The 55,307-nt window shown below is 70.9% G+C and carries 53 protein-coding genes and 1 pseudogene (1 of these 54 running past the window's edge); 22 read left to right on the top strand and 32 right to left on the bottom strand.

What is annotated here, in order from left to right; genetic code table 11:
* From MKK68_RS29620 to MKK68_RS26725, 5 genes are all read left to right on the top strand, one after another.
* Positions 1 to 129, top strand: partial view of a CatB-related O-acetyltransferase gene (locus MKK68_RS29620; protein WP_279605524.1) — the final stretch only. It extends 498 nt beyond the left edge of the window; only the last 129 of its 627 coding nucleotides appear in the window; its start codon lies beyond the left edge, outside the window; its stop codon occupies positions 127 to 129.
* Between the two features lie 102 nt (positions 130 to 231).
* A complete protein-coding gene (argE, locus tag MKK68_RS26740) occupies positions 232 to 1,398 on the top strand; it encodes an acetylornithine deacetylase (RefSeq protein ID WP_147729223.1) in 1,167 nt (388 codons plus the stop codon).
* A gap of 271 nt (positions 1,399 to 1,669) precedes the next feature.
* On the top strand, positions 1,670 to 2,716 hold the full coding sequence (locus MKK68_RS26735; protein ID WP_243938205.1) for an aldo/keto reductase: 1,047 nt from the start codon (positions 1,670 to 1,672) through the stop codon (positions 2,714 to 2,716).
* A 146-nt stretch (positions 2,717 to 2,862) separates the two neighbouring features.
* Positions 2,863 to 3,336: an SRPBCC family protein gene (locus tag MKK68_RS26730; protein WP_147729221.1), complete on the top strand. Its 474-nt coding sequence runs from the start codon at positions 2,863 to 2,865 to the stop codon at positions 3,334 to 3,336.
* A 278-nt stretch (positions 3,337 to 3,614) separates the two neighbouring features.
* Positions 3,615 to 3,944 (top strand): hypothetical protein, encoded by a 330-nt coding sequence (locus tag MKK68_RS26725; protein WP_147860202.1) that lies wholly within the window; start codon positions 3,615 to 3,617, stop codon positions 3,942 to 3,944.
* Positions 3,945 to 4,082: 138 nt separating this feature from the next.
* Here MKK68_RS26725 and MKK68_RS26720 read toward each other — a convergent pair whose 3' ends face one another.
* From MKK68_RS26720 to MKK68_RS26695, 6 genes are all read right to left on the bottom strand, one after another.
* Positions 4,083 to 4,358, bottom strand: coding sequence for a hypothetical protein (locus MKK68_RS26720; RefSeq protein ID WP_147860201.1), 276 nt, complete (start codon positions 4,356 to 4,358; stop codon positions 4,083 to 4,085).
* Positions 4,359 to 4,525: 167 nt separating this feature from the next.
* The gene (fdhE, locus tag MKK68_RS26715) at positions 4,526 to 5,548 is read right to left on the bottom strand and encodes a formate dehydrogenase accessory protein FdhE (protein ID WP_147860200.1); all 1,023 of its coding nucleotides are present in this window, start codon (positions 5,546 to 5,548) and stop codon (positions 4,526 to 4,528) included.
* Between the two features lie 4 nt (positions 5,549 to 5,552).
* Complete coding sequence (locus tag MKK68_RS26710; protein ID WP_147728351.1) at positions 5,553 to 6,272, bottom strand: formate dehydrogenase subunit gamma; 720 nt, start codon at positions 6,270 to 6,272, stop codon at positions 5,553 to 5,555.
* A 183-nt stretch (positions 6,273 to 6,455) separates the two neighbouring features.
* Positions 6,456 to 7,391, bottom strand: coding sequence for a formate dehydrogenase subunit beta (gene fdxH / locus MKK68_RS26705; protein WP_147728352.1), 936 nt, complete (start codon positions 7,389 to 7,391; stop codon positions 6,456 to 6,458).
* 15 nt (positions 7,392 to 7,406) lie between these two features.
* Positions 7,407 to 10,487 carry a formate dehydrogenase-N subunit alpha gene (gene fdnG, locus MKK68_RS26700; RefSeq protein WP_244033458.1) on the bottom strand — a complete coding sequence of 1,027 codons (3,081 nt, stop codon included), beginning with the start codon at positions 10,485 to 10,487 and terminating at the stop codon, positions 7,407 to 7,409.
* 202 nt (positions 10,488 to 10,689) lie between these two features.
* On the bottom strand, positions 10,690 to 11,031 hold the full coding sequence (locus MKK68_RS26695) for a hypothetical protein (protein WP_147860203.1): 342 nt from the start codon (positions 11,029 to 11,031) through the stop codon (positions 10,690 to 10,692).
* Positions 11,032 to 11,202: 171 nt separating this feature from the next.
* Between MKK68_RS26695 and MKK68_RS26690 the strand changes: the two genes are divergently transcribed.
* Positions 11,203 to 11,382, top strand: coding sequence for a NepR family anti-sigma factor (locus MKK68_RS26690; protein WP_147843913.1), 180 nt, complete (start codon positions 11,203 to 11,205; stop codon positions 11,380 to 11,382).
* A gap of 258 nt (positions 11,383 to 11,640) precedes the next feature.
* Here the strand turns inward: MKK68_RS26690 and MKK68_RS26685 are convergent, their stop codons facing one another.
* Genes MKK68_RS26685 through MKK68_RS26675 form a run of 3 tightly spaced genes read right to left on the bottom strand, consistent with a single transcriptional unit; the run spans position 11,641 to position 14,813 of the window.
* Complete coding sequence (locus MKK68_RS26685; protein WP_147843914.1) at positions 11,641 to 14,196, bottom strand: CheR family methyltransferase; 2,556 nt, start codon at positions 14,194 to 14,196, stop codon at positions 11,641 to 11,643.
* 38 nt (positions 14,197 to 14,234) lie between these two features.
* Positions 14,235 to 14,489 (bottom strand): hypothetical protein, encoded by a 255-nt coding sequence (locus MKK68_RS26680; RefSeq protein ID WP_243933075.1) that lies wholly within the window; start codon positions 14,487 to 14,489, stop codon positions 14,235 to 14,237.
* Between the two features lie 30 nt (positions 14,490 to 14,519).
* Positions 14,520 to 14,813, bottom strand: coding sequence for a hypothetical protein (locus MKK68_RS26675; RefSeq protein WP_147843915.1), 294 nt, complete (start codon positions 14,811 to 14,813; stop codon positions 14,520 to 14,522).
* Positions 14,814 to 15,404: 591 nt separating this feature from the next.
* On the opposite strand from MKK68_RS26675, the gene MKK68_RS26670 reads away from it, so the two are divergent.
* The 3 genes from MKK68_RS26670 (at position 15,405) to MKK68_RS26660 (ending at position 19,054) form a co-directional block, all read left to right on the top strand.
* Complete coding sequence (locus MKK68_RS26670) at positions 15,405 to 17,567, top strand: molybdopterin-dependent oxidoreductase (protein WP_244033457.1); 2,163 nt, start codon at positions 15,405 to 15,407, stop codon at positions 17,565 to 17,567.
* A 154-nt stretch (positions 17,568 to 17,721) separates the two neighbouring features.
* Positions 17,722 to 18,384 (top strand): response regulator, encoded by a 663-nt coding sequence (locus MKK68_RS26665; RefSeq protein WP_147860465.1) that lies wholly within the window; start codon positions 17,722 to 17,724, stop codon positions 18,382 to 18,384.
* 289 nt (positions 18,385 to 18,673) lie between these two features.
* Positions 18,674 to 19,054 (top strand): hypothetical protein, encoded by a 381-nt coding sequence (locus MKK68_RS26660; protein WP_244033456.1) that lies wholly within the window; start codon positions 18,674 to 18,676, stop codon positions 19,052 to 19,054.
* A gap of 67 nt (positions 19,055 to 19,121) precedes the next feature.
* Here the strand turns inward: MKK68_RS26660 and MKK68_RS26655 are convergent, their stop codons facing one another.
* Positions 19,122 to 19,745 (bottom strand): ribonuclease D, encoded by a 624-nt coding sequence (locus MKK68_RS26655; RefSeq protein ID WP_147730061.1) that lies wholly within the window; start codon positions 19,743 to 19,745, stop codon positions 19,122 to 19,124.
* A gap of 349 nt (positions 19,746 to 20,094) precedes the next feature.
* Between MKK68_RS26655 and MKK68_RS26650 the strand changes: the two genes are divergently transcribed.
* Both MKK68_RS26650 and MKK68_RS26645 read left to right on the top strand, forming a co-directional pair.
* Positions 20,095 to 21,150: a dsDNA nuclease domain-containing protein gene (locus MKK68_RS26650; RefSeq protein ID WP_244033455.1), complete on the top strand. Its 1,056-nt coding sequence runs from the start codon at positions 20,095 to 20,097 to the stop codon at positions 21,148 to 21,150.
* Between the two features lie 84 nt (positions 21,151 to 21,234).
* A complete protein-coding gene (locus MKK68_RS26645) occupies positions 21,235 to 22,845 on the top strand; it encodes an ATP-binding protein (protein ID WP_244033454.1) in 1,611 nt (536 codons plus the stop codon).
* Between the two features lie 369 nt (positions 22,846 to 23,214).
* Here the strand turns inward: MKK68_RS26645 and MKK68_RS26640 are convergent, their stop codons facing one another.
* The 3 genes from MKK68_RS26640 to MKK68_RS26630 all read right to left on the bottom strand — a co-directional run bounded on the left by MKK68_RS26640 (position 23,215) and on the right by MKK68_RS26630 (position 25,313).
* The gene (locus tag MKK68_RS26640) at positions 23,215 to 23,583 is read right to left on the bottom strand and encodes a ComEA family DNA-binding protein (protein ID WP_244033453.1); all 369 of its coding nucleotides are present in this window, start codon (positions 23,581 to 23,583) and stop codon (positions 23,215 to 23,217) included.
* Between the two features lie 162 nt (positions 23,584 to 23,745).
* Positions 23,746 to 24,195 (bottom strand): response regulator, encoded by a 450-nt coding sequence (locus MKK68_RS26635; protein WP_147729461.1) that lies wholly within the window; start codon positions 24,193 to 24,195, stop codon positions 23,746 to 23,748.
* Complete coding sequence (locus tag MKK68_RS26630) at positions 24,192 to 25,313, bottom strand: histidine kinase dimerization/phosphoacceptor domain -containing protein (protein ID WP_147729460.1); 1,122 nt, start codon at positions 25,311 to 25,313, stop codon at positions 24,192 to 24,194. The genes MKK68_RS26635 and MKK68_RS26630 overlap by 4 nt, the downstream gene beginning before the upstream one ends.
* A 496-nt stretch (positions 25,314 to 25,809) precedes the next feature.
* On the opposite strand from MKK68_RS26630, the gene rpmF reads away from it, so the two are divergent.
* Positions 25,810 to 25,998 carry a 50S ribosomal protein L32 gene (rpmF, locus tag MKK68_RS26625; RefSeq protein WP_147729459.1) on the top strand — a complete coding sequence of 63 codons (189 nt, stop codon included), beginning with the start codon at positions 25,810 to 25,812 and terminating at the stop codon, positions 25,996 to 25,998.
* Positions 25,999 to 26,013: 15 nt separating this feature from the next.
* Here the strand turns inward: rpmF and MKK68_RS26620 are convergent, their stop codons facing one another.
* Complete coding sequence (locus MKK68_RS26620; protein WP_244033452.1) at positions 26,014 to 26,319, bottom strand: hypothetical protein; 306 nt, start codon at positions 26,317 to 26,319, stop codon at positions 26,014 to 26,016.
* A gap of 187 nt (positions 26,320 to 26,506) precedes the next feature.
* The gene (phaR, locus tag MKK68_RS26615) at positions 26,507 to 27,115 is read right to left on the bottom strand and encodes a polyhydroxyalkanoate synthesis repressor PhaR (protein ID WP_244033451.1); all 609 of its coding nucleotides are present in this window, start codon (positions 27,113 to 27,115) and stop codon (positions 26,507 to 26,509) included.
* Positions 27,116 to 27,430: 315 nt separating this feature from the next.
* Here phaR and MKK68_RS26610 point away from each other — a divergent pair, with 315 nt between their 5' ends.
* From MKK68_RS26610 to MKK68_RS26600, 3 genes are all read left to right on the top strand, one after another.
* On the top strand, positions 27,431 to 28,612 hold the full coding sequence (locus MKK68_RS26610; protein WP_244033450.1) for an acetyl-CoA C-acetyltransferase: 1,182 nt from the start codon (positions 27,431 to 27,433) through the stop codon (positions 28,610 to 28,612).
* A 188-nt stretch (positions 28,613 to 28,800) separates the two neighbouring features.
* The gene (phbB, locus tag MKK68_RS26605) at positions 28,801 to 29,529 is read left to right on the top strand and encodes an acetoacetyl-CoA reductase (protein ID WP_147729164.1); all 729 of its coding nucleotides are present in this window, start codon (positions 28,801 to 28,803) and stop codon (positions 29,527 to 29,529) included.
* Positions 29,530 to 29,811: 282 nt separating this feature from the next.
* A complete protein-coding gene (locus MKK68_RS26600; RefSeq protein WP_147860290.1) occupies positions 29,812 to 30,969 on the top strand; it encodes an HD-GYP domain-containing protein in 1,158 nt (385 codons plus the stop codon).
* 151 nt (positions 30,970 to 31,120) lie between these two features.
* On the opposite strand, the gene MKK68_RS26595 is transcribed toward MKK68_RS26600, so the two are convergent.
* A complete protein-coding gene (locus MKK68_RS26595) occupies positions 31,121 to 32,023 on the bottom strand; it encodes a DMT family transporter (RefSeq protein ID WP_244033449.1) in 903 nt (300 codons plus the stop codon).
* Between the two features lie 106 nt (positions 32,024 to 32,129).
* On the opposite strand from MKK68_RS26595, the gene MKK68_RS26590 reads away from it, so the two are divergent.
* Both MKK68_RS26590 and MKK68_RS26585 read left to right on the top strand, forming a co-directional pair.
* On the top strand, positions 32,130 to 33,023 hold the full coding sequence (locus MKK68_RS26590; protein WP_244033448.1) for a LysR family transcriptional regulator: 894 nt from the start codon (positions 32,130 to 32,132) through the stop codon (positions 33,021 to 33,023).
* Between the two features lie 78 nt (positions 33,024 to 33,101).
* On the top strand, positions 33,102 to 34,046 hold the full coding sequence (locus MKK68_RS26585; protein ID WP_409567331.1) for a DMT family transporter: 945 nt from the start codon (positions 33,102 to 33,104) through the stop codon (positions 34,044 to 34,046).
* Between the two features lie 124 nt (positions 34,047 to 34,170).
* On the opposite strand, the gene MKK68_RS26580 is transcribed toward MKK68_RS26585, so the two are convergent.
* The 3 genes from MKK68_RS26580 to MKK68_RS26570 form a co-directional block, all read right to left on the bottom strand.
* Positions 34,171 to 34,596, bottom strand: coding sequence for a cupin domain-containing protein (locus MKK68_RS26580; protein WP_409565995.1), 426 nt, complete (start codon positions 34,594 to 34,596; stop codon positions 34,171 to 34,173).
* Positions 34,597 to 34,929: 333 nt separating this feature from the next.
* Complete coding sequence (locus tag MKK68_RS26575; protein WP_244033447.1) at positions 34,930 to 35,709, bottom strand: hypothetical protein; 780 nt, start codon at positions 35,707 to 35,709, stop codon at positions 34,930 to 34,932.
* Positions 35,706 to 35,978 carry a hypothetical protein gene (locus MKK68_RS26570; RefSeq protein WP_147728644.1) on the bottom strand — a complete coding sequence of 91 codons (273 nt, stop codon included), beginning with the start codon at positions 35,976 to 35,978 and terminating at the stop codon, positions 35,706 to 35,708. The genes MKK68_RS26575 and MKK68_RS26570 overlap by 4 nt, the downstream gene beginning before the upstream one ends.
* 198 nt (positions 35,979 to 36,176) lie before the next feature.
* Here MKK68_RS26570 and MKK68_RS26565 point away from each other — a divergent pair, with 198 nt between their 5' ends.
* Positions 36,177 to 39,053 (top strand): phosphoenolpyruvate carboxylase, encoded by a 2,877-nt coding sequence (locus MKK68_RS26565; protein ID WP_244033446.1) that lies wholly within the window; start codon positions 36,177 to 36,179, stop codon positions 39,051 to 39,053.
* A 172-nt stretch (positions 39,054 to 39,225) separates the two neighbouring features.
* Here MKK68_RS26565 and MKK68_RS26560 read toward each other — a convergent pair whose 3' ends face one another.
* The 4 genes from MKK68_RS26560 to MKK68_RS26545 form a co-directional block, all read right to left on the bottom strand.
* Positions 39,226 to 39,660, bottom strand: coding sequence for an NfeD family protein (locus MKK68_RS26560; protein ID WP_244033459.1), 435 nt, complete (start codon positions 39,658 to 39,660; stop codon positions 39,226 to 39,228).
* 23 nt (positions 39,661 to 39,683) lie between these two features.
* Positions 39,684 to 40,667, bottom strand: coding sequence for an SPFH domain-containing protein (locus tag MKK68_RS26555; RefSeq protein ID WP_244033445.1), 984 nt, complete (start codon positions 40,665 to 40,667; stop codon positions 39,684 to 39,686).
* A 259-nt stretch (positions 40,668 to 40,926) separates the two neighbouring features.
* A complete protein-coding gene (locus tag MKK68_RS26550) occupies positions 40,927 to 42,282 on the bottom strand; it encodes a nuclease (protein WP_244033444.1) in 1,356 nt (451 codons plus the stop codon).
* A 10-nt stretch (positions 42,283 to 42,292) separates the two neighbouring features.
* Positions 42,293 to 43,207 (bottom strand): hypothetical protein, encoded by a 915-nt coding sequence (locus MKK68_RS26545; protein ID WP_244033443.1) that lies wholly within the window; start codon positions 43,205 to 43,207, stop codon positions 42,293 to 42,295.
* Between the two features lie 589 nt (positions 43,208 to 43,796).
* Between MKK68_RS26545 and MKK68_RS26540 the strand changes: the two genes are divergently transcribed.
* Positions 43,797 to 44,741, top strand: coding sequence for a lipid kinase (locus tag MKK68_RS26540; protein ID WP_147728288.1), 945 nt, complete (start codon positions 43,797 to 43,799; stop codon positions 44,739 to 44,741).
* Between the two features lie 28 nt (positions 44,742 to 44,769).
* Positions 44,770 to 45,492, top strand: coding sequence for a TerC family protein (locus MKK68_RS26535; protein ID WP_244033442.1), 723 nt, complete (start codon positions 44,770 to 44,772; stop codon positions 45,490 to 45,492).
* A gap of 228 nt (positions 45,493 to 45,720) precedes the next feature.
* Here MKK68_RS26535 and rho read toward each other — a convergent pair whose 3' ends face one another.
* The 8 genes from rho to MKK68_RS26495 all read right to left on the bottom strand — a co-directional run bounded on the left by rho (position 45,721) and on the right by MKK68_RS26495 (position 52,146).
* Entirely contained in the window at positions 45,721 to 46,986 is a 1,266-nt protein-coding gene (rho, locus tag MKK68_RS26530; RefSeq protein ID WP_147728289.1) for a transcription termination factor Rho, read from the bottom strand.
* Between the two features lie 694 nt (positions 46,987 to 47,680).
* Positions 47,681 to 48,220, bottom strand: a complete 540-nt coding sequence (locus MKK68_RS26525; protein ID WP_147728285.1) for a ferritin-like domain-containing protein — start codon at positions 48,218 to 48,220, stop codon at positions 47,681 to 47,683.
* A gap of 165 nt (positions 48,221 to 48,385) precedes the next feature.
* Positions 48,386 to 48,613 carry a type II toxin-antitoxin system HicB family antitoxin gene (locus tag MKK68_RS26520; protein WP_147728284.1) on the bottom strand — a complete coding sequence of 76 codons (228 nt, stop codon included), beginning with the start codon at positions 48,611 to 48,613 and terminating at the stop codon, positions 48,386 to 48,388.
* Positions 48,610 to 48,852, bottom strand: coding sequence for a type II toxin-antitoxin system HicA family toxin (locus MKK68_RS26515; RefSeq protein ID WP_147728283.1), 243 nt, complete (start codon positions 48,850 to 48,852; stop codon positions 48,610 to 48,612). Before MKK68_RS26515 ends, MKK68_RS26520 begins: the two co-directional genes overlap by 4 nt.
* Before the next feature lie 111 nt (positions 48,853 to 48,963).
* Complete coding sequence (coaE, locus tag MKK68_RS26510; RefSeq protein ID WP_147860016.1) at positions 48,964 to 49,587, bottom strand: dephospho-CoA kinase; 624 nt, start codon at positions 49,585 to 49,587, stop codon at positions 48,964 to 48,966.
* Positions 49,588 to 49,597: 10 nt separating this feature from the next.
* Positions 49,598 to 50,440: a shikimate dehydrogenase gene (locus tag MKK68_RS26505; protein ID WP_244033441.1), complete on the bottom strand. Its 843-nt coding sequence runs from the start codon at positions 50,438 to 50,440 to the stop codon at positions 49,598 to 49,600.
* Positions 50,428 to 51,492, bottom strand: a complete 1,065-nt coding sequence (locus tag MKK68_RS26500) for a cation diffusion facilitator family transporter (protein WP_244033440.1) — start codon at positions 51,490 to 51,492, stop codon at positions 50,428 to 50,430. The genes MKK68_RS26505 and MKK68_RS26500 overlap by 13 nt, the downstream gene beginning before the upstream one ends.
* Before the next feature lie 9 nt (positions 51,493 to 51,501).
* Complete coding sequence (locus MKK68_RS26495) at positions 51,502 to 52,146, bottom strand: Maf family protein (protein ID WP_147728161.1); 645 nt, start codon at positions 52,144 to 52,146, stop codon at positions 51,502 to 51,504.
* A 348-nt stretch (positions 52,147 to 52,494) separates the two neighbouring features.
* On the opposite strand from MKK68_RS26495, the pseudogene MKK68_RS29990 reads away from it, so the two are divergent.
* Positions 52,495 to 52,641: pseudogene (locus MKK68_RS29990) on the top strand (putative addiction module antidote protein); the annotation flags it as partial.
* Here MKK68_RS29990 and MKK68_RS26490 read toward each other — a convergent pair.
* Positions 52,628 to 53,458: a pyruvate, water dikinase regulatory protein gene (locus MKK68_RS26490; RefSeq protein WP_147728162.1), complete on the bottom strand. Its 831-nt coding sequence runs from the start codon at positions 53,456 to 53,458 to the stop codon at positions 52,628 to 52,630. The pseudogene MKK68_RS29990 and the gene MKK68_RS26490 overlap by 14 nt on opposite strands.
* A 597-nt stretch (positions 53,459 to 54,055) precedes the next feature.
* On the opposite strand from MKK68_RS26490, the gene MKK68_RS26485 reads away from it, so the two are divergent.
* Positions 54,056 to 55,213: a uroporphyrinogen decarboxylase gene (locus MKK68_RS26485; protein ID WP_147728163.1), complete on the top strand. Its 1,158-nt coding sequence runs from the start codon at positions 54,056 to 54,058 to the stop codon at positions 55,211 to 55,213.
* Positions 55,214 to 55,307 lie beyond the last annotated feature (94 nt).

Genomic DNA, 55,307 nt, shown 5'->3' with positions numbered 1-55,307 from the left:
TGGGACGACGCCCGAATCGCGGACCACCTGCCGCTGATCCTCGGCGCCGACATCGCGGCGTTCCTGGCGCGGGCCGAGGCCGCGCCGAAGCGCCCGCGCCGGCCGCGAAAGCCGAAACCCGCCGGATGAGCGCCGGCCGGCGCGCGAGCCGCGCCGTTGCGCGCGGGGGCCGGTTCTCGCTATCCCTCCCGGCACCACCCCCGGCCGCCGCAGCCCGGCACGAAGGACCGAATGCAAGCCGCACCGACGCCCACGGACATCCTCGCCACGCTGGTGGCGTTCGACACCACCAGCGCGCTGACGAACCTGCCGCTGGTCGACTGGGTCCAGGATTTCGCGGGCTCGCACGGCGCCGCGGTCGAGCGGGTGATGGACGAGACGGGGGAGAAGGCCGCCCTGTGGATCACGGTCGGGCCGGCCGGCGTGCCGGGCTACGTGCTCTCCGGGCACAGCGACGTGGTGCCGGTGGCCGGCCAGGACTGGAGCCACGACCCGTTCCGGCTGACCGAGGCCGACGGCCGGCTCTACGGGCGCGGCACCTCGGACATGAAGGGGTTCGTCGCCGTCTGCCTCGCGCTCCTGCCGGAGATGGCGGCGGCGCCCCTCGTCCGGCCGCTCCACCTGGCCCTGTCCTACGACGAGGAGGTCGGCTGCCTCGGCGTGCGCCCGCTGATCGCGCGGATGCGGGCGATGGGCCTCGCGCCGCTGGGATGCTTCGTCGGCGAACCGACCGGGATGGCGGTCGTCACCGGGCACAAGGGCAAGCACGCCGCCCGCGTCACCTTCCGCGGCAAGGCCTGCCACTCGGCGCTGGCGCCGGCCGGCGTCAACGCGGTCGAGTACGCCGCGCGCTTCATCCTCCACGTCAGGCAGATGGCCGACGCGCTGGCGGCGTCCGGCGCGCGCGATCCGCTCTACGACGTGCCCCACACCACCGGGCTCAGCAGCGTCGTCCACGGCGGCACCGCCCTCAACATCGTGCCGGACCGCTGCAGCGTCGACTTCGAGTTCCGGGCCATCGGCGCGGACGATGCCGGTGCGCTGGCCCGGCGCGCGATCGCCTTCGCAACCGAGACCCTCGCCGCGGAGATGGCCGCGCGCGATCCCGCCTGCGGCGTCGCGGTCGCCCCGCTGATCGATTATCCCGGCCTCGAGACCGCGGCCGATTCCGCGCTGGTGACGCTGGCCAAGCGGCTCGCCGGCCGCAACGGCCACGCCAAGGTCTCGTTCGGCACCGAGGGCGGGCTGTTCCAGGCGCTCGGCGACGTGCCGGCGGTGGTGGTCGGCCCGGGCTCGATCGCCCGCGCCCACAAGGCCGACGAATTCATCACGCGCGCCGAGCTCGACGCCTGCGCCGCCTTCGTGCGCCGGCTGATCGCGGAGAGCTGCGCCGGGTGAAGGGCCGCTCAGGCGGCGCAGGACGCGCGCCTGGGTCGATCCGGCGATCGACGCGGCGTCGGGCGGCCCTATCTGTCCGACCGAAGCATTCGATCGCGCATCCTTCCCGCCGTCATTCCGGGGCGCCGCAGGCGAGCCCGGAATCCAGATCCGCCGACGGAGCAAGCCGGGTCACACCCGGCTGCTCTGGATTCCGGGCTCTGCTTCGCAGCTCCGGAATGACGTTCGGGGGACGGTCGGCGAAAGGATGCGCTCTCCGACAGGAAACCCCATGCGCCAGAACAAGCTCGGCCGGACCGGCCTCTTCGTCTCGGAACTCTGCCTCGGCACGATGACCTTCGGCGGCGGGGAAGGGATGTGGCGGCAGATCGGTGCGCTCGACCAGGCGGAGGCCGAACGCCTCGTCGGCCGCGCGATCGATGCCGGGATCAATGTCGTCGACACCGCCGACGTCTACGCCGAGGGCCTGTCCGAGCAGATCACCGGCCAGGCGTTGAAGGCCCTCAAGGTGCCGCGCGAGAACGTGGTCGTCGCGACCAAGGCCTACGGCCCGACGGGGCCGGGCGCGAACAGCCGCGGGGCCTCGCGGGTGCATCTGCTCGACGCGGTGAAGGCCAGCCTGAAGCGGCTGCAGCTCGACCACATCGACCTCTACCAGATCCACGGCTTCGACCCGGCGACCCCGATCGAGGAGACGGTGCGGGCGCTCGACATCCTCGTCCAGCACGGCCACGTCCGCTACGTCGGCGTCTCGAACTGGGCGGCCTGGCAGATCGTGAAGGCGCTCGGCATCTCCGAGCGCGAGGGGCTGGCCCGCTTCGAGAGCCTGCAGGCCTACTACACGCTGGCCGGCCGCGACCTCGAGCGCGAGATCGTACCGATGCTCCGGAGCGAGCGCCTCGGCCTGATGGTCTGGAGCCCGCTCGCCGGCGGCCTGCTCTCGGGCAAGTATTCCGGCGACGCCGCCGGCGAGGGCCGGCGCGCCGCCTTCGACTTCCCGCCGGTCGAGCGCGGCCGCGCCGAATCCTGCATCGACGCGATGCGGCCGATGGCGGCCGCCCGCAACGTCTCGATCGCGCAGATCGCGCTGGCGTGGCTGCTGCACCGGCGCGTGGTGTCGAGCGTCATCGTCGGCGCCAAGCGCCTCGACCAGCTCGACGACAACATCGCCGCAACGCAGATCGAGCTGAGCGAACCCGAGCTCGACGCCCTCGACGCGGTCAGCGTGCTGCCGCGCGAATACCCGGGCTGGATGTTCGAGACGCAGGGCGCGCGCGCCAAGCAGCTGGCCGAGGCCGGGCGCAGGAATGCGCGCTAGCGAGAACCGACGGGTGCCGGCCGGCGATCTCCGCATCCCGGCCGCCATTGCCACGGCGGGGGTCGAGGCCTAGCTCGTGCGGGCCCCCTGAGAGGGCCGGCGCCGGGAATACCGGCGCGCGCCGCCTATCGTCGGAGACGCCCATCATGATCCGGACCCTCGCTCTGCCCGTCCTCGCGCTCGTCGCCGGCACGGTGCCGGGCTACGCCATCGACGTCGCCAAGACCGCCACGGTCGCCGCCCCGCCCGCCAAGGTCTGGCAGGCCATCGGCGACTTCTGCGGCATCGGCGACTGGCACCCGGCGGTGGAGAAGTGCGCGCTGTCCGAGAAGGACGGCATGAAGGTCCGCACCCTCTCGCTCAAGGGCGGCGGCACCCTCGTCGAGGAGCAGGTCTCCCGCGACGACAAGGTGATGAGCTACACCTACACGATCCTGTCCGGCCCGCTGCCGGTCTCCGACTACAAGTCGACGCTCTCGGTGGCGCCGGACGGCACCGGCTCGAAGCTGAGCTGGACCGGGACCTTCAACGCCAAGGGCGCCCCGGACACCGTCGCCACCGACGCGATCTCCGGCATCTACGAGTCGGGCCTGAAGGCCATCGCCGACAAGGCGAAGTAGGCCGGTTCGGTCGACGAACGAGCTGTTCCCTCCCCCCTCTGCGGGGGAGGGTGGCGGGCGAAGCGGGTCGGGAGAGGGGAACGACCTCTCCGGACAACGCGCTCCCCTCTCCCGACCCTCGCTGACGCGAGGCCCACCCTCCCCCGCAGAGGGGGGAGGGAAACCGCGAACGGCGTTCGCGGATCGAGCACCACAATCGAAGCCTACGATTGACCGCCCGGCGGCGCGGGCTCAAAAACCGTCCGGCGCAAGCTGCGCCGTGTCAGGGAAAGCCGCCCGTGCCGACCAAGATTTCCGGATTCTCGCTCGCCGCCCTCCTCGCCGCCGCCGCGCTCGGCGGGTGCCAGCAGAAGGCCGCGGCGCCCGCCGTCGCCGTCGCGGCGGCGCCGGCCCCCGTGGTGCTGCCGCAGGGCTCCGGCTGCGGCCCGGCGATCGGCCGGACCCAGGCCGTGGTCGACAGCGACGTCGCCACCGGCAACCTCAACAAGCCGGTCGGCGACCGGTTCAGCGCGGACCTCGCCCATGCCTCGGCAGCCTGCGCCGCCGGCCGCGACGGCGAGGCGCTGCACCTGCTCGCCGCCGCCAAGAGCCGCTACGGCTACCCGTAGGCCTCGTCCGGCGCGATGGTCCGGCGCGCGGCCGGGCCGATCGCACATCGCCCGACAGCAGGACGGCGCACCGCTCGCGGATGCGCCGTCCTGCGTTTCAGACCTGCCGCGGGCTCCGATCGAGCCCGCAACGTCCGCTCAGCGGCCGCCGCCGCTGCCGGTCGAGCCGATGCGCGAGGGCTGGCCCTCGTTGCCGGAGGCGGCCGAGTCGGTGGCGATGCCGTCGGCGGCGCGGCCGGTCGGCGAGTAGGTGGCGGCGCCTTCCTCGCCGGTCGAGTTGGTCTGGCGCGTGACCACGCCCGGCGCGCCCGGCGGCACGACGACGGTGGTGCCGGTCGGCGTCTCGATGACCTGGGCGACGGCGGGGGCGGCGACGCCGAGCGCGAGGGCGGCGGCGAGGGTGAGCTTGATCATGGGGGTGGGGCCTGGACGAGGGGACGGCGCATCGAGCGCCTGAGCCCGGACAACGTCGATTGCGCGCAATCGGTCCATGCGCGCGCGCGATGGACGTTATGACGCCGCCCGGTGCGGAAGGGGGAAACCGCGCCGCCGGCGCCTCGCCTCCGGCGGCGGAGCGGCGCTCAGGTCACGAAGAGCGGGTTCAACCCGGCCTTGTGGAAGCCGTCCTCGGCGATCTTCAGGTCGAGGCCGTAGGAGGCGACGTCGTCCGCGACGGGGTCGAGCGCCGGGTCGCGGTGCTGGTGCAGGTGCTTGATGTAGCTGTGGCAGGTGCCGCAGGTTTCGACCTGGATGTCCTTCGAGAGCTCGTCGAGGCTCTGGTAGGTGATCGCCTCGCCCGAGCCGCAGGCGGTGCAGCGGATGCGGACGTGATTCCACTGGCTGCCGCAGAGCGAGCAGGCGAGGTAGCGCGCCTTGTCGGCCGGGGTCCAGGCGACGATCAGGCTCGCCACGGGAGCGCCGCCGCAGGCCGGGCAGACGCCGTCGGCCACCGGCTTCAGCGCCGACCGGTCGAGGCGGGCGGCGGCCTCCGACAGGCAGAGCTGGAGCGCGGCCGCGACGAACACGCATTCGGCCATGCGCTCGACCGGGAACGCGCCCTCGAACACCTGCACGCCGAGATCGAGGCGATCCTCCGGCGATGCGGATCGCAGCGCCGCCGCCGCGTCGTGGGCGGCCTGCGGCGCCGGCCCGAGGTCGAGGGCGGCGAGCAGCCCGTCCAGGCAGGCCAGGAAGGCGCCGGGCGCCTCCAGGCTGTGGCGCGAGAGCGGCGGCATGCCGTGCTCGAGCCGCAGGGCGCGGTCGGCATTCGGCTCGGTCTCGGGCTGCGGCACCTGTCCGGCGCGGGCGGCCTGAACCGAGGCCTGCGCCGTGGCGATGCGGGCGAGCAGGTCGAGGTAGCCGCCCATCGGATGGTCGGGGGCGAGGCGCTGCAGCCGCAGGGCGCGGTTCGCGAACAGGTCGGCCGGGACGGGGAGCTGGACGAAGGGCACCGAGCCGGCGATGCCGATCCGGTCCGGATCGGGCTGCAGCTCGTGCAGCTTCTGGCGTTTCGGGGTTTTACCGGCGGTGTCGGCGGGATCTTGCGCGGCGGGATCTTGCCCCGCGGGCTCGGCCGCGGGGGTGCGCTTGAAGAAACGGGCCAAGGCGTCAGTGCCCGCGCTTGTCGGTGGAGCCGCGCTGGCGCTTGCCGCCGGCGATCTGCCGGAACCACTTGCGGTGGTGGCGATAGGCCCAGCCGCCGGTGACGGTGCCGCGCACCATCGCCCGGCCGGTGCCGCGCACCCAGATGCCGGCGTAGATGTGCACGACGATGATCGCGATGGCGACGACCGCGGCGAGCGAGTGCGCCAGCAGCGCCCAGCGCTTCGTCTCGATGACGGTGTACTGGTAGAAGTACTGGTCCCAGATCACCAGCCCGGTGACGAACATGATCCCGATCAGCGCGGTCTGGCCCCAGAACACGCCCTTCTGGCCGGCATTATACTTGCCGAGCTCGGGCAGCCGGTCCTCGCGGTTGGTGACCACGTCGCCGATCTTCATCGACCAGGCGACGTCGTCCTTGTTGGGGATGTTGAGCTTCCAGAAGCGCAGGAACAGCAGCGCGAAGCTGACCGCCAGCGCCACGCCGAACCACGGGTGGATCGCCCGCGTCGCCTGGCCCCCGCCGAAGATGCCGGTGAGCGAGAACAGGTACGGCGTGAACATCGCCAGGCCGGAGAGGGTCAGCAGGGTGAACAGGATCGCGGTGATCCAGTGGTTGACGCGCTGCAGGCCGGTGTAGCGGGGAACGTAGAGGATCTCCGGCGCCTCGTGCACCTCGCGCAAGGGGCGGGCATCGCCGTCTCGGATGTCGGTGTGAACGGTCATCGGGTCTGCTTCTCTCGACCTGGAGCATCGTCCACGATCTCCCGATCGCGGACAAGGCTCGCGCTTATCGTAGGGCCGCGTCGTCCTCGCGCGCCGGGATCCACCGCGCGCGATCGATGCGCCCGTGGCCCCGAACGGGAGCCGGAAGGCCGGCGCACCTTCGGCGCCGGCCTCCCGTGACCGTCAGTGCGGCCGGGCCTCGCCGCTCTCGGCGTCGCGGCGCTTCTCGTGGTCGTACTCGATCGCCTCTTCCTCCTCCTCGGCGACGACCTCGTTCGGCCCCGCCGTGACGTAGTGGAAGAACCCGGCGACCGCCGCGAAGCCCATCGCGGCGAGCCCGAACACCTTGGCGCCGCCCTTCCAGAAGGCGACCAGCGGCGAGATCTTCGGGTCGAGCGGCAGGCCGGCATAGAGCTGCGGCTTGTCGGCGTGGTGGAGCACGTACATCACGTGCGTGCCGCCGACGCCGGCCGGGTCGTACAGGCCGGCATGCTCGAAGCCGCGCGACTTGAGGTCCTCGACCCGGTCGTGCGCCTGCTCGATCATCGCGGCCTTGGTGCCGAACATGATCGAGCCGGTCGGGCACGCCTTGGCGCAGGCGGGCGCCTGGCCGACGGCGACCCGGTCCGAGCACAGCGTGCACTTGTACGCCTTGTGGTCCTTCTCGGAGATGCGCGGGATGTTGAACGGGCAGCCCTTCACGCAGTAGCCGCAGCCGATGCAGTTCTCCTCGATGAAGTCGACGATGCCGTTGGAGTACTGCACGATCGCGCCGGGGGACGGGCACGCCTTCAGGCAGCCCGGATCGGTGCAGTGCATGCAGCCGTCCTTGCGGATCAGCCATTCGAGGTTGTTGGTCGCCTCGTTCTCGTACTCGGTGAACCGCATCAGGGTCCACGTCTTGGGCGTGAGGTCGTGCGGGTTGTCGTAGACGCCGACGTTGACGCCGACGTCGTCGCGCAGGTCGTTCCACTCCTCGCAGGCCGACTGGCAGGCCTTGCAGCCGATGCACTTCGACACGTCGATGAGCTTGGCGACCTCCATGTGCGAGCGGATGGCCGGCGGCGTCTCCGTGGAGGCGGAGCGCTGCCGGATGTCGAGGGAGCTGTAATCGGCCATGGTCTGATGCTCCCCTTACGCGACGGCGTCAGCAGGAGGCGTCGTCGCCTCGATGTTGACGAGCCACGCCTTGAACTCGGGCGTCTCGGTGTTGGCGTCGCCGACCACCGGGGTGAGCGAGTTCGGGTGCCATCCTTTCTTCGTCTGGCCCATGAAGCCCCAATGCTGCGGGATGCCGACCACGTGGACGGCCTTCCCGTCGCACATCAGCGGCTTGATGCGCTTGGTGACGACCGCCTTGGCCTTGAGCGAGCCGCGCTTGGACCAGACCCGGACCCAGCCGCCCTTGACGATGCCCTTCTCCTTCGCAAGCTGCTCGGAGATCTCGACGAAGGCCTCCGGCTGGAGGATCGCGTTGATCCGGGCGTGCTTGGTCCAGCCGTGGAAGTGCTCGGTCAGCCGGTAGCTCGTCGCCGCGTAGGGGAACTCCTCCGAGGTGCCGAGATCGGCCAGGTCGTCCTTGAAGATCCGCGACGCCGGGTTGCCCTTCACCCGCGGGAACGGGATGTTGGCCATCGGCGACTCGAACGGCTCGTAGTGCGTCGGGAACGGCCCGTCGCGCATCAGGCCGCGGGTCCACAGGCGGGCGACGCCCTCCTGGTTGAGGATGAACGGGCCGACGCCCTTATCGGGGGCGACGGTGACGCCGTAATCCGGCACGTCGAAGCCGACCCACTGCTTGCCGTTCCACTCGATGAGCTTCTTCTTCTCCGACCACGGCTTCCCTTCCGGGTCGCACGAGGCGCGGTTGTAGAGCACGCGGCGGTTGGCCGGCCAGGCGAAGGCCCAGTTCGGCGCGATGCCGCGGTCGCCGGGATCGGTGTTGTCCCGGCGGGCCATGGTGTTGCCCTTCTCCGTGTAGCAGCCCGAGTAGACCCAGCAGCCGCAGGCCGTGGTGCCGTCGTCCTTGAGCTGGGCGAAGCCGTCGACCTGACGCCCGGCCGGCAGGGTCTGCCCGTCGAGGCCCGGCGTCGGGGCGAGCGTGTAGCCGTTCAGCTCGCGCGCGAGCTCGACCGGGGTCGGCTCGTGGGCGATCGCGTAGTTCCAGGTCAGGTTGAGCATCGCGTCCGGGAAGGCGCCGCCCTCCTTCTGGTACATCTCCTTCATGCGCAGGAAGATGCCCGCCATGATGTCGATGTCGGGCTTGCACTCGCCCGGCGCGTCCTGGGCCTGCCAGTGCCATTGCAGCCAGCGGCTGGAGTTGGAGAGCGAGCCCTCCTCCTCGGCGAACAGCGTCGTCGGCAGCTCGAACACCTCGGTCTGGATCGAGGCGGTGTCGACGTCGTTGTACTCGCCGTGGTTCTCCCAGAACCGCGCGGTCTCGGTCTTGAGCGGATCCATCACCACGATGAACTTCATCTTGGAGAAGGCTTCCGTCATCTTGGCGCGATTGGGGAACGACAGCAGGGGGTTGAAGCCCTGGATGATGTACCCGGTCATCTTGCCTTGCTTCGCCAGCTCGAAGCCGCGCAGCACGTCGTAGGTCGGCACGTCGAGCTTGGGCAGGTAGTCGTAGGCCCAGTCGTTCTCCTTGGTCGCCTTCTCGCCCCACATCGCCTTCTGGAACGAGACGAAGAACTTGTTGTAGTTCGACCAGTAGCTGGTCTGGCCCGGGCGCAGCGGCTTGAACTGCCGCTTCTCGGCGTAGGACTGGTAGGTCGGCTCCTTCTCGATCGGGATGTTCAGGTAGCCGGGGATGAGGTTCGACATCAGCCCGATGTCGGTCAGCCCCTGGATGTTGGAGTGGCCGCGCAGCGCCTGCATGCCGCCGCCCAGCATCCCGATGTTGCCGAGCAGGGTCTGCACGATGCACATCGAGCGGATGTTCTGCGAGCCCTTCGAGTGGTGGGTCCAGCCGAGCGCGTAGAGCGAGGCCATCGTCCGGTCGGGCGTCGAGGTCGTGGCGATGAGCTCGCAGACCTTGAGGAAGGTCTCCTGCGGCGAGCCGCAGATCCGCGACACCATCTCGGGCGTGTAGAGCGCGACGTGCTTCTTCAGGAGTTGCATGACGCAGCGCGGGTGCTGCATCGTCTCGTCGACGACCGCGTAGCCGTCCGGACCGATCTCGTAGTCCCAGGTCGACTTGTCGTAGTCGCGCTTCTCCGGATCGTAGCCGGAGAACAGCCCGTCCTGGAAGTCGTAGCCCTCGCGCACGACATAGCCGGCGTTGGAATACGCCGCGACGTAGCGGTGCTGCAGCTTGTCGTTGTCGAGCAGGTACTTGGCCACGCCCGACAGGAACGCGATGTCGGTCCCCTGGCGGATCGGGCAGTACAGGTCGGCCACCGACGCGGTGCGCGTGAAGCGCGGGTCGACGACGATCAGCTTGGCGTTGTTGTGGGCCTTGGCCTCGACCACCCACTTGAAGCCGCAGGGATGCGCCTCAGCGGCATTGCCGCCCATGACGGTGATGACGTCCGCGTGCTTGATGTCCATCCAGAGGTTGGTCATCGCACCGCGGCCGAAGGAGGGCGCCAGACTGGCGACCGATGGGCCGTGTCAAACCCTGGCCTGGTTGTCGAAGACCAGGGCCCCCATGCTTCGGACCGTCTTGTAGGTCAGCCACGCGGTCTCGTTGGAGGTCGCGGAGGCGCCGAGGAAGCCCATCGTGGTCCAGCGGTTGACCGTGAGGTCGCCGTTCCTGGCCACGAAGTTCTTGTCGCGGTCCTCCTTCATCAGCCGGGCGATCCGCTCGAAGGCGAATTCCCAGGAGACGCGCTTGAACTCCTTCGCGCCGGCCTCGCGGTGCAGCGGGTACTTCGTCCGGGTCTCGGCCTGGATGAAGTCGAGCAGCGCCGAGCCCTTCGGGCAGAGCGTGCCGCGGTTGATCGGGTGATCGGGATCGCCCTCGACGTGCATCACCGCCGAGCGGGCGTTCTTCGACTTGTCGCCGAGGCTGTAGAGGATGATGCCGCAGGCGACCGAGCAGTAGGGGCAGGTGTTGCGGGTCTCGCGCATCTGCGCGAGCTTGAAGGGGCGCACCGCCGCCGCCATCGCCGGCTCGAGGCCGCCGAAGCCGAGGGCGCCGAGCGAGCCGCCCGCGAGGGTGACGGCGCCACCCTTCAGCAGGCCGCGGCGAGAGACCTGAATCGTCATCCGTCCATCCCGATCAGAACTGGAGTTATTCCAGCATGCATCCCAGGATTGGCGCGCCGAGGCAAGTGCGGTTCCGTGACACAGATCGTCGGTCTGTCGCCGTCGGGGCCGCCACGATTTGCCGGCCCGATCCATCCCGCGGCGGCTGCAATATTTTGCCGGGCCCGAGCCCGGCCGAAGCAAGACTTGGTTTAAGGACGTCTTACTTGGACGGCGAGGCGGGGTTCTGACCCGAGGGGCCCGGGGTGCGGTGATCGAGCGGCGCCTGCGGCTCGGTGCCGGAGGAGGACCCGGTCGAGGCGCCCGGCACGTCGCGGTTGCGGTTCTCGGCCGTCGCGTTGCCGCCGGGATTGGGCGCGTCCTTGGCCGCCGATTCCTCCCGCGGCACGGGGGCCTGGCTCCAGCCGTCGTTGGCGCTGCGGGACTTGTCGCCCATCGCGTCGACGCCCTTGATCTCGCCGGGCTTGGTCTGGGCGTGCCCGGGGGTGCAGGCGAGCGCGATCGCCAGGGCGGCGGCGGCGGAGATGAGGCGGGGGAGGAGCACGCGCGGGGTCCGGGGTTCTGGATCGGGGAATCGACGGGATCTCAACCGGCCAACAATCCCCCGCCGCGCACGGTTCCGATTCCGCGACATCTGCGGCCTGCCGGTGACGAGGCCTTAACCAAGCTTTGCCATTCTGCCGGGATGTCGGAATGGCGTGAGGGTCCGGTGGTCATGGCGAAGCCGCAGACGTCCCGGCCGGGCGAGACGCCCCAGACCCAGCCGCCGCTGAACCCGAGCGTGCGCCGCCACCTCGGCCAAAACCTGCGCAACCTCTACGCCGACACCCTCTCCGCCCCGGTGAGCGAGCGCCTCGAAGCGCTGATCGCGCAGCTGGACCGCCCGAAGGACTGAGGAAGACTCGGCGCAAGGGTCTTCGCTCTGCGACTCGGTTTCCGGGGGTCGCCTGGGGGTGGCGAGCGGCCGAAAAGCTGCCGTTCGACCATCGGCCTGGGCCGGCGCCGCGATCCGCGCGCTCATGGGCCGGAAGGCGCCATGCTCCGCAAAGCCGTGCCGACGGCCGGTGCCCGCGCACGGGCACCGGTGCGGGCGTCGCCGAGGTCGCGGGCGCGCAGGGCAAGGATCGCGGGCGCGTAGGGACAAGACGGTCGGTCACCCCGGCTCGCGCAGGTTCGTGAAGTTCGCGACGATGCCGGGCGCCCGGCTGCCCTTCCGGGACGAGGCCATCAACCGGACGTGGTAGCGGGCGCCGTCCGCGCCCTCGATCGTCCGTTCGGAGGGCCGGCGCGTCGCCAGCACCGTCGGGATCTCGTCCGATAGCCACGTCAGGGCGATCGGCGCCGAGAAGTTGCGCAGGGACCGGCCGACGTCGCTCGGCTGCAAGCCGAAGATCTGCGCCGCGGCACGGGTGAACATGCGGATGTGGAGATCCGGCGTGAGGAGCACGCTAGCGACGTTCATGCCCTCGAACAGCGTGGCCTGGTCGTCGCTCAGCTGATCGATCGCCTCGATCTTCGACGTCAGCTCGACGTTCATCGTCTGAAGCTCTTCGTTCAGAGACTGCGTCTCCTCCTTCGCGGCCTCGAGCTCCTCGTTGGCGGCCTGCATCTCCTCGTTGACGGAGTACAGCTCCTCGTTCGAGGATTTGAGCTCCTCGAGGGAGGTCTCGTACTCCTCGATCACGGATTGGAGCCGCTCGCGCGTGCTGCTCAGCTCGCGCTCCAGGCCGTGGATCGCCGCGTCCCGATCGTCGGCTTCCAGAGCCTGCCGCCGCTCCTTCTCGACGGGGGCGGCGGCCTCGTCGAACACCACCAGGAACAGCGGCTCCGTCTCGCTCGGCGTGTGGAGCGGCTTGACGACCAGGGTGATCGTCTGCAGGCGCCCGTCCGGAAGCTCGACGCCGATGCTGTCGCGCACGACCCGGGTGTTGCCCTCGATCGCCTCACGCAGGGCCGTCCGGAGATCCAGCCGCAGGCCCTTGCGCGCCATCGCGGCCAGCTCCCGGGTCGGCTGGCCGGGCACGACCTCCAGATGATCGCCGATCCGCGACGAGTAATGCACGGCCTCGCCCGTCCGCGTCACGACCGCGTGGGGGGGCGTGAACTCCGACAGCATCAGCGTCTCGACCGTGTGCCGCAGGGCCGCGTGCGTCTTCACGTTGCGCCGGTGCGGATGGCCGGTCCCCACGAAGACCGCCGTGTCCGGCCCGGACATCGGCGGCAACCGGGCCGGCGGGATCGCGTCCCGCGCCTGGAAGATGCGGTGCCGCTTGTCGATCGTCTCGAACAGGTCCTCGAAGCGCGTCACGTTCTCGGCCATGCCGATGAACAGGTAGCCGCGCGGGCGCAGGGCGTAGTGCAGCACCGGCATCAGCTGCTGCTGGGCATCGACGCCGAGGTAGATCAGCAGGTTTCGGCACGAGACGAGATCGAGGCGCGAGAACGGCGGGTCGCGCAACACGCTGTGCGGGGCGAAGGTGCACAGGTCGCGCACGGCCTTCTTGACCACCGCGCTGTCGCCCTCGACGACGAAGTGCTGCGCGACCCGCTCGGGCGAGACGGCGGACAGGTAGGTCCTCGGGTAGAGGCCGGTCCGGGCGACCGTGAGCGAGCGCTCGTCGATGTCGGTGGCGAAGATCTGCACGCGCGGCGGATCCGCCAGGGTGAGCATGTGCTCGCGCAGGAGGATGGCCAGGGAGTAGACCTCCTCGCCGGTCGAGCAGGCCGGCACCCAGACCCGCACGATCTCGGTCGCCGCGCGCGCATCGAGAAGCTTCGGGATGACGTGGGTGGCGAGCGCCTCGAAGGCGGCGGCGTCGCGGAAGAAGTTCGTCACGCCGATCAGCAGATCCCGGAACAGCGCCCCGACTTCCGCCGGGTCGGCACGCAGCCGCTTGAGGTAGGCGTCCGGCCCGGCCGCCCCGACCACGCCGATGCGCCGCTGCAGGCGGCGCACGAAGGTGTTGGGCTTGTAGCCCGAGAAGTCGTGCCCGACCTGCGAGCGGAGGATGACGAAGATCTCAGCAAGCAGCTCGGCGTCGAGCTCCTGCGCGGCCGGGTCGGCCTGGGCCTCCCGCGCGGCGGTGCTGTGCGCGGCGATCCGGTCGCCCATCCGTTCGGCCGGCTCGCCGAAATCGACGAAGCCGGTGCGCAGCGAGCTGAGCGGCATGTCGGGGGTCTCGGGCCCGAAGCCGTCCAGGGTCTGGGCCAAGGTCAGGCCGCCGTGCTCCTTGATCGCCTTGATGCCGATGGCGCCGTCCCCGTCGCCGCCGGACAGGATCACGCCGACCGCGCGCTCGCCCTGGTCGAGGGCCAGGGCCGTCAGGAAGATGTCGACCGGCTTGGTCTCGCGGACCTTCGGCTCGAGCGGCCTCAACGTCAGCCGGCCGTCCACGATGCCCATGACGAAACCGCCCGGCATGACGTAGATGCGGCCCGGTCGGACCGGCGCGCCGTCGGTGGCGGTCTCGACCTCCAGCGGCGTGAACCGGGCCAGGACGTCCGGGAGCAGGCTCTTGTGGTCCCGGCTGAGATGCGTGACGATGACGAAGGCTGCCCCGAGCGTCTCCGGCACCCCGCGGAAGAAGCCCTGCATCGCTTCGATGCCGCCCGCGGACGCGCCGATGCCGACGATCGGAAAGTGGTCGTGGTCCATCACGATGTTCTGAGCCTTCGGATCGATACAATGCCGTTCGTCGGGTCCCAGCATCCTGCGTTCTCGCCCGATGTCGAGGACGGCCGTGCGGATCAGCTGTCGTGCGTGGCCTCCTGCACGACGTAGGCGAGGCAGCGGGCCCGGGCCTCGGGGCTCTTCAGCCGCACGAACAGCCGCAGCAGCGCCACCACTTCGGGGAGATGATCCAGGCCCGCCACGGCGGTTTCGGTGTCCGGTGCCCGAGCCGGGTCGGCGGTCAGGAAGGTCGCCACCGGAACGCCCAGCGACCGGGCGATGCGGACCAGCGCACCGGGGTCGTCGTCCTGCAGGTCGTCACCGTTCATCATGACCGTCCGCCGATCCCCGCGCCGCGGCGATCAATGCACGGCGATCCCGGCCACGCGCGGTCCCATCACGCCGGCGATGCGACGCCCGACATGATGGAGCACGTGACCGAGGAGCAGGCGGGTCTGGGTGTCGGGGTCGTCTTCCGCGGCCTCGTAGGCCTCGATGAGGGACGCCACCAATTGGTTCGACGGGCCGGGGGCGTCGTCCGTGCAGGATGCGAGAGGCCCCGCAGCGGTCTGCTCCCGGGAGCGTAGGACGAGCGCGCGCGAGGCCTGGAGCGTCCGCCGCGTCTCCTCGGCCATGGCGCGCAGCTCACGGGCCACCTCAAGGCACCGATCTGCTCGTGAGCGGTCTATCATCGGCGCTCCGGTTTCCGTCCCATGCCCGCACATGGACGACTTCCGTGCGGCAGATCGGAAGGTGCACGCAATTTATAGATGTGGCAATCCGACGATTGCGTTCGAGGGCGATCGGGAGGACCGAATGTCAGCATGCAAGGCAGGTCGGCTTTCGCATCCATCGAGCAGACGCAAGTACAAGTCCCGCGTTCCCAAGTCGTCGCTCCATGCGCGGCCCGGAAGCGGACCGTCCGGCCTTGCCATGGGTCGTGCGCGGGCGCGACGGCGACGTCCGCTTCCGGTGGACCTGCGCGCGCGCGTCAGGTCCACCGGGCGCCCTTCATCGGCGGCGGCCTCCCGGAGCCGTACGGCCCGAGCCGACATCGGAACCGTGGCCGGCCGGCACGCGGGCTCGGCCCGGCCGCGACGAAACGGCCGGTGCCAGGGATCGCACCGGATCCGGCCCTTCCGCCCGCCCGGAATTTGGAATGGTTTGCAGTTTCGTGCACCTTAGGCGTGAATCGGGCACGCCATCCGGAACGCCAAGAAGGCCGGACGCCCGACGGTGGAGGAAACATGAACGAAATCGTCAAGCCGGACTCCCTGATCGTCGCGGAGGCCGAGAGCCTGACCGAGACCTTCTTCGGCGGCTGCCCGCACGATTGCCCGGACACCTGCTCGATGCTGTTCGAGGTGAAGGACGGGGAGCTGCTCGGCGTGCGGGGCAACCCGGACCATCCGATGACCCGCGGCGGCCTCTGCGTGAAGCTGAAGGACTACGAGAAGCGCCACTACCATCCCAACCGGCTGCTCTACCCGATGAAGCGCGTCGGCCCGAAGGGCGCGAAGCAGTTCGCGCGCATCACCTGGGACGAGGCGCTCGACACCATCGTCACGCGCTGGAAGGCGATCATCGACCAGCACGGCCCCGAGGCGATCGCGCCCTACAGCTACCTCGGCAACCAGGGCCTCGTGCACGGCTTGAACGGCGGCGACGCCTTCTTCAACCGCATGGGCGCCACCGTGACCGAGCGCACCTTCTGCGGCGAGGGCTCCTGCACCGCGTGGCTGCTCACCGTCGGCCCGACCGCCGGCCTCGACCCGGACAGCTACATCCACTCCAAGTACATCGTGATCTGGGCCTGCAACTCGGTCTCGACGAACCTGCACCACTGGGCCATCGTCAAGGACGCCCAGAAGAAGGGGGCCAAGGTCGTCGTCATCGACACCTACGCCTCGCGCACCGCCAAGGCGGCCGACTGGCACATCGCCCCGAAGCCCGGCACCGACGGCGCGCTCGCCATGGCGCTGATCAACTCGATCATCGCGCAGGGCCTCGTCGACCAGGACTACGTCGACAACCACACGGTCGGCTTCGCGGAGCTGAAGGAGCGGGCCGCGCCCCGCACGCCGGAATGGGCCGCCGCGATCACCGGCGTCCCGGCCGAGGACATCCGCACGCTCGCCCGCGAGATGGCGACCGAGCAGCCGGTCGGCATCCGCATGGGCGTGGCGCTGGAGCGGCATTACGGCGGCGGCCAGACCATCCGCGCCGTCACCTGCATCCCGGCGCTGACCGGCGCGTGGCGTCACGTCGGCGGCGGCGTCACCCAGTTCGGCGTGTGGGAGCATCCCTACAAGTTCGACGTGATGTGCCGGCCCGACCTGATCCCGGAGGGGACCCGCGTCGTGTCGAACCTGCAGATCGGGCGCGCGCTCACCGGCGAGCTGAAGCTCGACCCGCCGATCCTGTCGATGATGTGCTGGAACTCGAACCCCGTCACGCAGGCGCCCGAGACCGACAAGATCGTCGAGGGGCTGATGCGCGAGGACCTGTTCATGGTCTCGGCCGAGCACTTCATCTCCGACACGGCGTCCTACGCCGACATCCTGCTGCCCGCCACGATGGGCGCGGAGATGGAGGACATGATCCTGTCCTGGGGCCACCTCTACCTGACCTACAACACCAAGTGCGCGGACGCGCCCGGCGAGGCGATCCCGAACAACGAGATCTTCCGCCGGCTCGCGGCCCGGCTCGGCTACGCGGAGGAGAACTTCACGTGGTCGGACAGCGAGTGCCTCGAGCACTACGTCGACTGGTCGTCGCCGGCCTGCGAGGGCATCGACCTCGCCTACATGCGCGAGCACGGCTTCGCCCGCCTGAAGGTCGGCACGCCGGACGACCGGGCGCCGCACCGGGAGGGCAACTTCCCGACGCCGACCGGCAAGTGCATGCTGAAGGTGGAGGGCGCCACGAACTTCGTCGCGCCGCCGTTCCGGCAGATGTACGAGGGCTTCCAGCCCGGCGAGGCGCTCGATCCCCTGCCCGACTACCTCGGCCCGCGGGAATCCCACGCCAACGACCCGGAGCTGGCCAGGCGCTTCCCGCTCAACATCGTCTCGCCCAAGAGCCACTACTTCCTGAACTCCTGCTACGCCAACATGGAGGACAAGCAGAAGGGCCAGGGCGAGCAGTTCGTACTGATCAGCCAGGCCGACGCCGACGCCCGCGGCATTCGCGACGGCGACAAGGTGCAGGTCGCCAACGACCGCGGCGCCTTCAAGGGCGTAGCCCGCATCACCGACGACGTGACGGCCGGCATCGTGGTCGCGACGCTGGGCTACTGGCGCCAGCTCAACGAGGGCACGGTCAACAGCATCTCGTCGGGCGCCTTCAGCGACATGGGCCACGCGCCCTCGTTCTCGGACAACCTCGTCGAGGTCGTTCGGGCGAACTGAGGGCGTCGCCGGCCGTGCGGCCAGCAGGCGCCCCACGGGGCGCGTGCTGCCTGCGGACGGCGCCCCGGGCTTGGCCGGATGCGGCGGATGTGCGAGGCTTCGTCGGCGGTTGCGGGCGGACGCGCGGGGCGGCCGAGCCCCGGAGGGGGAGGCCATGGAACTCCTGATCGTCGACGACCACCCGCTGTTCCGCGAGGCGCTCGCCAGCACGATCGGCCTGTCCGATCCCGACGCGGTGCTGCACGAGGCCGACGGGATCGCGGCGGCCTGCGCGATGCTGGCCGCCCATCGCGGCATCGAGCTGACGCTGCTCGACCTGTCGATGCGGGGGGTGTCGGGCTTCGACGGGCTCGTCACCATCCGCGCCCAGTTTCCGCGCGTGCCGATCCTGGTGGTGTCGGGGCACGAGGATCCGCGCATCATGCGCGAGGCGCTGCACCACGGGGCGGCCGGCTACGTGCCGAAGGCGGTCGACAAGGCGACGCTGACGCGGGCGATCCGGGACGTGCTCGCCGGCGCGCTCGCGATTCCCGAAGGCCTCGCCGAGGCCGGGCCGCCCGCCCGCGGCGCCGCGCGGAAGGCCCCGCTCGCCGAGCGCATCGCCCGGCTCACCCCGCAGCAGATGCGGGTGCTGCTGATGATCCGCCAGGGCAAGCTCAACAAGCAGATCGCCCACGCGCTCCAGGTCGGCGACTCGACCGTGAAGGCCCACGTGTCCGAGATCCTGCGCAAGCTCGAGGTGATCAGCCGGACGCAGATCGTGATCGACACCGCGTCGCTCGACTTCGACCGCCCGCAGGACGGCCATGCCGGCTAAGCGCGCGCGGTCTTCGCACCACACGCGATCTTGAGATCCGGCAGTTTCCTGCCGATCCGAGCGATCTTTGCAGCCTATGATAGCAACGGCCCGGCCCGGCCTTAACATGCGTCAACCGGACCGGCACGATCGACTGGTGCTTCGCCGGCGGAGCCCGGTCCTGTAGGCTCCGGACCCCGGTGCGACCTTTGCGACGACGCTCGGATCGCGCGGCTGATCCGCCGGTTGCCCTGCCGGATCGACGCCCCATCTTCCCCATCGAGGGCGGCGTCAGCGAACAGGATCGACCGTGACCGTTTTTCGAACCATCCGTTTCCGCGGGCTCGCCCTCGCGGGCGCCCTCGCCGTGGCGCTGCCCGCCCTGGTCCACGCGCAGGAGATGCCGCGGATCGACGGCGCCCACAACGCCCTGCTGATCCACGGCAACTTCTGCGGCCCGGGCAACCGCGGGCCGGGGCACCCGCCGGTGGACGCCCTCGACCTCGCCTGCGCCCACCACGACGCCTGCACGCCGGACCGCGCCTCGGGCCGGCTGCCGCACTGCGCCTGCAACGACCGCCTGCGCGAGGAGGCCGGCCTCGTCGCCCACGATCCGCGCACGCCGCAGACCGTCCGCGACACCGCGCAGTTCATCTCCGACGGCGCCGACCTGCTGCCCTGCGACGACTGATCCGGCCCGACGCCGCCTCGGCCCGGCGGCCGCCCCCGCCGGGCCGCCGCCGCGGGCCGGGCGCCGCTCAGGTGTGGGCGAAGATGTCGACCTCGGGCCAGCCGTCGAGGTCGAGCCGGGCGCGGGTCGGCAGGAAGGCGAAGCAGGCCTCGGCGAGATCCGTGCGGTTCTCGCGCGCCAGCATCCGGTCGAGGCGGTCGCGCGCGGCGTGGAGGTGGAGCACGTCGGAGGCGGCGTACTCCACCTGCGCCGGCGTCAGCGTCTCGGCGCCCCAGTCGGAGGATTGCTGCGCCTTCGACAGGTCGACCCCGACGCATTCGCGGACCACGTCCTTGAGCCCGTGCCGGTCGGTGTAGGTGCGCGCGAGCTTCGAGGCGATCTTGGTGCAGTAGACCGGCGCCGGCATCACCCCGAGCGCCCGGTACAGCACCGCGAGGTCGAACCGCGCATAGTGGAAGATCTTCCGCACCCCCGCATCGGCCAGGATGCCCGCCAGCACCGCGGGCACCGGCCCATCGCGAAGGATCTGCACGACGTCGGCCGAGCCGTCGCCCTTCGAGACCTGCACGACGCAGAGCCGGTCGCGATGCGGGTTGAGCCCCAGCGTCTCGGTGTCGACGGCGATCGCCGCCCCCGGCTCATACCCGGCCGGCAGGTCGCCGCGATGCAGGCGGATGGTGTGGCTCGGCATGGTTTTCGGGCTTTTGGGGTGGGGGGTTTTGCGGCGGGTATCACCCTGAGGGGTGGGGGACAAGGTTGGGGGGACGGGGGTTCGACGGGTTTGAACGACGGCTATGAATGGATTTCCTCTAGTCGGATTTTGAGTGTCGAATTCATAAAGCGGAAGTTCGACGCTCGGGAGGATTTAGCCCGATGTCGATTGCCGGCGATTGCGTTCTGACGGCGGAAGCGGACTTTCTGGCGGACACGTTCCGCTAGACACCGCACACGAAAGGCGATCTGCCAAGGTTGCGTTGGGGCTACCTATGCATGATCCTCGCAGGAAGAGGATATGGTCACGGGGGCAAGTCTTGAGCTTGATGGACGATCTCGTCGCCATTCCGCAGCGCGAGAAGGGTGGAAGCATCGCGCTCGAACGGCTTGATTACCAAGCCTCTTGGGCTGTCTCGCTCGTTCTGATGCTACACGAAAAGCTGGATGACTACGCCGTCGCGTTCGAATTTCACGACGACATCGTGGTACTGAACGGCTCGACGCAGCCAACCAAGGCACGATTTTATCAGGTCAAGACGAGAACCTCCGGCAATTGGACTGTAAAGAGGCTTACGCAGCGCTATAAAAAGCGTGATGTAAGCGATAAAATTCCATCAATAATGGCAAAAATGTACGATAACAAGACTAAATTCGGCAACGCGGCTGAGGTTCTAGGCTTCGTTAGCAACCAACCTTGCGAGTTCATTGAGTATACGAAGTGCCCTTGCACCTTCGATGAAGGCGAAGTCGTCAAAACCGACGCGCTCAAGAAAGCGCTGGCGACCGAGGTTCCGACGTTCGCAGCAGGCGACATCAAGCTTTTCGAGTATTATCTATCGGACCTCCCGCTGAGCAGGCCCGGAACTATGCTTCGGGGTCTGATCCTTCAGTTCCTTGAACGCGAACTCGGTATTCCGGACTGCCCGTCATCGGCATTCGTCGTGGTCATTCTCGAACACGCCCGCGAACGGTCCAAGCACATGGGCAGCGTGACGAGCTTCCAGGATTTAATGCGGGCGAAGGCGCTTACGCGTGCTCAGGTCCAGGAGATGCTGGACGAGACCAAACGGCGTCACCAGAGCAGGCCGAAGTGGTCTACCGTCTCGAACGACCTCACAGAGATATCTCCTGTCCGAAAGCGCGATATCAGGCGCGCCTGGGCACGCTACGAGCTTGAGAAGCTCAGCATGGTATCAATTGCTTTCGAGCAATTCTGCACGAACCTTTACGAACATGCGAGCGGTATCGACGATGGCGATCAAACCCTTGCCGGGATCGTTGAATCAAATCTCGGACGCGTCCGCGCGCTCGCCCAGCAGTTCGGCATTTATCAGGACGACGCGTACCTGAGTGCGGCCTTCCTCTACGAGTTCTCATCATGAGCGACGAACGCAGATTTAGATTGCTGGTGAGGAACTTGCGCAAGAAGACCAATGAAAAACTTACGCTTCAAAAAGTTATATCTCATGTCCGACCTGGAGCAGGGGGCGTTCCAGACGACGTTCGACCCGAAGATAACGATCATCCTAGGGGGCAACTCAACAGGTAAGTCATCCCTGATCAAATCCTTATACTGGGTTCTCGGTGCGGAGCCAGCCCGCGTTCACGAAAACTGGCCTAAACTGAAGGTGACTGGTCTCCTTGAATTTCAGGTTGATGGTAAAACCTTCTTCATGCTTAGGCATGGATCGGTTTTCGCGCTGTTCGACGAGGCGCGCATTCTCATGGAGTCGATGCAAAAGGTGACGAGCCAGTTGGCACCGTCCCTCGCGAAGCTACTTGGGATCAGTCTGGTCTTGCCGGACCGAAAGGGGAACCCGACAACGCCGACACCGGCCTTCTTCTTCCTGCCGTTCTACGTCGATCAGGATGTAGGTTGGGAGCGTCCCTGGCAGTCGTTCGATGGGCTGAAGCAGTTCGCCAACTACCATCGAAGCATCGTCTCGTACCATTCGGGCATCCTGCCGGACGAATGGTACGCCCGCCGGGCTGAGCTTCAGCTGATGGCCGTCGAAAAAGGCGAGTTGCAGAGCCAAGCGACCGTCGTCGAACGATCGGCCCTGGCTCTGCGGCAATCCGTGACCCAAGACGCGTTGTCGATCGACCAGGAAGCGTACGAGGCGGCGATCCTGCGTTTACTATCCGAGCTGAAAAAGCTGCGGGAGAAGCGAGCCAAGTTCGCTGCCTCATTGAGCGACGTGATAGCGCAAAGAACGCTCCTGAACGACCAGTTCGAGGTCGGGCGCCGCGCGCTCAAAGAGCTTGAGAACGATCGCGAATGGCTCGTCGAGCGGGGCGATGAGCCTATCCCATGCCCGACGTGCGGAACGGTCCACGAAAACAACTTCGCGATGAGATTCGGCATTATCGAGGATCGCGAGGCATGCGTCGCGGTCCTGAACGAGCTCGTCGACCACATGATCGAGGTCAAGGCACAGGTTGAGGCCGCTCGCCTGAACCTCAGGAGTGCCGACGAGCAGATCGCCGCTGCCCAACAGGTGCTCACCATCAAACAGGGCGAGATCACCCTTGCCCAGGTCATCGCGTCGGAGGGACAGCGTCAGGCGCTGAGCGTCTTCGACCGACAGGCCGCAGATATCGAAGCCAGGACAGCCGAGTTGACCACCGGGATCGAATCGGTGAGAAAATCGATACGCAAGCTCGAAAACAAAGCGCGAAAGGATAGGATCGAGTCATTTTTCGCCCAGCAGATCACATCAAATTTGAAATCGCTAGATGTTAAAAATATCAATTTGGATAAAGCGCAGAAAATTCATTACGTCATCAAGGATACCGGATCGGTTCATCCTCGTGCTGTCCTCTCCTACGTCCTAGCGTTTGTCAGCACCTGCTTCGAGCACACGACGGCGATCACTGCGCCTGTCGTCCTCGACAGTCCATTGCAGCAGGATCAGGACCCCGTAAACGCGAAACGTATCTTCAGCACGATTGAAGCGCAGAGGCCGGCGAACGCCCAGTTCATCGTGGGGTCAGTGTCGCTAAATGGATATGAGATGGACGGAAAGAAGATTGAGCTGACAAACGAACGCAAGCTGCTGCAGCCAAGTTTATACTAGGGCATATCGGCAATAATTGATGAGTTTAGAAATCAAATGATCTGAGATGGGGCCTATTACAAAACTCGGTCTATGCATTGCGATTGAATTTCGAATTTAACAATTTACCTGCAGGTTCGAGTGGCTCATCCGCCTGGGATATGGTTCAGTTCAGTGATCTAAATTGAAACTGATCGTGTTCTATGCCCAGCTTGGGGGCATAATTGTCGGAGCGGCAACGGAACATACGTCTGCTCTTGGGAGCCGCACGGCCGTTTGAATACGACTAGGTTAGGTCGAAAGCGGCCGGTGAGACTCTATGGAACGCCGCTCTCCTCCATACCGGCGCGCAGCCCACTCACCGCGCGCCGGCCAAAACCCCGCAAAAAATCACTTGTGCTTGGCGATGACCTTGTCCTTGATGCCGTCGTAGACCGACTGCGAGAGGATCTTCTTCTGCACGAGGTCGTCCTTGCCCTTGTAGGGGCGGCCCTTGATGATCGCGGCCGAGCGGGCGGCGCCGATGCCGGGGAGCGCGTCGAGCTCGGCGGCGGAGGCGCTGTTGAGGTCGAGCAGGGCGCCCTTGGCGGCGTTCGGCGCGCCGGCGACGGGGGCCGAGGGCTTCATCGGCGCGGCCGGGGCGGCGGGCGCGGTCGCCGCGGGCTTGGTCGGGGTCGCGGGGGCAGGGCTCTGCGCCAGCGCCGGCGCGGCGGCGAGGCAGGCGAGAACGGCGAGGGTGCGCAGGAACTGAGTGGCCATGGTGGTCCTCCCGAAGGAACGGCGGCCCGGTGCCCGGCGCCGACGGCCTGGGGTGTGGGCCGGCGCGCTTGAACCGCGGCTTAACGCTGCGACACGCCGCCCCAGGCGCCGGTTCCAATCCCGAGCGGGCGCATCCGTTCCGTCATCGGGGCCCGGCGGCCGTCAGGGGCGCATCGCGGCGAAGCGGGCGAGGCATTGCGGCGAGATCCGCATCCCGTTCGGCACCGGGCCGGTCGGCGGCGGGCGGCGCACGCAGGTCTCGAGGTAGGCGAGCGCGGCCTCGAGCACGGTCTCGCTGAACGGCTTCGAGATCACCGCCGTCGCCCCCTCCATCTCCTCGGTGAGCTGGCGCGCGTTGGCGGTCATGAAGGCGGCGGTGATGCCGGCGCGGTCGCGGATCGCCTGCGCCACCTCGATCCCGGACGAGCCGTCGGCGAGCCGCAGGTCGATCAGCACCAACTCGGGCCGGCACGCCTCGATCTGGGCGATCGCCTCGGCGGCGGTCATGGCGGTGCCGACCACGCGGTGCCCGGCCTCCTCGAGCATCATCTCGATCTGCATGAGGATGAGGGCCTCATCCTCCACCACCAGGATCCGCAGCGGTTCGGTCACGGCGTCTCCGAACTGTCCGCCGTCTCGCGCGGCAGGCGTATGTTGACCGTGGTCCCCGGCTCGTTCGACTGCCAGGCGATGCTGGCGTTCAGCTGCCGGCACAGGGTGCCGATGAGGCGCTTGCCGAAGGAGCGCTTCTCCATCACCTCGATCGGCATGCCGATGCCGTCGTCGGCGATCTTGATGGCGAAGTACTTGCCGTCCGGCGCGACCGTGACGGAGAGCCGGCCGGGGCGCTCGTCGGGGAAGGCGTGCTTGAGCGCGTTGGTGATGAGCTCGTTCATCATCAGCGCCACCGGCGGCGCCTTGGAGACCGGCACCTCCACCGTCTCGAGGTCGAGGTGCAGGCGGATGCCGTCGCGGCCGGAGCCGCGCACCAGGTCGTTGGAGAGGTCGCGGGCGAACTCGGCGACGTCGAAGCGCTCGACGTCGTTCGACTGGTACAGCCGCCGGTGCACGGTGCCGAGCGCCTCGACGCGGGTCAGCATCATCTCCATCGCCGCGCGCGCCGACGGGTCGGTGATCGCCTTGGTCTGCATGGCGAGCAGGGCGGCGATCATCTGGAGGTTGTTCTTGACCCGGTGATCGACCTCGTGGACCAGCATCGTCTGCGTCGCGAGCGACTGGCTGAGATCGTGGGTGCGCTTGGCGACCTCGGCCTCGAAATGCGCCTTCTCCTGCTCGACCCGCATGTGCGCGTCGACGCGGTCGGTCACGTCGAGCTGCGAGGCGAAGAAGTAGGGCACCTCGCCGGCCTCGTTGGTGACCGGGCTGAGGTACAGCGCGTTCCAGAACGGGGTGCCGTCCTTGCGGTAGTTCAGGATGTCGATGGCGATGTCGCGCCCCGCCGTCACCGCCTCGCGGATGAGCGCGACGGCGCCGCGGTCGGTGCCCGCGCCCTGCAGGAAGCGGCAATTGCGGCCCATGATCTCGTCGCGGGCGTAGCCGGTCATCCGCAGGAACGCGTCGTTGACGAACACGATCGGGTTGTCGGCCTGGCGCGGATCGGTGATGATCATCGCCATCCGCGTCGCGCGGACCGCGGCGGCGAACGGGTCGCCCTTGCCCTGCTCGGTGTCCAGGCGGCCGGTCTGGCGCCACGCGTCGGACGATTCCATCGAACGTGATCTCTCTACAACGGGTCGTATCCGCCGTCGGGTCGGTCGGGGTCACCCCACGTGCCGGCGGGACTTCAGGAGGCGGGGCGCCCGGTTCGTAATGCGAACAGCCGGGCGGCCCCGAAGCTTAACGGGGCATGGACGGGAAAAGGTTCAAAGAATTCTGCCCCCGCCCGACTTTCTTCCGCGTGGCACGCATCTTCGCCGGCCCCGGCTCAGGTTGCGTCCGCGGCATCATACCCCGCCGTCGGCAAGTATTGCGCCCCGCAAATGGCCGGCAACGGGCCGTCATCGTCGCACCATCCGCGGCCGTTCCCGAGCGGAGCGTCGCGCCGTTCCGGGGGCTCGCCGAGGGCGCGCGACGCCCCCTAGCCATGCCGGCCCGCCGCCGCTATAAGCGCGCCTTCGAATCTCCGTATCGAGCGGTGCGCGAGGCGATCCCGATCGGGAGACGCCCGGGCGCCGCTTTGGCGCCAGACCGCAAGGATTTCCCGTCATGGCCGTTCCGAAGCGCAAGACCTCCCCCTCCCGCCGCGGCATGCGCCGCTCGGCCGACGCCCTCAAGGCGCCGACCTACGTGACGGACAAGGATTCGGGCGAGCTGCGCCGCCCCCACCACATTGACCTGAAGACCGGCATGTATCGCGGCCGCCAGGTCCTGAACGTCAAGTCGACCGAGGCCTGAGACGGCCGTCCGGGATCAGGCCGTGAGCCGCGCCGTCTCGGCGTAGCGCGCGGCGGCGATCCCGGTGCGCTCCAGCCGCGACGGCCGCAGGGTCGGGTCGGATTCGACGATCATCTGCGTCAGGAAGCCTGCGAGCGGCCGCGTGCCGCCGCGGGCTTTTTGCGTGGCCGCGTCCTCCGGCGCCTCGGCCCGCCCGCCGGCGATCGCCACCAGGGCGCGGGAGGGCGCGGCCGGCCGCGCCGGCTCCCGCGGCTCGGGCGCCTGCGGCCGCACGGTCGCCCGTACCGTCCCGACACGCCCGATTGTCCCGATCTGCATCATCGCCCGCATCTCCCGGCCCGGTCGGGGCCGGCGCTGCAAAGGTGGGGCCGATGTTAACGGTTCGTCAACCTTTTATCGGCACGCGCCTCTCCCCTCCCCCGCACCCAAGTCGGGCCTGCCCGACCTGGGCACACGGGGTGCGGATCTCGGGCAAGCCCGAGATCCGTCGGGGGGCGGGAAGAGATCCCTACTTCTTCGCCAGCGCCTCGAGGCGCTCCTGCATCGCCAGCATCTGGCGCTTGAGGTCGTCGAGGTCGCTGCCGGCGGCGGCGGCGGCCGGCGCGGGCGGGGCGGCCTGCCCGGCATGGGTGCCGGCGTTCGTCACGCCGGGCGGGGTGAAGCCGGTGAACATCTTCATGGCGTCGCCGAAGAAGCCCATGTTGGCCCGCACCTGCTGCTCGATGGCGCTCTGGAACGCCGACGAGCCGAATCCGGTCGAGAACTTCTCGCGCAGGCCGTCCTGGTCACGCGCGAAGTTCGCCATCGAGAACTCGAGGAAGCTCGGCACCATCGTGCGCATGCTGTCGCCGTAGAAGCGGATCAGCTGGCGCAGGAACGCCACCGGCAGGAGGTTGTCGGCGCCGGCCTTGTTCTCCTGCTCGAAGATGATCTGCGTCAGCACCGAGCGGGTGATGTCGTCGCTGGTGCGCGCGTCGTAGACGACGAAGTCCTCGCCGTTCTGCACCATCGTCGAGAGGTCCTCGAGGGTGACGTAGGTCGAGGTTCCGGTGTGGTACAGGCGCCGGTTGGCGTACTTCTTGATGACGGTCTGTTGTGCCTTGACGCTGTCCGCCATCTCTGCGGCCTCTCCCCGATCGCGCGACGACCACGGCCGGGCCCCCGCCGCCGGGAGCCGCCCACGCGCCGATCTCGACCTTAAGGCTTTCAGCCGGCGACGAAAATAGCAATCTGGCGCCTTTTCCCGCGGAATAATGCTAATTCCCGGCGCGTCCCGGGTCGCCCGAGCGAGCAGCCGCCGCCCGCCGAGCGTCACGCCCGGCGGTTCAGCCTTCTTGACTTCGATCGAGCGAGGCCCTTCATCCGGGGGAACGGCATTTTCGAGCGCGCGATCTCCAAGACGCGCCGGCCGACCACGAGGAGAACGTTTCAGATGGCAAGCGAAGACATCGTCATCGTCGGCGCGGCGCGCACGGCGGTTGGTTCGTTCGGCGGCGCCTTCAACACGGTGCCCGCGCACGAGCTCGGCAAGGTGGCGATCAAGGCCGCCCTCGAGCGCGCCGGCGTCTCCCCCGACGACGTGGACGAGGTGATCTTCGGCCAGGTGCTCACCGCCGGCGCCGGCCAGAACCCCGCCCGCCAGGCCGCCATCGCCGCCGGCATCCCCGAGAAGGCCACCGCCTGGGGCGTCAACCAGGTCTGCGGCTCGGGCCTGCGCACCGTCGCCATCGGCATGCAGCAGATCGCCAACGGCGACGCCACCGTCATCGTCGCCGGCGGCCAGGAGTCGATGTCGCTCGCCCCCCACGCGCAGTACCTGCGCGGCGGCCAGAAGATGGGCGACGTCAAGCTCGTCGACACCATGATCAAGGACGGGCTCTGGGACGCCTTCAACGGCTACCACATGGGCACCACCGCCGAGAACGTGGCGCAGGCCTTCCAGCTCACCCGCGAGCAGCAGGACCAGTTCGCCACCCGCTCGCAGAACAAGGCTGAGGCCGCCCGCAAGGAGGGCCGCTTCAAGGAGGAGATCGCCCCGGTCACCGTCCAGGGCCGCAAGGGCGACGTGGTCGTCGACACCGACGAGTACATCCGCGACGGCGCGACGGTGGAGGCGATGGCCAAGCTGAAGCCGGCCTTCTCCAAGGACGGCACGGTGACGGCCGCCAACGCGTCCGGCCTCAACGACGGCGCCGCCGCGATCGTGCTGATGTCGGCCTCGGAAGCCGAGCGCCGCGGCATCACCCCGCTCGCCACGATCAAGTCCTGGGCCACCGCCGGCGTCGACCCCAAGGTCATGGGCACGGGCCCGATCCCGGCCTCGCGCAAGGCGCTCGACAAGGCCGGCTGGAAGCCCGCCGACCTCGACCTGGTCGAGGCGAACGAGGCCTTCGCCGCCCAGGCGCTCGCGGTGAACAAGGACATGGGCTGGGACGACGCCAAGGTGAACGTCAACGGCGGCGCCATCGCCATCGGCCACCCGATCGGCGCGTCCGGCGCCCGCGTCCTCGTCACCCTGCTGCACGAGATGAAGCGCCGCGATGCCAAGAAGGGCCTCGCCACCCTGTGCATCGGCGGTGGCATGGGCGTCGCCATGTGCATCGAGCGCGCGTGAGCCACAGCTCTCCGGAGCCGAAAATCCGGCTTTAGGCCGGACGCAAAACATTTCGCGTGCGGACGCCATCCGCACGCGGCATGACGGCACCATCCGCGGGCCGGAGGCGACGCCCGTCGCACCCGGCCCGATCGCGACCGAGAACACGTTCAAGAAACTGGAACACGTTCAAGAAACTGGAGGAAACCATGGCTCAGCAACGCGTCGCCCTCGTCACCGGCGGCACCCGCGGCATCGGCGCGGCGATCTCGAAGGGCCTGGCGGCCAAGGGCTACAAAGTCGCCGCCAACTACGGCGGCAACGACGAGGCGGCTCAAAGCTTCAAGGCCGAGACCGGCATCCCGGTGTTCAAGTTCGACGTCGGCGACTTCGCCGCCTGCGAGGCTGGCATCAAGGCGGTCGAGGCCGAGGTCGGCCCCGTCGACGTGCTGGTGAACAACGCCGGCATCACCCGCGACGGCCTGTTCCACAAGATGACCTTCGAGAAGTGGCAGGCGGTCATCAAGACCAACCTCGACTCGGCCTTCACCGTGACCCGCCCGGTGATCGAGGGCATGCGCAACCGCGGCTTCGGGCGCATCATCCTGATCTCGTCGATCAACGGCCAGAAGGGCCAGATCGGCCAGGCCAACTACTCGGCCGCCAAGGCCGGCGTGATCGGCTTCGCCAAGGCGCTGGCCCAGGAGAGCGCCGCGAAGGGCATCACCGTCAACGTGATCGCGCCGGGCTACATCGCCACCGACATGGTGATGGCGGTGCCCGAGGACGTGCGCAACAAGATCATCTCGACGATCCCCGTCGGGCGGCTGGGCGAGGCCGAGGAGATCGCCCGCGCGGTCGAGTACCTCGCCGCCGAGGATTCGGGCTTCATCACCGGCTCGACCCTGACGATCAACGGCGCCCAGTACATCGCCTGAGACGACGACGGGGGGCCGCCCGGGTCCCCCGCCCGGACCGGGTCCGCGGCCGCCCGCCGCTTCCCGCCCCGGCATCGCCGGCGCGATCGGGCACCGCCGCCGGCTGCGGATGCGGCGGCGGGACGCAGGGGGGGTTCTAGCTGGATCTGCCCGTCGCGGTGCCTATAGGCCAATGCACGCCGGCCGCTTTTTGCGCGCTCAACCCGCGATTGCTTTAATCGCTGGTGAGGAATCAGGCCCATGATGCGCGAAAGGGCGGATCGCGGGCGGCGAAGCACATCCATGAAGACGATCCTGGTCCTCACCGATCAGCCCGAGCGCGGCCGGAGGCTCGCCGGGCAGCTCCGACCGCTCGGCGAGCCGCTGGTGATCGACCTGCTGGATCCCTACCAGTCCCGGAACGCGCCCGACCTGTCCCAGGTGGTCGCCGTGGTCGGCGACGCCTCGCTGGCCCATTCGCAGCAGGTCTCGGGCCTGCACCGGTACATGCACCGGCTCGGCCCGGGGCGCGTCCCCTTCCTCTGCGTCCTCCACGAGGACACGCCCCGGGCGCACCTGCAGGCGCAGGCCCTCGGCGCGACCCGCACGCTCCGCGCCGACGCGGTACTCCGCGAGCTCGTGCCGGCCCTGCGCGCCGTCGTCCCGGCGCCCTCGGTCGACGCGCCGGCGCCATCGCCCGCACCGGACGCCGCGCTTCCCTCCGCGCCCCCTTCCGCGCCCGACGGCGGCCGGACCGCGGTGCGGGCCGCCATCGCCGAGGCCGACACCGCGCTGACGCGGATCTTCGACCTCGGCCGCGCCGGCCGCGCCCCGGCCCCGGCGATGGCGGCGGCGGGCGCGGACCTCGTGGTCGGCGCCCTCAACAAGGCCGACATCCGCGGCTGGCTCGACGTGGTCTGGCGCTTCGACGACGCGACGCACCAGCACTGCCTGCTGGTGGCCGGCCTCGCGGCGGGCTTCGCCCGGCAGCTCGGCCTGCGCACGCAGGATTGCCGCGACCTGACCCAGGCCGCGCTGCTGCACGACCTCGGCAAGGCCCGCATCCCGCTGGCGATCCTCAACAAGCCGGCCCGCCTCGACGAGGCCGAGATGGCGGTGATGCGGACCCATCCGGTGCTGGGCATCGAGATGCTGCAGGGCCAGGACTACCCGGCGGCGATGCTCGCGGTGGTGCGCTCCCACCACGAGGCGCTCGACGGCTCGGGCTATCCGGACGGGCTGACCGCGCGGCAGATCCCCGACCTCGTGCGCCTGATCACGGTCTGCGACATCTACGGGGCGCTGATCGAGCGGCGGCCCTACAAGCGCCCGCTCTCGGGCGAGGCCGCCTACGACCTCCTCCGCGGCATGACCGGCAAGGTCGACCCGGACCTTGTCAACGCCTTCAAGCCGATCGCGGAAGCCGTCGGCAGCACCATCGCCAGCGCGAGCGCCGCCTGACGTCTCTGCCCCGGGCGAACCGATCGACGCGGATCGCGTCGGCTCGACCTGCACCATGCGTGAGTGCATTGGGCAGGCGAGGGAAGGCCCCGCGCCGCGTCCGGTCGCGCGACAGGCGGCGTGAGCCCGCGCGATCGCCCGACGGACAACGTCAGGCATGACGCTTGGCCCCGGCCACGCACAGGACGACCACGGCGGTGGCGAGCAGCATGCCCGGCGCCACGGACTCGTGCAGCAGGAGGCCGGCCAGCGCCAGGCCGAGGAACGGCTGCAGCAGCTGGAGCTGGCCGACGCCGGCGATGCCGCCGAGCGCCAGCCCGCGATACCAGAACACGAAGCCGACGAGCATGCTGAACACCGAGACGTAGGCGAGCGCCGCCCAGGCCGGCCAGCCGACGTCCCACGCCTCCGGCAGGGTCGCGAGCGCCAGCGCGAGGGTGACGGGCAGCGACAGCACCAGCGCCCAGGAAATGACCTGCCAGCCGCCGAGCCGGCGCGACAGCGCGGCCCCCTCGGCGTAGCCGAGGCCGCAGAGCAGGATCGCGGCCAGCATCGACAGGTCGCCGGCGAGCGACCCGGCCCCGCCCTGCGTCAGGGCGAAGCCCGCGACCGCGAGGCCGCCGAGGCCGGAGAACAGCCAGAAGGCGGGCCTGGGCCGCTCGCCGCCGCGCAGCACGCCGAACACGGCCGTCGCCAGCGGCAGCAGGCCGAGGAAGACGATGGAATGGGCCGTCGTGACGTGCCGGAGCGCCAGCGCGGTGAGCAGCGGGAACCCGATCACCACGCCGAGCCCGACGATCGCCAGCGGGCCGAGGTCGCGCCGCAGCGGCCGCGGCGCGCGCAACGCCAGCAGCAGCCCCGCCCCGAGCAGCCCCGCGACCGCGGCGCGGGCCGCGGTGAGGAACAGCGGCGCGAAGCCGGCCACCGCCACCCGCGTCGCCGGCAGCGAGGCGCTGAAGATGAGGACGCCGAGGAGCCCGCTGCCCCAGCCCGCATGAGTCGTCCGGGCCGGGATCGTCGGTGTCGAATTCGTCGGTTTGAGGATCGTCCGCATCGCGTTCGCCGTCCCGCCGGCCGCTCCGGCTGCGCCCGCGCCTTGACAACCACCGCCGGCCCATGCCGTCAAATGCCCAAAACCTCGCTTTTCATGCGGATCGGGCATGATGAACCCCGCCCATCTCGACCTGTTCCGCGCGGTGCTGCGCCATGGCGGCATGACGCGGGCGGCCGAGGCGCTCGGCATCGGCCAGCCGCACGTGAGCCGCGCGGTCGCGCAGCTCGAGCGCGACCTCGGCTTCCCGCTGTTCCTGCGCGGGCACGGCAGCGCGGTGCCGACCGCGGAGGGCGAGGCCTTCGCCCGCGAGGTGGAGCGCACCTATGCCGGGCTCGACCACCTGCGCGAGGCCGCCCGCCGCATCCGCGAGATGGGCACCGGGCCGCTGCGCATCGCCTGCCAGCCGTCGCTCGTCGCCCGCCTGCTGCCGCGGGCGATCGGCCGCCTCCGCGCGGCGCATCCCGAAGCCCGGGTCGCGGTGCACGTGCCGGCGCCGGACACGATCTGGTCCTGGGCCGCCTCCGGCCAGTGCGATCTCGGCCTGGTGCGCCCGCGCTCCGGCCATGCGGGGGTGATCGCCGAGCCGTTCCTGACGGTCGACGCGGTCTGCGCCCTGCCCCGGCGCCATCCGCTGGCGGGCGGGCGCGCGATCACGGTCCAGGACCTCGCCGACGTGCCGCTGATCGCCGGCGCGCCCGGCGACTTCCAGCAGGCGGTGGAGGCGGCGTTCCGCGACGCCGGCCTGGCGCCGCGCTTCGGCCCGACGGCGCAGTACACCGCCGCCCGCTGCGGCCTCGTCGCCGAGGGTCTGGGGCTGGCCATCGTCGACCCGGTCGCCGCCCGCGACCTCGCCCTGCCGATCGTGCTGCGCCCCTTCCGCCCCCGCATGCCGATCGCGACCCTGCTGATCCGCCCGGCGAAGCCGCCGGGCCTCCTGGCGGAACGCCTGATCGGCTTCCTGCACGCGGCGCGCGACGCGGACGGCTTCTCGGCGGGGTGAGGGAGATGCGTGGTTCCGGGATGCCGTCCGACCGGGCCTGCCCCGCGCCAAAACCCCGTTGCCCTCGCCCGCGGGTCCGTGGGAGAGCGGAATCCCTTCCGCGATCACGGGTCTCGCGCGATCTCCTCCTCCTCCGCCACCCTCCTCGGCTGCGGCGCGATCCTGCTGTGGTCGCTGCTGGCGCTGTTCACCGCGGCGTCGGGGGCGGTGCCGCCGTTCCAGCTCGCGGCGATGACGTTCGCGCTCGGCGGCCTCGTCGGCTGCGCGAGCTGGCTGTCGCGCCGGGGCGGGATCGCCGCCGGCCTCGCGTCCCTGCGCCAGCCCTGGCCGGTCTGGGCGCTCGGGGTCGGCGGGCTGTTCGGCTACCACGCCCTGTACTTCGCCGCCCTGCGGCTGGCGCCGCCGGCCGAGGCCGGGCTGATCAACTATCTCTGGCCGCTGCTGATCGTGCTGTTCTCGGCGCGGCTCCCCGGCGCCGGCGGGCTGCGGCCCGGCCACCTCCTCGGCGCGGTGCTCGGGCTCGCCGGCGTGGTGGCGCTGTTCCTCGGCCGCGGCGACCTTCGCGGCGCCGCTGCGGGCTTCCTCTCGGACGCGGCCTTGCCGGGCTATGCGGCCTCGCTCGCCGCGGCCTTCGTCTGGGCGGGCTACTCGGTGCTGTCGCGCCGGGTCGGCGCGGTGCCGACGGATGCGGTCGCCGGCTTCTGCCTCGCCACCGCCGCGCTCAGCCTCGCCTGCCACCGCGCCTGGGAGGTGACGGCGTGGCCGGCGGGCGCGCTGCAATGGGGCGCCGTCGCGGCCCTCGGCCTCGGCCCGGTCGGGGCGGCGTTCTACCTGTGGGACATCGGCTGCAAGCGCGGCGACATCCGCCTGCTCGGCGTCGCGGCCTACGCCGCGCCGGTGCTCTCGACGCTGATCCTCGTCGCCGCGGGCTACGCCGCCGCGACCCCGGTGCTCGGCCTCGCCTGCGCCCTCATCGTCGCCGGGGCGCTCGTCGCGCTGCGGGCCTCGCGCCGCGGGACGTGAGCGGGAGCGGCGTCGCGTCCGCATCGACGATCCGCGGCGCCGCCTCCCCTCTCCCGGCCCGCGGGGCGAGGGGCGAGGGGATGCGCGGCCGTCGTCTCGGCGGCCCGGCCCGGACGCGCCCGCGTCACCGCGGCGTCGGGCGCCAGTCGGGCGGGGCCATCTCGAAGCCGGCGAAGTCGAAGGCGGGGGAGACCGTGCAGCCGACCAGCGTCCAGGCGCCGAGGCTGGTCGCCGTCTGCCAATGGCCCTCGGGGACCACCAGCTGCGGCCGCTGCCCGCGCGCCAGGTCCGGGCCGAGATGGTGGGCGGCGGCGTCGTGGCCGTTCGGGCTCACGGTCAGCACCAGCGGCGCGCCGGCGTGCCAGTGCCAGATCTCGGCGGCGTCGACGCGGTGCCAGGCCGAGACCTCGCCGACGTCGAGCAGGTAGTAGATCGCGCTGCCGACCGAGCGGCCCGCGACCAGGCGCGGATCGCGGAAGGTCTCGCGGTAATGCCCGCCCTCCGGGTGGGGCCGAAGCCCGAGCGCCGCGATCACCCCGGCCGCCGTCATCTCCGCCATGGTTCCTCGCATCCTTCGATCAGGCTCGGTCCGGGGACCGTGGTGGCACATTCAGCACGCGCTTGCCTCGGCCGAAAAGGCTGTCGCACTCGCGCCTCGTGCCGGCGAGGCGCGGATCCCCTCTCCCGTTCGGGAGAAAGACAGGGCGAGAGGACAGGTCTTTCCGGACAGGTCGCACCCCTGACCCCAACCCTCTCCCGGACGGGAGAGGGGTCCGTCCTGCGCCGCGAACGAGCCATCCGGGGCCGTCCTGCGGAGATGCGCGCACGACAACCCGCGTCAGGCGCGGGAAGAACGCGGCGAGCCTCCGCCAGAACCCCGCGCCTACTCGGCGATGGCGCCCTGCGGGACGTGGAAGCCGGGCGGGGCCTTCGGGGCCGCATCCTTGCGCGGCGCGGGTTTCGCCGGCCTCCGCGCGGCCGCTTTCGCCGGTTCCTGGCCGGCGCCGCTCGGGTCGGGCGCGCCGTCCGCCGGCCCGGCCTCGAGAGCGTTGCCCTGCGCGTTGCCCTTGGCGTTGCCCTTGGCGTTCCCCCTGCCCGCCCCCTTGCTCGCCCCTTGGCCGTTCCCCTTGGTCCCGCGTGCGACCACCGGCGGCGCGGCGACGGCGGGCGGGTCGATGCAGGCGCGGAAGGCGAGCGCGGCCAGCGGGGTGCCGTCCTCGGCGACGATCGGCAGCGGGTCGGGCAGGTCCGGCAGGCCGTTCTCCCAGCGAATCGGGGCGCCGAGCTGGGTTTCGAGGGCGGCGGGGGCGGGCCCGCGGCGCAGCGCCGTCAGGTCCGGCCCGTAGGCGGTGGCGGGCTTGGCCGCGATCACCACCTGCAGCACCTGGCTGGTTTCCGGCGTCAGCGGCCGCAGCGGGTTCGCGATGCTGGCGCGGCCGATCCGCGTCACCACCACGTCGAAGCCCTTGGCGCCCTCGAAGCGCGCCGCCCGCGCGCCGCAGGGTTGCAGCACCGCGAGGTCGGCGGCCGGGGTCGGCAGGGCCGGCTCGGGAGCGGGCGCGGGGACGGGCGCAGGGGCGGCCGGCGCGGGCGGCGCGACTTGCGCCTGGGCCGGCGCCGCGGCGAGCCCGGCGGCCAGCAGCGCGAGCAGAAAGGTCCTCATCGCGGGTCGCCCTCCGTGCGATCGGGCCGGGCCAGGCGCGGCGCCTCCCGGCTCTCCGCCCGGATCGGCTCGAGGTCGAGCACCGCGCCGGAGCGGTCGATCGGGCTCGCGGTCGGGCCGATCTCGGCCAGCAGCAGCGCCTCGTCGGCGGCGTCGTGCTCGCTGTCGAGGCGCAGCGGTTCGCGCCGGCCGCGCGCGAGCAGCCGGAGCACCACCGTGCCGGCCACCGCGCAGGCCGCGACGGCCGCCAGGATCAGGAGCGTTTCCATTGCCCCGCAGCGTTAGCGCAAGCGGAGGCCGCATGCACCCCGGGGCACGCCTGCGACCGCACGCGGCCGGGATCCGCGGCGAGACCTTGGCCGGAGCGGAACGGTCCTTGCCTCTCCGGCCACGGGCCGCCGGCGCCTTGCACGCGCCGGGCGTCCCCGCCAAAAGCCGCCTGCCCCCGTCCTGCCGGAGCCTGACCGATGCGAACGCACGCCCATCGCGACCCGGAGGAGCTCGAAGGCCATCTCGTCGGGCTGATCGAGGCCTCGCGCGAGCAGGCGAGCGAGGATCCGTTCCGCAACCCCGTGCTGGCGGTGACGCTGGCGATCACCCGCCGGTTCGACCGGGACGAGATCGGCGAGGCCGACCTCGACGCGCTGTTCGTGCGCCTGCGGGCGCAGGCGCTGGCCGACCGCGCGGCGCGGCTGCGCGCCTACGTCGGCATCGAGGACCATCCCGATGCCGACGCGACGATGCCGGCGCGCCTCGTGGCGGCGGTGCCCGACCGGCCCGGCGCCTTCGAGAGCTTCCGCGACCGGATCGCGCGCACCGCCTTCGCCGTGGTGTTCACCGCGCACCCGACCTTCGGCATGCCGAAGGCGGTGGCGGCCCTGCTCGCCGAGGCCGCGAGCCTCGACGACCCGGATGCGCGCGCGCCCCTGATCGAGAAGGCCGCCCGGCTCTCGACCCGGCCGGACGCGCCGATCACCCTCGACGGCGAGTTCGAGCAGGCCTGCGTGGCCGCCAACCACGGCCGCGAGGCGGTGGACGCGTTCAACGGCGCGCTGCTCGACGCCGCGCAGAGGCGCTGGCCCGACCGCTGGACCGAGCTGGTGCCGAAGCCCTTCGCCATCGCCAGCTGGGTCGGCTGCGACACCGACGGGCGCACCGACATCGGCTGGTGGGACACCCTGCGCTACCGCCTCGAATCCAAGCGCATGCAGCTCGACCGGGTGATGCGCCACCTCCCCGCCATCCCCGCCGCGAACGTGGTGCGGACGCTCGCTGAGCAGGCGCTGGCCGCCGTCAACCGGCAGCTCGCGGTGGCGCCGCGGCTCGGCGACAAGCCCTCGCTCGAGGCGGTGCACCGCTTCGCGCTGGCGCTGATCATCGAGCGCGAACGGGCGCAGACCGATTCCGGCGCGCTGCTGGCCGGGCTCGCCGGCGCCGTCACCGCGGCCGAGACGGACGCCGACCGGCGCAGGATCGCGGTCCTGCGCTCGGGCATCGCCACGCACGGGCTCTCGAACGCGCTGCCGCATTTCCGGCTCAACGCCAGCCAGATCCACAACGCGGTCCGCCGGGTCATCGACCTCGAAGGCGAGCCGGCCGACGCCGCCCAGCGCCGCTCGCACCTCGCGGCGATCCACACGCTGCTCAACGACGTGCAGCCGGTGGCGGTGGATTTCGGCGCGCTCGCCGCCGAGCGCGCCTCCGCCGCCCGGCTGATGATGACGATCGCGCAGATCCTCAAGCACGTCGACGGCACGCACCCGGTGCGCTTCCTCATCGCCGAGACCGAGACCGGCTACACGCTGCTGGCCGCGCTCTGGCTCGCGCGCCATTACGGCATCGCCGACAAGCTCGAGATCACGCCGCTGTTCGAGACGGCGAGCGCCCTGGAGCAGGGCATCCGGGTGCTCGACGATGCGCTGCGCAACCCGCACTGGCGGCGCTACCTCAAGCGCATCGGCCGCCTCACCGTGCAGTTCGGCTATTCCGATTCCGGGCGCTACGTCGGCCAGCTCGCCGCCACCTTCTGGATCGAGCGGCTGCGCCTGCGCATCACCGAGATGCTGGTCTCGAACGGGCTCGCCGACGTCGAGCTGGCGATCTTCGACACCCACGGCGAATCGATCGGCCGCGGCGCCCACCCGACCTCCCTGCGCGACCGCCTCGCCTACCTCGCCCCCGAGGATGCGCGCGCGCGCAACCAGAAGGCCGGGATCAAGGTCCGCCTCGAATCGAGCTTCCAGGGCACCGACGGCTACCTGCTGTTCGGCTCGCAGGCGATCGCCGAGGCCTCGATCGCGCGGGTGGCCGAGCACGTCTACGCCCTCGATGTGGCCGAGGACGACGCCTTCCCCGACTACGCCCTCTCCGACGCGGCCGAGAGCGCGGACGCCGCCGACGATCCGGTCTACGCCGAGACCGACTTCGCCCTCGAGTTCTTCACCGTCGTGCGCCAGGACATGGAGGCGCTGGTCGACGATCCCGGCTACGCCGCCCTGCTCGGCACCTTCGGCCCGGGGCTGATCGACCGCACCGGCTCGCGCCCGGTGGCGCGGCAGTCGGATTCGGGCGGGCCGGCGCTGATCACCCATCCGCGTCAGATGCGGGCGATCCCCAACAACGCGATCCTGCAGCAGCTCGGCTACCTCGCCAACTCCCTGCACGGGCTCGGCCGCGCGGCGGGGCGCGCGCCCGACCTGTTCCGCGACATGCGCCGCGACTCGGTGCGGTTCTCCCGCGCCTTCCGCCTGGTCCAGCACGCGGCCTCGGTCGGCGACCTGGACGTGCTGCGCGCCTACATCGACACGCTGGACCCCGCGGTGTGGCTGGAGCGCGCCCGCCGCACCCAGAAGGACGGCCGGCGCGAGGAGCTGATCGTCATCGCCGGCGTCCTCGACCGCCTCGACCTCGCGCCGAACCTGCGCCGCCTGTTCGGGCGGCTGACCACCGACGCGCTGAGCCTGCAGGCCGCCGCCCCCGACCTGCGGAAGATGTCGGTGCGCCTCACCCTGCTCCACGCGATCCGCCTCGCGCTGATCCACCGGATCTGGTTCACCGCCGTCCACATCCCCGGCTTCCGGCCCCAGGCCGGCGTCAGCCGCGAGCAGCTGCTGGAGCGCTTCCTGCGCCTCGACATCGACGGCTGCCTGAAGCTCCTCGACGAGATCTTCCCCGTCACCCCCGACCCGACGCTCGGCCTCAACTTCGGCGAGCCGGCCGGCCCGCGCGACGTCGGCACCTACGAGGCCGAGCATTCCGGCCTGTTCCAGCCGATCGCCAAGATGTTCACCCAGGTGCGCGAGATCTCGGGGATGATCCAGCACGAGGTCGGCGCGTTCGGGTGAGGGGGCGCCACCCCCGTCATTCCGGGGCGCCGCAGGCGAGCCCGGAATCCGGAGCCGCCGAGGGTGCGGACTGAAGATCGACCTGCGGCACTGGATCCCGGGCTCCGCTGCGCGGCCCCGGGATGACGGGGCGGAGCGGCGAACGATGCGGCCAGCCCGAGCCGCAGCCGCCTCACGCTCCCTTCACCACCAGCACCGTCCCGTCGATGCCCGTCACCCGCACCCGCGCGCCGGCGGGGAGGTCCGGGCCGGTGACGCGCCACAGGGTGTCGTCGAAGCGGATGCGGCCGGCGCCGTCCTGGATCGGCTCGGCGAGCAGGCCTTCGCGACCGACGAGGCCGCGGTCGGCGCGGTTGAGGGTCGGGACGTGGTCGCGGCCGAGGCGGCGAGCGATGAGCACCGCGGCGACGGCGAGCCCGGAAAACAGCAGCAGCTGCGCCTGCCACGGCAGGGGCACGAGCGCCGCGACGAGGCCGGTGGCGAGCCCAGCGAGCCCGAGCCAGATCAGGAAGATGCCGGGCGCCGCCAGCTCGAGCCCGGCCAGCGCCAGCCCCGCGAGGATCCAGGCCCAGGCCGGACCCAGATCCGCGAAGGCGTTCGCCAAGATTCGAGACCAGGCGCCGGAGAAGCTCACGTCCGCGGCACCCCGACGCTGGGCGGCGCACCGGAGCGTGGGCGCGCGGGCGCCGCGCCCTCCCCGAACACCGACTTCGTGATCTCGGCGATGCCGCCCAGCGTCCCGGCGAGCGCCGCCGCCTCGATCGGCACCACGACGACGCGCTGGTTCGGGGCGGTGGCGATGGCGCGCACCGCCTCGACGTACTTCTCGGCCACCAGGAAGTTCGCCGCCGCGATGTCGCCCGCGGCGATCGCGGTGCTGATCATGCCGGTGGCCTTCGCCTCGGCCTCGGCCGAGCGCTCGCGGGCCTCGGCGTCGCGGAAGGCGGCCTCCTTGCGGCCTTCCGCCTCCAGGATCGCCGACTGCTTGCGCCCCTCGGCGCGCAGGATGTCGGCCTGGCGGTGGCCTTCCGCCTCCAGCACCGAGGCGCGCTTCTCGCGCTCGGCCTTCATCTGCCGGGCCATGGCGCCGGCCAGATCCGCCGGCGGCACGATGTCCTTGATCTCGATGCGGGTCATCTTCACCCCCCAGGGCGAGGCGGCGGCATCCATCACCCTGAGCAGCCGCTCGTTGATCTCGTCCCGGTGCGAGAGCAGCTGGTCGAGGTCCATCGAGCCGACCACGGTGCGGATGTTGGTCATCGTCAGGGTGCGCGTCGCCACGTCGAGGTTGGAGATCTCGTAGGAAGCGCGGGCGGCGTCGAGCACCTGGTAGAACACCACCGCGTCGATGGTGACGCCGGCATTGTCGCGGGTGAAGGCCTCCTGGCTCGGCACCTCGATCACCTGCTCCATCACGTTGACGCGGCGCCCGATGCGCTCGACGAACGGGGTGATCAGCCCGAGCCCGGATTCGAGGGTGCGGGCGTAGCGGCCGAAGCGCTCGACGGTGAAGACGTAGCCCTGCGGCACGATGTTGATGCCGGCCGCCAGCGTCACGACCACGAGGATCGCCGCCACGACCGCGAAGGTGCTCAGGCCGATCGAGAGACTCATCGCCATCCCCGCAAGGCGCCGACGCGGCGCGCCGGCATCCTAGCGCAGCCGGGGGCGACGGCGCGAACGGGCGCCGCTCGTCCTCGCAGGGGCGGCGCCTCCCCACATCGCCCGGCTGGCGCGGGTCCGGGCGACGCGTCCGTCCCGTGCGGCTTGGAGCGTATTTTGCGCGATCACCGGATCGCGGAAACACGCTCTCACGCCTCGTGGGGTGGCGTTGCCTTCACCCGAGCCCGCGTCCACCTCGCGCGACGCTGCTCTAGCGCTTCCACACCCCGATGCGCTCGGTGCGGGCGTGGTCCTCGGCGGCGACGAGCTCGGGGGAGGCCTCGGGCGAGGCGCGGCCGCCTCCGTTGAACAGGACCACCTCGGAGAGGTCGCGGCCCTCGACGGTGCAGGAGACGTTCTCGCTGCCCGGCACCGGCGTGCAGGTGATCGGCCGGCCGGCGAGGTACTTGGTGAGCTCGTCCGCCTGCCCGCCGCGCACCCACTCGACGCCGAACAGGTGCATCAGCTTGCCGGCGACGCGCACGGTCGCGGTGTCGATGACCTCGGCCTTGCCGCTGATCGCGTTGGCGGCGGGCGGCGCCGGCGGCTCGGGCAGGCCGACCGTGTCGGCGGTCTCGGGCGGCGGCGTCACCGGATCGGGCGCGGGCGCGGCCGGCGCGGGTTTCTCGGCGCCGGCCCGCGTCGCCCGCTGGGCCGGGCTTTCGTTCTCGGGCGCACGGTTGCCGACGACGAGGCCGGCCGCCAGCACCGCGAGCAGGGCCGCCGCGGTGCCGCCGGCCAGCCAGCGCCGGTGCTGGCGCACGGATTCGCCCTCGCCCTGCCAGTCGCGCAGGCGCGCGGCGACGCGGCCGACCCCGTCCCGGGCCGAAGCCCCGACCCGGGCCGAAGCCCCGACCCGCGACGCCTGCTCGCGCCAAGCGGGATCGCGGGATGCCTGATCGGGGGATGCCGGATCGCGCGAGGCCGGCTGGGGGGCCGCGCCGGCCGTCGTCTCGGCGGCTCTGTTCGCCGCCGCCGCGTGCCGCGCGGCGAGCCAGGCGGCCATCCCCGCCCGGACGCCGGAGACGCGGTCGGCGGCGGATTCGGCGAGCGCCCGGCCCTGCTCGGTCGAGCGCTCGGCCAGCGCCCGGGCGCGCTCGGAGCCGGTCTCGACGAGGCGGGCGGTGGCGGCGCGCATCTCGGCGGCGCCGGCCAGAAGCGAGGCGTCCTTGGCGTCCTTGGCCGCCTCGGGCTCGGGCTCGGCCGGCACGGTCGCCGGCGGGCGGAACAGCGCCGGGTGCCGGGCCTGGATCTCGTCGACGAGCTCGGCGAGCGTCAGCGGCGCGTCCGACCCGGCATGACGGCGCGGGCGGCCGTGGCGGTCGACCACACGATGGCCCGGCGGCGCTTCGGACGGCTCGACCGCCGCCTCGGCGAGAAGCTGCAGCGTGCGCAGGGCCACCGGCTTCGGGTTGCGGCGCGCGATCTCGGCCTCGACCGCGCCGCGCAGGGCCGCGCGCCCGGGGCCGGCGAGCGCCGGGCGCGCCGTCGCGGCCTCGGCTTCCGCATCCGGGGGCGTCGTGGCCGATGTTCCGGTGGCCGGTGGTTTCGTGGCCGAGGCTGTCATGGGGTGTCGTCTAGCCGTTGGCGCCGGCTCCGGGAAGCGCGCCGACCGTGGCGCCGCGGCGCAGCACCTGGCTCGATTCGGAGACGATCACCGGCCGGCCGCCGGCGAAGCTCACCTCGAGCACCAGCTCGGCGACCCCTTGCGAGCGCGCGCCGCGGGCCGGGTTGCCGGCCCGGAAGTCGACGAGGGTGCGCACGACGCAGCTCTGCAGCGCCGCATTGCAGGCGGTGCGGGTGTCGTGCGGCTCGTAGCGCCGCTCGGGCCAGCGCTGCGCGAAGCGGCGCTTCTCGGCGAGCAGGGCCGCGAACGTCGTCATCCGCCCGTGGAAGCGCAGGCGCTCGCCGTAGAAGCGCGACGCGCCCGAGACCATGGCGCCGTTCGATCCGGAGAAGGAGGCGAGGTAATCCTCGGCCAGGCCCTGGGCCTGCCCGGCCCAGTCGGCGAAGCGCGGGTCGCCCGCCGCCTCGCGCGCTCCGGAGGGAATCCGCGGCGCGACGGTCAGCGCGTCGGCGGCCGGCGTGTCCGAGAGCCGGCGGGCCGAGCGACGGCGCAGGCGCGGCCGCTCGGCGCGCCGGCTCGGCCCCCCCATGGCGGCCCCGTCGCGCTCGGTCTCCGCGAAGGCGGGCGCCGGGCTCGCCGCGTTCCCGCTGGGCTGCGCCGTCTCGCGATCCGGCTTCGCATTCCGACCGGTGCCGGCCGCGGTCTCGGAGGCCGGCCGCGTCGACTCCCGTGCTGGGGGCTGTTGCGCTTGCGGCTGCGATTGGGGCTGCGGCTCGGCCTTGGGCGCCGGCGTGCCGGGCGCGACCTTCGCCGGCGGATCGACCCAGGCCGGAGGCGTCTGCGCCTGCGCTGCGCCGGCGGCGAGGATCAGGCCGAGCGCGAGCGTGGAACGCCGGGCGCCGAAGCGCGGGAGATCAGAGCACATGGGATCACCGGATGGTGGCCGAACGTCGAACGGGGCGTTTTAGAACGGCCGAGGTTAACGCAAGCGGGTGGGCGGCTGGTTCCGTCGGACCGGCACGCCGTCGCGGATCGACCGCCTTCGGCATCGACGGGTCGCGCGAATCGCGTCCGGTGCCGGCGGACGCCCGCGATTGCGCCGGCCGATCGGGAGCGCAAGACCGCGCCAAGCACGCGCGAAGCACGCGCGCGCGCCCTCCCCGACGGGCGCGCAGTCCGCCCGGCGGGCCCCGTCGCTCGAGGCACCCGGACGGGCCGGGCCGAAGGCTTCGGTCCTGATCGATGCGAGCGGAAGACCGTCCAAGCCGCGGAAACCGCCGCCCCGGCCCATGGGAAGCGCGCGATTGCGCGGGCGCCGGGGTTGAGATCGATCGGCGGGTACGCCACCTAGGCCGTATTCCGGGTCCGGGCCCCTCTGGCGGTCGAGGCGTCGACCGCGATGTCGGATCTCTGCCACGCCGTCGCCCCCGCGCCCCCGCGGGGGCGGCGAACGCGCCGAAGGGCTGCCGCTTGTCCGATTCGCAAACTCGATCCGGGATGCCGGAGGTTTTCCGATGAGCGCGGGCGTTCCTCCCCATGACGGCGCAGCGGGCCGCCGCAGGGCGCTGCTGCTGTGCAACCCGAAGGCCCGCAACGGCGGCGCCGCGATCGACGCCGTGCGCGACGCGCTGCGCGCGGGCGGGCTCGACCTGGTCGAGCCGGAGCCCGAGCGCGATGGTTGCGCGGTGATCCGGCGGCACGCGCAGGACGTCGACCTCGTGATCCTCGGCGGCGGCGACGGCACCATGAACGCGGCGGCGCCCGCCCTGGTCGAGACCGGGCTGCCGTTGGGCATCCTGCCGCTCGGCACCGCCAACGACCTCGCCCGCTCCCTCGGCCTGCCGCTCGACCCGGTGGCGGCCGCGGAGCTGATCACCACGGCGGCGGCGCAGCCGGTCGATCTCGGCTGGGTCAACGGGCACTACTTCTTCAACGTAGCGAGCATCGGCTTCTCGGCGGATCTGGCCGGCGGGCTCACCGCCGAATCGAAGAAGAAATGGGGCACGGTCGGCTACGCCATCGCCGCCTTCCGGGTGCTGCGCCGGGTGCGGCCCTTCACGGTGACGATCGAGCACGACGGAAAGCGCGAGCGCGTCACCACGATCCAGGCCTCGGTCGGCAACGGGCGCCACTACGGCGGCGGCATGACGGTGGAGGAGACCGCCACCGTCGACGATGGCAAGCTCGACTTCTACTCGCTCGAGGTGAAGCACTGGTGGCGGCTGCTCGCGCTGCTGCCGGCGCTCCGCCGCGGCACCCATGGCAGGGCCGAGGACGTGCGCGCCTTCCAGACCACCGAGGTGGTGCTGAGCACGCGCAAGCCGCGGGCCGTCAACACCGACGGCGAGCTCACCACCCACACCCCGGCGCATTTCAAGGTCTTCCCGAAGATCCTGAGGATCTACGCGCCGGATGCCGCCCGCCGGCCGGGCACCGCGAACCGGCTCTCGCCGCGCTGAGGCGCGCGCGCTTCGAGGGAGGGGCCCGATGGACCATCTCGTTCAGCTCGCCGCCGACCCGACGGTGTGGGCCGCGCTCGCGACCCTCGTGGTGATGGAGGTGGTGCTCGGGATCGACAACCTGATCTTCATCTCGATCCTGACGAACAAGCTGCCGCCCGAGCACCAGGCGCAGGCGCGCCGCATCGGCATCGGGCTCGCCCTGGTGCTGCGGCTCGGGCTGCTCGGCACGGTCGCCTTCATCGTGCAGCTGACGAGCCCGGTCTTCCAGGTCGCCGGCCACGCCTTCTCCTGGCGCGACCTGATCCTGCTCGCCGGCGGCCTGTTCCTGCTGTGGAAGGCCACCAGCGAGATCCATCACAGCGTCGACCCGCCGCCGGAGAAGGCGACGGGCGCCGCGTCGCTCGGCTTCGCCGTGGCGATCGGCCAGATCCTGCTGCTCGACCTCGTCTTCTCGATCGACTCGATTATCACCGCGGTGGGCATGACCGAGCACGTGCCGGTGATGATGATCGCCGTGATCGTGGCGGTGATCGTGATGCTGGTGGCCGCCGAGCCGCTCTCGGCCTTCATCGCCCGGAACCCGACCGTGGTGATGCTGGCGCTCGGCTTCCTGATCATGATCGGCATGACGCTGATCGCCGAAGGCTTCGGGGCGCACGTGCCGAAGGGCTACATCTACACCGCGATGGCGTTCTCGGCCGGCGTCGAGGGGCTGAACATGCTGGTGCGGCGGCGGCGACGAACCTGAGCGGCGGAGCGGTTTCTCCCTCCCCCCTCTGCGGGGGAGGGTGGCCCGCGAAGCGGGTCGGGAGAGGGGAGCGTGCTATCCGGAGAGGTCGCTCCCCTCTCCCGACCCTCGCTCACGCGAGGCCCACCCTCCCCCGCTTAAGGGGGGAGGGAAGAGGTACGGCGCATATGAAAAAGGCCCCGATCCAAGGATCGGGGCCTTCTTTTTCGTCCGAAGGCCCGAAACCCCTCAGGTGTTCATCGAGTCGAAGAAGTCGCCGTTGCTCTTGGTCTGGCGCAGCTTGTCCATCAGGAACTCGATCGCGTCGGTGACGCCCATCGGGTTGAGGATGCGGCGCAGCACGTAGGTCTTCTTGAGCGCGTCCGGGGGAACCAGCAGCTCCTCCTTGCGGGTGCCCGAGCGGGTGATGTCGATCGCCGGGAAGATGCGCTTGTCCGAGACCTTGCGGTCCAGGATGATCTCGGAGTTGCCGGTGCCCTTGAACTCCTCGAAGATCACCTCGTCCATGCGCGAGCCGGTGTCGATCAGCGCGGTGGCGATGATCGAGAGCGAGCCGCCCTCCTCGATGTTGCGGGCCGCGCCGAAGAAGCGCTTCGGGCGCTGCAGCGCGTTGGCGTCGACGCCGCCGGTGAGCACCTTGCCCGACGACGGCACCACGGTGTTGTAGGCGCGCCCGAGGCGGGTGATCGAATCCAGCAGGATGACCACGTCGCGGCCGTGCTCGACCAGGCGCTTGGCCTTCTCGATCACCATCTCGGCGACCTGCACGTGGCGGGTGGCCGGCTCGTCGAAGGTCGAGGCGATGACCTCGCCCTTCACCGAGCGGATCATGTCGGTGACCTCCTCCGGCCGCTCGTCGATGAGCAGCACGATGAGGTAGCATTCCGGGTGGTTGATGGTGATCGACTGCGCGATGTTCTGCATCAGCACGGTCTTGCCGGTGCGCGGCGGCGCGACGATCAGCGCGCGCTGGCCCTTGCCGATCGGGGCGACGATGTCGATGATGCGGGGCGAGAAGTCCTTCTTCGGCGGCGCGTCGAGCTCCAGCTTGAAGCGCTGGGTCGGGAACAGCGGCGTCAGGTTGTCGAAGTGGACCTTGTGCTTGATCTTCTCCGGGTTCTCGAAGTTGATTGTGTTGACCTTGAGCAGCGCGAAGTAGCGCTCGCCGTCCTTGGGGCCACGGATCGGGCCTTCCACCGTGTCGCCGGTGCGCAGGCCGAAGCGGCGGATCTGGGTCGGCGAGATGTAGATGTCGTCCGGGCCCGGCAGGTAGTTCGATTCCGACGAGCGCAGGAAGCCGAACCCGTCCTGCAGCACCTCGCAGGTGCCGGCGCCGATGATCTCGACCTCCTTGGCCGCGAGCTGCTTCAGGATCGCGAACATCAGCTCAGCCTTGCGCATGGTCGAGGCGTTCTCGACCTCGACCTCCTCGGCGAAGGCGATCAGGTCGGTCGGCGTCTTGGACTTGAGGTCCTGGAGCTTGACCTCGCGCATGGCGTCGAGGTCGGAGGCCGCGAGCGCGCCCTCGGTCGACGGGGTCGGGTCGGGCAAGTTCGAGTCGGGCAAGTTCGAGCCTGGGATGTCCGCGAGGGCGGAGACGTCGGACTGTTCGTTCATGGGATGTCTTGAACCGACGAAAGCGAAGGTTGAGGCAGGGAGCCTGGCAATCGGGAGAGGGCGCCGGATGTCTGGCCGCAAACGGTTGCGGCGGACCCGTGCATCGTCTGGGCGGAGCCCCGGGGGCTCACGGATGCGGCGGCGGCGCTTTTTTTAGGAGGGCAGACCACGCATATCGCGTTTTCGATGCCGGCTCAAGGGGGTGGGTTTCCGAGGCCTCGCTCCGACCGGAGGCTCGCGCGGAGCGGGCGGATCGGAGCGATGGGCGTCGCGGTCGCGGAACCCGCCGTCGTCATCCCGGGGCGCCGCGGACCTGCCCGGCATCCAGAACCGCAGGTCGCGCTGAAGATGGCGCCGGCGGCGGCTCCGGATCCCGGGCTCTGCTGCGCAGCCCCGGGATGGCAGGGTCGGTCTCGAACCGAGAGGTGAGAAAGCCGTCTCGAAGCGGATGGCCGGATCGGCCAATCCCCGCAGGACCGGATCGCTCGACGCACGACGCGCCCCCTCCCCCGTGCGGGAGAGGGGGCGCGTCGCCCGCTGCGATGCGGGGACGGGGTCGTTCGGTGCGCGCCTACGCCGCCTTGCGGCCGCCCTTCTTGCCGGCGGGCTCCTCGGTCGGCTCGGTGCCATCGAGGTTAAGCTTCTCGGCGATCTCCGAGAGCAGCGCGTCGGTCTTCTTCTCCTCCTGCAGGGTCTCGTCGAGGAGCTTGGCCGCGTCGGCGTAGCCGAGCTGGGCGGCCCAGGTCTTCAGGGTGCCGTAGCGGGCGATCTCGTAGTGCTCGACCGCCTGGGCGCAGGCCGCCAGCACCGCGTCGGCGGCGGGGCTGTCGCCGAAATCCTCCAGGTCCTCCTCCATCTCGGAGGTGATGCCCTGCATCGCCTCGCAGGTCTTGGCGCGGGCCGGCTTGCCGATGATCTCGAACACCTGGCCGAGCCGCTCAACCTGGTTGGCGCTCTCCTCGGCATGGGTCTCGAAGGCCTGGCGGAGCTCGGCATGCTCGGCGGCCTTGGCCGACTTCTTGAGCGCCTTCACCGACTGCTTCTCGGCGTAGTAGACGTCCTTCAACGTCTCGTAGAACGCATCGTGCAGCGTCTTCGGCTTGGTGGCCATGGCGGATGTCCTTCGGGTGCGTCGCGGGCGGCCCGCGACGGCAGGCGGCCCCTGGGCTGCCAACCCGCCGCCCCCGCATCGGCTCCCGACGAAATATCGCCCCCTGTGGAGGAACCGAACGCCGTCGGGCGGCGGCGGACGTCGGCCGAGGACGGCGCGTGCCGTTCAGCCGACAGCCCGCTGCAGCGCGTGCGAGGGAGGGGGCACGGCATGACCGAGCTCGCGAGCCATGGCGATCCACGCGTCGATCGCGTCGCGGACGTTCACGAGCGCTTCCTCGGGCGTCTCGCCGTCCGACATGCAGCCGGGGAGATCGGGCACGGTCGCAGCGAAGCCGCCGCCGTCGTCCTGGGTCAGTGGGGAGATCACCACGGGGTAGGTGAGTTCGCTCATGGCGCGGCTCCGACCTTGTCGATGAACCGAACAAGTTCGCGGATATACCACCCCTTGATCGGCCGAGCGGCGGGGATCGTCAACTTTTCGAATTGCGACCGGTGGCCGACCCGATAGTGCGAACCGCCGCCCCGTGGTGGATGGCAAGCTACGTCGAACTCGGCGCAGAGCGCAGCGATGTCCGACACGGTCCACCCAGCCGCGGGATTGGCCCGCATCGCTTCCAGGCGTTTCGACATGCAGCACCACCTCCTGATTCGAAGGCAATCATTAACGGTGATGCGTTAATTCTTATTGATCCGGCAGTTTATCGCGAATGGGTTAGGACTAGGTTAATCGCTGGAGCCACGTCAGCGATGTCCCGCCTGGTCGGATATCCGCGCGACGATCCGCGCCACCTCCGCCTCGGCGGCGGCGAAGCCGAGGCTCGTGTCGATCACGTAGTCGGCCCGCGCCCGCTTCTCGGCGTCCGGCATCTGCTTGGCGCGGATCGCCTCGAAGGCGGCCTCGGTCATGCCGGGGCGGGCGAGCACCCGGGCGCGCTGCACCGCGGGCGGCGCGGTGACCACGAGGACGGCGTCGCAGCGGGTCTCGCCGCCGGTCTCGTAGAGCAGGGGCACGTCGAGCAGCACCAGCGGCGCGGCCGCGTGGCGCTCGAGGAAGGCGTGGCCGGCGGCGCGGACCAGCGGATGGACCAGCCCTTCCAGCGTCGCGAGCCTGTCCGGCCGCCCGAGCACCGCGTCGCGCAGGCGGGTGCGGTCGACGCCGCCGTCGGGCGCGAGCGTGCCGGGGAAGGCGGCGCCGATCGCCTCGGCCGCCGCGCCGCCCGGCCCGTAGAGCGCATGCACCGCCGCGTCGGCGTCGTGCACCGGCACGAAGCGGGCGGCGAACATCGCCGCGGTGGCGGACTTTCCCATGCCGATCGAGCCGGTGAGCCCGAGCACGAACGGTTTTTTGCGCGCGGTGTCGCTCATCCAGGCCAATCTATCCCGGCAGGTCGGCCACGACGACGGCGCGCAGGGCCTCCGTCACCGCCGGGCGCACGCCGAACCAGGCTTCGAAGCCGGGCACGGCCTGGTGCAGCAGCATCCCGAGCCCGTCGACGGCGGCAAGGCCGCGGGCGCGGGCGGCGGCAAGCAGCGGCGTCTCCAGCGGCACGTAGACGATGTCGGCCACCGCCGCGCGGGCCGGCAGCGGGCCGAGGTCGAGGCCGAGCGGCGGCTGGCCGGCCATGCCGAGCGCGGTGGTGTTCACCAGGAGCCCGGCCCCCGGCATCGCCTCTGGGATCGCGTCCCAGGCGATCGCGGTGGCGATGCCGGGGGCCAAGGCCGCCACGGCCTCCGCCCGCTCGCGGGTGCGGTTGGCGACCACGATCCGCGCCAGGCCGCGCTCGGCCAGGCCGACGACGATGGCGCGCGCCGCCCCGCCGGCCCCGAGCACCAGCGCGGCGCCGGCCCGCTCGGGCCAGCCTTCGCCGAGGTTCCGGTCGAGATGCGCGGCGAAGCCCGGCGCGTCGGTGTTGTCGCCGGCGATGCGCCCGTCGGCGCCGACGACCAGCGTGTTGACCGCGCCGATCGCCCGCGCCCGCGGCGTCAGGCTGTCGCTCAGCGCGAAGGCCGCCTCCTTGTGCGGGATCGTGACGTTGCCGCCGGCAAAACCCGATTCCGGTAGCCGGCGAAAGAACTCGGCGAAGTCCGCCGGCGCGACGGCGATGCGCGCGTAGCTGCCGGCGATCCCGTGCTCGGCCAGCCAGTGCCCGTGGATCAGCGGCGAGCGCGAATGCGCGATCGGGTGGCCGACGACGAAGGCGCGCCTCACGCGACGCACTCCCGCGCGAGGAGGCAGGGCGGCCCGCCGGCCTCCTCGATCTGCACCGTGGCGTGGGCGATGCCGAAGCGGGCGCGCAGGGCCTCGGCGATCTCCACGAGGAAGCCGTTGCCCGGATGGCCGTCCGCCATCACGAGATGGGCCGTCAGCGCGATCTCGGTGGTGCTCATCGGCCAGATGTGGAGGTCGTGCAGGCCCGAGACCCCGGGACGGGCGCCGAGATAGGCGCGCACCGCGTCCGGGTCGATGCCCGGCGGCACCGCGTCGAGGGACATCGCGACGCTGTCGCGCAGCAGGCCCCAGGTCGCCCAGACGATGAGCCCGGCGACGACGAGGCTGACAGCGGGGTCGATCCGGTCGAGGCCGGTGGCGAGGATGATCAGGCCGGCGAGCACGACGCCGGCCGAGACCGCGGCGTCGGCGGCCATGTGCAGGAAGGCGCCGCGGATGTTGATGTCGCCCTTGGCGCCCGACGCGAACAGCCAGGCGGTGACCCCGTTCACCAGGATGCCGAGGCCGGCCACCACCATCACCGTGGTGCCGGCCACCGGCTCGGGATGGATCAGGCGCGAGACCGCCTCCCACAGGATCGCGCCGGTGGCGACGAGCAGGAACACGGCGTTGAACAGGGCGGCCAGGATCGAGGAGCCGCGCAGGCCGTAGGTGAAGCGCGCGGTCGAGCGGCGCTTGACCAGCACCGAGGCGACCCAGGCGGCCACCAGCCCGAGCACGTCGGAAAGGTTGTGGCCGGCATCGGCCACCAGCGACATCGAGTTGGCGGCCCATCCATAGCCGGCTTCGATCACCACGAAGGCGGCGTTGAGCCCGATGCCGATGGCGAAGGCACGTCCGAAGCTCGCCGGCGCGTGGACGTGGCCGTGGCCGCCATGACCATGTCCGGCATGGCTGTGCCCGGCATGGCTGTGCCCGGCATGGTCGTGACCCGCGTGGTCATGCGCACCGTGATCATGGCCGGCATGGTCGTGGCCCCGGTCGTGCCCCGCATCGGGATGCCGGTGCCCGGCAGGGTCGTGGTGATCGTGTCCCGCCATGTCGCGTCCCTAGAATGCCAGGAGGCCCTTGGCCCGCAGCCGCGCGAGCAGCGGCAGCAGCGGCAGGCCCAGGATGGTGCTGTGGTCGCCCTCGACCCGCTCGAACAGATGGATGCCGAGCCCTTCGAGCTGGTAGCCGCCGACGCTCGCCCGCACGCGCTCCGCGCCCGCCAGCGCCACGTAAGTCGCGATCGCCTGGGGATCGAGCGGGCGCAGGGTCAGGCGCGCGGTCTCGACGAAGCTCTCGACCGCGCCGTCCTGCGCCAGGGCGACCGCCGCGTGCAGGAGGTGGGTGCGCCCGGCCAGGCGCGCCAGCTGCGCGCGCGCCGCGTCCAGGCCCGCGGGCTTGTGGAACACCGCGCCGTCGCAGGCGAGCACCTGGTCGGCCCCGACGACGACGCGGCCGGGATGCCGCCCGGCGACCGCCACCGCCTTGGCCTCGGCGAGCCGCAGCGCCAAGGCCTCGGGCGAAAGGGTCCCGGACGAAGTCCCGGGATCCGGGCCGGCGCAGGCCGCCTCGACCGCGCGCTCGTCGACGCCCGGCGCCGTCGTCTCGACGGCTAGGCCGGCGCTCTCCAGCAGCATCCGCCGCGTCGGGCTGGTCGAGGCGAGGAGGAGCGGCGCGGACCCGAGCCAGGGGGAGGAAGGCTGCATCCCGCCGGAGTGTCACGGATCGGCGCGCGCCCGCAAGCCGATCGTCGCCGGGCGCGACGCGCAAAGCCCCGCCGTCCGGGATGAACCGGGCGACGAGGCCGGCGGGACCGATACGCGACGCTGGCCCCGAGACGGGTCTACCGCGACCCGGGTTAGCGGGTGGTCAACGGCGTGGGTGCGGGCGGGTGTGCGTTGCGGGACGGGCCGTGGGCCCAGCATCGGGCCGACGAAGTGTCGCTTCGAAGCTGCATCGCTGCTCACGCCGGCGATACGCCGCCCGCGCGTCCTTGCCGGAAGGCGGCGCGCGCCCACGGAATGGCCCGGATCGCCTAGGCGACCGGCCGATCGCGGGAAAGCCTCTATCGCGCCCTGTCGAACCGCGGGAATCCGCAGCTCGCGACCTTCATGGGCGTGCTCCGGGCCTCGGGCCTGGAGCCCAGCATCCGCCCGGCCGGCAGCAGGGCGGGCGTGAGGGCCGGCCTCACGCCGCGATGAACTTCAGCCGGTGGTCGCGGTAGAGGTCGAGGATCGCGGCGGCGGTCTCCTCGATCGAGCGGCGGGTGACGTCGATGGTCGGCCAGCGGTTCTTGCTGAACAGGCGGCGCGAGGCGGTGATCTCGTCGGCGACCGCGTCCTTGTCGACGTACATCGAGGAATCGTCGGCCTTGAGGCTGAGCAGCCGGTTCTGGCGGATCTGGACGATGCGCTCGGGCGACGCGATCAGCCCGACGACGAGCGCCTTGCGCACCCGCTCCAGCGCCGGCGGCAGCGGCATGCCGGGCACGAGCGGCAGGTTGGTGGTCTTGAGCCCGCGGTTGGCGAGGTAGATCCCCGTCGGCGTCTTCGAGGTGCGGCTGACCCCGATCAGGATCACGTCGGCCTCCTCGAGGTCGTCGGGCAGGTTGCCGTCGTCGTGGGCCAGGGTGAAGTTCATCGCGTCGATGCGCTTGAAGTACTCCGCGTTGAGCGTGTGCTGCGCCCCCGGCCGCGCCGCCTTCTGGGTGCCGAGGTAGGATTGCAGCAGGTTGTGCACCGGCTGCAGCACCGAGAGGCAGGGCGAGCTCGATTCCCGGCACGCGCTCTCCAGCCGCTCGCCGAGATCGCCGCCGACGAGGGTGTAGAGCACGAGGCCCGGCGCCGCCTGGATCTCCGAGATCACCCGCTCGAGCTGCGGCCCGGAGCGCACCAGCGGGTAGACGTGCTCGATCGCCGAGACGCCCTCGTACTGCGCGGCGGCCGCGCGGCCGACGTTGATCAGGGTCTCGCCGGTGGAATCCGAGACGAGGTGGAGGTGGAAGTAGCTGCGGCTCATATCCGTGCCCCTCGCCGCCCGCACGCGTCCCCGCAGGGCGCCGACCGCATCCGGCGGCCGGAGGAGACGATGTCGGAACGCGCGGCCGCTCGAAGCATCCGGTCTCCTCGGAATCGGGAAAAAGGGACGAAACGCCCTTATCCACCGCCGGCCGTCAGGGGAGTCGATGAGTGTGGATAGGATGGCCCGCCGGCCCGGTCCAGCCGGAGACCGCGAAATCCATCGACTCCGGCGTCAACAGGCCGTCATCATCGGCATGGCGGAATCCGTGCGCCTGGGAGAATCCGGGACGCAGGCACGCGCACGGCTCCGTCGCACCGCGCAAGGCGCTGGCGGGACTGGCCTATCGCAGACATTAGCGGCAATCCGTTAAAGCCTGCTTAACGGCGTTGCGGCCGGGAGAGCCTGTGGACACGGTTGCGATCCCGTGACTCAGCCTCCAAGAGAAAAAACAGAGTCCTAGAATCTCTCTTCTCTAAGATAGAGCCGGCCTGGGGACGGCCTCGTCGCGCCGCGACGGGGACCGGACGAACGGGCCTTTCGAGAACGAGACCTGAGCCCGGCAGGGCGGAACGGGAGGCGGCATTGGGGGACAGGATGGCCACGCAGGGCACGGTGCAGGGTGGTCCCGACCGCAAGGTCCTCAGGGTGCTCGCCGGCGAGGCGGTCTCGCCGCCCCCCGCCTGGATGATGCGCCAGGCCGGGCGCTACCTGCCGGAGTACCGGGCGACGCGGGCGGAGGCCGGCTCGTTCCTGGACCTCTGCTACAGCCCGGACTTCGCCGTCGAGGTCACGCTGCAGCCGATCCGGCGCTTCGGCTTCGAGGCCTCGATCCTGTTCTCGGACATCCTCGTGATCCCGCACGCCCTCGGGCAGGACGTCCGCTTCGTCGAGGGCGAGGGGCCGCGCCTCGATCCGCTCGAAGGCCGGGCCGCGTTCGAGCGCCTGCGCCAGGCCGACGACCCGGCGATCTTCGCCCATCTCGCGCCGGTCTTCGAGACGGTGCGGCGCCTGCGGGCGGAGCTGCCGCCCGAGACCACGCTCCTGGGCTTCTGCGGGGGCCCCTGGACGGTGGCGAGCTACATGATCGGGGGACGGGGCACGCCGGACCTCGCGCCCGCCCGTGCGCTGGCCGAGGCCGACACGGGCCTGGTCGACGCGCTGATCGACCGCCTGGTCACGGTGCAGACGGCCTACCTCGTGCGCCAGCTCCGGGCCGGCGCCGACGCGGTGCAGATCTTCGAGTCGCATGCCGGCACGCTGCCGCCGGCGCTGCCGCCGGGCACGGCGCTGGTCGAGCCGGTGGGCGACGTCTCCGACAGCGCGCTCCCCGAGGAGACCGAGCGCGACGCGCTGAGCCGCTGGTCGTTCGGGCCGATCGCCCGGATGGTCGCCGGCATCCGCGCCGAGGTGCCGGATGCGAAGATCATCGTGTTCTGCCGCGGCGCCGGGCTCGAGGGCCATGCCCGGGTGGTGCCCGAGACCGGCGCCGACGCGGTCGGCGTCGACTGGTCGATCGACCTCAAGGCCCTGCGCGACCGGGTGCCGGCGACGACGGTGACCCAGGGCAACGTCCACCCCGACACGCTCATCGAAGGCGGCGCGGCCCTCGACGCGGCCGTCGACGCGGTGCTCGAGGCCACCCGCGGCCTGCCGCACATCTTCAACCTCGGCCACGGCATCACCCCGCAGACGCCGGTGGCCCACGTGGAGCAGATGCTGGCGCGGTTGAGGGGCGGCTCGCCGTCCTCCTGAAAAGCGTCCGAGAGGCCGCGCATCCCCTCGCCCCGCCTGCGGGGAGAGGGCCGCGACGACCTCGTCGTCGTCGCGGCGAGGCGGCAGCCGACGG

Origin of the sequence: Methylobacterium sp. E-016 (assembly GCF_022829745.1) — a bacterium.
In the GTDB taxonomy this organism is placed as follows: Bacteria; Pseudomonadota; Alphaproteobacteria; order Rhizobiales; family Beijerinckiaceae; genus Methylobacterium.
Note: the sequence above shows the minus strand (reverse complement) of the source record. Positions and strands in the feature narration are given on the sequence as shown.

Excerpts from the sequence above, each read along its gene's own strand:
- MKK68_RS26655 (WP_147730061.1), bottom strand. The coding sequence starts at position 19,745 with ATGCCGAGCCACACCATCCGCCTGCATCGCGGCGACCTGCCGGCCGGG.
- phaR (WP_244033451.1), bottom strand. The coding sequence starts at position 27,115 with ATGGCGGACAGCGTCAAGGCACAACAGACCGTCATCAAGAAGTACGCC.
- MKK68_RS26685 (WP_147843914.1), bottom strand. The coding sequence starts at position 14,196 with ATGCTGGGACCCGACGAACGGCATTGTATCGATCCGAAGGCTCAGAAC.
- MKK68_RS26540 (WP_147728288.1), top strand. The coding sequence starts at position 43,797 with ATGAGCGCGGGCGTTCCTCCCCATGACGGCGCAGCGGGCCGCCGCAGG.
- MKK68_RS26580 (WP_409565995.1), bottom strand. The coding sequence starts at position 34,596 with ATGACGGCGGCCGGGGTGATCGCGGCGCTCGGGCTTCGGCCCCACCCG.
- MKK68_RS26630 (WP_147729460.1), bottom strand. The coding sequence starts at position 25,313 with ATGGAATCGTCCGACGCGTGGCGCCAGACCGGCCGCCTGGACACCGAG.
- MKK68_RS26600 (WP_147860290.1), top strand. The coding sequence starts at position 29,812 with ATGAAGACGATCCTGGTCCTCACCGATCAGCCCGAGCGCGGCCGGAGG.
- MKK68_RS26710 (WP_147728351.1), bottom strand. The coding sequence starts at position 6,272 with ATGACCGTTCACACCGACATCCGAGACGGCGATGCCCGCCCCTTGCGC.
- MKK68_RS26535 (WP_244033442.1), top strand. The coding sequence starts at position 44,770 with ATGGACCATCTCGTTCAGCTCGCCGCCGACCCGACGGTGTGGGCCGCG.
- MKK68_RS26590 (WP_244033448.1), top strand. The coding sequence starts at position 32,130 with ATGATGAACCCCGCCCATCTCGACCTGTTCCGCGCGGTGCTGCGCCAT.
- MKK68_RS26525 (WP_147728285.1), bottom strand. The coding sequence starts at position 48,220 with ATGGCCACCAAGCCGAAGACGCTGCACGATGCGTTCTACGAGACGTTG.
- MKK68_RS26515 (WP_147728283.1), bottom strand. The coding sequence starts at position 48,852 with ATGTCGAAACGCCTGGAAGCGATGCGGGCCAATCCCGCGGCTGGGTGG.
- argE (WP_147729223.1), top strand. The coding sequence starts at position 232 with ATGCAAGCCGCACCGACGCCCACGGACATCCTCGCCACGCTGGTGGCG.
- MKK68_RS26690 (WP_147843913.1), top strand. The coding sequence starts at position 11,203 with ATGGCGAAGCCGCAGACGTCCCGGCCGGGCGAGACGCCCCAGACCCAG.
- rho (WP_147728289.1), bottom strand. The coding sequence starts at position 46,986 with ATGCGCGAGGTCAAGCTCCAGGACCTCAAGTCCAAGACGCCGACCGAC.
- MKK68_RS26575 (WP_244033447.1), bottom strand. The coding sequence starts at position 35,709 with ATGAGGACCTTTCTGCTCGCGCTGCTGGCCGCCGGGCTCGCCGCGGCG.
- MKK68_RS26735 (WP_243938205.1), top strand. The coding sequence starts at position 1,670 with ATGCGCCAGAACAAGCTCGGCCGGACCGGCCTCTTCGTCTCGGAACTC.
- MKK68_RS26730 (WP_147729221.1), top strand. The coding sequence starts at position 2,863 with ATGATCCGGACCCTCGCTCTGCCCGTCCTCGCGCTCGTCGCCGGCACG.
- MKK68_RS26645 (WP_244033454.1), top strand. The coding sequence starts at position 21,235 with ATGTCCGACCTGGAGCAGGGGGCGTTCCAGACGACGTTCGACCCGAAG.
- MKK68_RS26595 (WP_244033449.1), bottom strand. The coding sequence starts at position 32,023 with ATGCGGACGATCCTCAAACCGACGAATTCGACACCGACGATCCCGGCC.
- MKK68_RS26665 (WP_147860465.1), top strand. The coding sequence starts at position 17,722 with ATGGAACTCCTGATCGTCGACGACCACCCGCTGTTCCGCGAGGCGCTC.
- phbB (WP_147729164.1), top strand. The coding sequence starts at position 28,801 with ATGGCTCAGCAACGCGTCGCCCTCGTCACCGGCGGCACCCGCGGCATC.
- MKK68_RS26550 (WP_244033444.1), bottom strand. The coding sequence starts at position 42,282 with ATGACAGCCTCGGCCACGAAACCACCGGCCACCGGAACATCGGCCACG.
- MKK68_RS26520 (WP_147728284.1), bottom strand. The coding sequence starts at position 48,613 with ATGAGCGAACTCACCTACCCCGTGGTGATCTCCCCACTGACCCAGGAC.
- MKK68_RS26485 (WP_147728163.1), top strand. The coding sequence starts at position 54,056 with ATGGCCACGCAGGGCACGGTGCAGGGTGGTCCCGACCGCAAGGTCCTC.
- MKK68_RS26620 (WP_244033452.1), bottom strand. The coding sequence starts at position 26,319 with ATGATGCAGATCGGGACAATCGGGCGTGTCGGGACGGTACGGGCGACC.
- MKK68_RS26640 (WP_244033453.1), bottom strand. The coding sequence starts at position 23,583 with ATGGCCACTCAGTTCCTGCGCACCCTCGCCGTTCTCGCCTGCCTCGCC.
- rpmF (WP_147729459.1), top strand. The coding sequence starts at position 25,810 with ATGGCCGTTCCGAAGCGCAAGACCTCCCCCTCCCGCCGCGGCATGCGC.
- MKK68_RS26680 (WP_243933075.1), bottom strand. The coding sequence starts at position 14,489 with ATGATGAACGGTGACGACCTGCAGGACGACGACCCCGGTGCGCTGGTC.
- MKK68_RS26670 (WP_244033457.1), top strand. The coding sequence starts at position 15,405 with ATGAACGAAATCGTCAAGCCGGACTCCCTGATCGTCGCGGAGGCCGAG.
- MKK68_RS26490 (WP_147728162.1), bottom strand. The coding sequence starts at position 53,458 with ATGAGCCGCAGCTACTTCCACCTCCACCTCGTCTCGGATTCCACCGGC.
- MKK68_RS26570 (WP_147728644.1), bottom strand. The coding sequence starts at position 35,978 with ATGGAAACGCTCCTGATCCTGGCGGCCGTCGCGGCCTGCGCGGTGGCC.
- MKK68_RS26545 (WP_244033443.1), bottom strand. The coding sequence starts at position 43,207 with ATGTGCTCTGATCTCCCGCGCTTCGGCGCCCGGCGTTCCACGCTCGCG.
- coaE (WP_147860016.1), bottom strand. The coding sequence starts at position 49,587 with ATGAGCGACACCGCGCGCAAAAAACCGTTCGTGCTCGGGCTCACCGGC.
- MKK68_RS26720 (WP_147860201.1), bottom strand. The coding sequence starts at position 4,358 with ATGATCAAGCTCACCCTCGCCGCCGCCCTCGCGCTCGGCGTCGCCGCC.
- MKK68_RS26500 (WP_244033440.1), bottom strand. The coding sequence starts at position 51,492 with ATGGCGGGACACGATCACCACGACCCTGCCGGGCACCGGCATCCCGAT.
- MKK68_RS26650 (WP_244033455.1), top strand. The coding sequence starts at position 20,095 with ATGGACGATCTCGTCGCCATTCCGCAGCGCGAGAAGGGTGGAAGCATC.
- MKK68_RS26565 (WP_244033446.1), top strand. The coding sequence starts at position 36,177 with ATGCGAACGCACGCCCATCGCGACCCGGAGGAGCTCGAAGGCCATCTC.
- fdxH (WP_147728352.1), bottom strand. The coding sequence starts at position 7,391 with ATGGCCGATTACAGCTCCCTCGACATCCGGCAGCGCTCCGCCTCCACG.
- MKK68_RS26495 (WP_147728161.1), bottom strand. The coding sequence starts at position 52,146 with ATGCAGCCTTCCTCCCCCTGGCTCGGGTCCGCGCCGCTCCTCCTCGCC.
- MKK68_RS26555 (WP_244033445.1), bottom strand. The coding sequence starts at position 40,667 with ATGAGTCTCTCGATCGGCCTGAGCACCTTCGCGGTCGTGGCGGCGATC.
- MKK68_RS26610 (WP_244033450.1), top strand. The coding sequence starts at position 27,431 with ATGGCAAGCGAAGACATCGTCATCGTCGGCGCGGCGCGCACGGCGGTT.